Origin of the sequence: Pseudomonas moorei (assembly GCF_008801475.1) — a bacterium.
GTDB classification, from domain to species: domain Bacteria; phylum Pseudomonadota; class Gammaproteobacteria; order Pseudomonadales; family Pseudomonadaceae; genus Aquipseudomonas; species Aquipseudomonas moorei.
Genome location: NZ_VZPP01000005.1, coordinates 401,981 through 451,312 on the forward strand (window position 1 = coordinate 401,981; position 49,332 = coordinate 451,312).

Genomic DNA, 49,332 nt, shown 5'->3' on the forward strand with positions numbered 1-49,332 from the left:
CGCGGTGACGGTGATGCCCAGGCCGCCTCGATCTATTCCAAGGCCTACGGTCAGGATCAGGAGTTCTACGCGTTCTACCGTAGCCTGCGCGCCTACCGTGAAAGCTTCGCGAATAAATCCGACGTCATGGTCCTCGACCCAAGCAGTGACTTCTTCCACTACCTGGAAAAAGCCAAGCCTTGATACGGCGTTGACCCAAATCATTCCGCCGGGCGGCTAACGCCTCCGGCGGGGTGATCCTTTGGCAAAACGTGTGTATGATGCGGCAGCCGGGAAATTCCCGGCTTTTTTGCGTCTGCACGTTTGATTGCTGTTTTGGTGCAAGCGTACGAGTCGAAAGGCTCGACAGGTTTTTCGAGGAAAGTGGTTGGCGAAGCCGGTTGAAGGCTTTTCGCTCCGTTGCTCATGCGCGGAACAATCATTTTCTGCTTCACTCAAGGCTCGGCCGAGGGCTGGCTGGCCGCCCGGATATAGGGGAAGGCGTAATGGCAACGGTAGACCGCTGGCTGCTGCCAGATGGCATCGAAGAAGTACTGCCACCGGAAGCGGCGCGCATTGAAGTTGCGCGTCGCCAGGTGTTGGATCTGTTCCAGAGCTGGGGTTACGAGTTTGTCGTGACTCCCCATATCGAGTACCTGGAATCCCTGCTCACCGGTGCAGGCCAGGACCTGGATCTGCGTACCTTCAAGGTCATCGACCCTCAGTCGGGCCGGCAGATGGGGTTCCGCGCTGACATCACGCCACAGGTGGCGCGTATCGATGCGCATACCCTGCGTCGCGAAGGCCCGAGCCGTCTGTGCTATGCCGGCAGCGTGCTGCATGCTCAGCCACGCGCCTTGTCGTCCTCGCGCAGCCCGATCCAGCTGGGCGCCGAGTTGTATGGCGATGCCAGCCCGAGCAGCGATGTCGAAGTCATCAGCCTGATGCTGGCCATGCTGCAACTGGCCGATGTGCCGGACGTGCACATGGATCTCGGTCATGTCGGTATCTACCGCGGCCTGGCTCGCGCCGCCGGTTTGTCCGGTGAAGTTGAACAGCAGTTGTTCGACGCATTGCAGCGCAAGGCCATCGACGAGGTCATTACCTTGACCGAAGGTTTGCCTGCCGATCTGTCGGGCATGCTGCGGGCGTTGGTCGACCTGTGCGGCGGCCGTGAAGTATTGGCCGCTGCGCGCGAGCGTCTGGCCAAGGCCCCGGCGCCTGTTCTGGCCGCTCTGGACGATTTGCTGGCGATTGCCGAGCGGCTCTCCGTGCGTTTCCCGGAGTTGCCGCTGTACTTCGACCTGGGCGAACTGCGCGGTTATCACTACCACACGGGTGTGGTGTTTGCGGTATTCGTGCCGGGTGTTGGCCAGTCCATCGCCCAGGGCGGTCGTTACGACGACATCGGCGCCGATTTCGGTCGCGCCCGTCCGGCAACCGGCTTCTCCACCGATTTGAAAACCCTGGTGACCCTGGGGCGTGCTGAGATCGAGCTACCGTCTGGCGGTATCTGGATGCCTGACAGTACGGATGCGGCACTCTGGCAGCAGGTTTGCCAGTTGCGCAGTGAGGGTCAGCGTGTCGTTCAGGCCTTGCCTGGACAACCTTTGGCCGCCGCCCGTGAAGCGGACTGCGACCGGCAATTGATTCAGCAGAACGGGCTTTGGCAAGTATCGCCACTGGCTTCTTGAGTTTTCCTGCCGGCCACCGCCGGCACCAAGTTTGCGCGAATGAGGACAAGTGTTATGGGTAAGAATGTCGTAGTCCTGGGCACCCAATGGGGTGATGAGGGCAAAGGCAAGATCGTTGATCTGCTGACCGAACATGCTGCCGCCGTAGTGCGCTATCAGGGGGGGCACAACGCTGGCCACACCCTGGTGATCGACGGCGAAAAAACCGTCTTGCACCTGATCCCGTCGGGCGTGCTGCGCGAAGGCGTGCAGTGCCTGATCGGCAACGGCGTGGTGGTTGCACCTGACGCTCTGCTGCGGGAAATCAACAAGCTGGAAGAGAAAGGCGTGCCGGTGCGTGAGCGCCTGCGTATCAGCCCGTCCTGCCCGCTGATCCTGTCCTATCACGTAGCATTGGACCAGGCCCGTGAAAAGGCCCGTGGCGAGCTGAAGATCGGCACCACCGGTCGCGGCATCGGCCCGGCTTACGAAGACAAGGTTGCACGTCGTGGCCTGCGCATCGGTGACCTGTTCCACCGCGAGCGTTTCGCCGCCAAGCTGGGCGAGTTGCTGGACTACCACAACTTCGTACTGGTCAATTACTACAAAGAGCCTGCAATCGACTTCCAGAAGACTCTCGATGAGTGCATGGAATACGCCGAGCTGCTCAAGCCGATGATGCTGGACGTCACCGCCGAGCTGCACGCCCTGCGTCGCGCTGGCAAGGACATCATGTTCGAAGGCGCCCAGGGTTCGTTGCTGGACATCGACCACGGTACCTACCCGTACGTGACCAGCTCCAACACCACCGCTGGCGGCATCGCGACCGGTTCGGGTGTTGGTCCGATGTTCCTGGACTACATCCTCGGTATCACCAAGGCCTACACCACTCGCGTCGGTTCGGGTCCGTTCCCGACTGAGCTGTTCGACGACGTTGGTGCGTTCCTGGCCAAGCGTGGCCACGAGTTCGGTGCTACCACCGGCCGTGCCCGTCGTTGCGGCTGGTTCGATGCCGTCATCCTGCGTCGCGCTATCGACGTGAACAGCATCTCGGGCCTGTGCCTGACCAAGCTGGACGTGCTCGACGGCCTGGAAACCATCAATATCTGCGTTGGCTACAAAAACGCTGACGGTGCAGTGATCGACGCGCCAACCGACGCCGACAGCTACATCGGCCTGGAGCCGGTGTACGAAGAAATGCCAGGCTGGAGCGAATCGACCCTGGGTGCCAAGACCCTGGAAGAGCTGCCTCAGGCTGCACGCAACTACATCAAGCGTGTCGAAGAGTTGGTCGGCGCGCCGATCGACATTATTTCGACGGGCCCTGACCGCAACGAAACCATCGTTCTGCGTCATCCGTTCGCTTGATAAGTCATTGATGTGAAACACAAAGGGCCCATAATCTGGCCCTTTGTCGTTTTTGTCTGCTGAACGGCATGACCTTTGCTGCGAACATTGAAAAGAGCATCCTTTCAGGTGTGCTATCAATTTAATGGCGCCAAAGCAGAGGGATTCCTAGTGTCGGCCGTTCTCTCATTGTTACAAAGCCGTTTGTTGCGGCCAGTGTTCGTTACGCTTGGTATCGCCCTTTTGGTGCAAGTGCTGGTAGCTGTCGCTCTGACCCGGAGCACGGTGACTGCATTGGAAGCCGATCTCGGTATGCGCCTGGGTGCGGACAGTCAAAAACTTTCCGGTGAGCTTGAGCAGGCGGGGCGAGAAGTCACGTCGAGCCTCGATAACCTCTCCGCCAGTACCCGCCAGCGTCTTACCACCGGTTTGTCCTCGCGTCTGGAGGATGAGCAAGCGCAGTTGCGTGCGACGCTGGAAAAGGACCTGAAGGACTCCGCCAGCGACATGGCGCAGCTTCTAGCCTCAGTCGCCCCGCGCGCGATGTGGGATAACGACGTTCCGACCCTGTCCGAGTTTGCCCGAAGGGCCCAGCGCAATCCCAATGTACTGTTCGTGGTGTATGACGACGCCACGGGTCAGCATCTGACGCGCTACCTCAACCGGGAAAACCCGATCAACAAGGCGCTTCTGGAGAAAGGCCAGGGCGAGAGGGCGCTGGACAAAGTGCTGGATGCGGCGAAGAACGATCCTTCGGTCTTTTACATCGAAGCCTCGATCAACCCCAATGGTGTGGAAATCGGCAAGGTCCTGATGGGCGTCTCGACCGCGTCGGTGGAAGCCGACCTGGCGGCCCTCGACAAACGCTTCTCCGCATTGATCGCCAGCAGTGATCAATTGGTGGGTGACAGTCTCAAAGGTGCGGCAGCGGATAGCGCGGCAGCCATGCGTGCACGACTGCAATCGGCCCAGTCCACTGCGGCTGAAATGAAAGCCAATACCACCAACACCGTTCAGGAAGCGGCAGCAACCTTGCGCTGGCGCATCGGTGTCTGTCTGGCGGTGGTGGGCTTCGGTGTCCTGCTGTTGCTGGCAGTGGTGCTGGGGCGTCGAGTGGTCAACCGCTTGAAAATGCTGATTGTCGCCATGGATGACCTGGCGGCGGGCGAGGGTGATCTGACCAAGCGGGTACAGATCAGCAGCAAGGACGAGATCGGTGACATGGCCTCGGCGGTCAATCGCTTTGTTGATAAGTTGCAGCCGATCGTGCGCGAAGCGGGTGACGTGGCCCAGCGTACCGGCGTGGAAATCGGCGCCATGACCCTGCGTAATGCCGGGGCCGATGCGGCGGCAGGTATGCAGCGCGATGAGGTGGCCGAAAGTCTGCGTGCCTTGTCGCAAATGGCTGACGAGGCCCAGTCTGAAAGCAACGCCATGCAGGCAGCTTTGAAACAGGTCGTTGATATCCGTCAGGCCACCGACGAAAACACCCGCACCTCGGCGAAAGTCGGCAGCCTGATCGAAGCGTTGGCTGGTCAAGTCGAAACCGGGGCGCAGGTGATCGAGCGGCTTGCGCAGCAAAGTGAACAGATTGAGGTGGTGCTCACGGTGATTCACGGGATCGCCGAGCAAACCAACCTGCTGGCACTGAACGCGGCCATCGAAGCGGCGCGAGCCGGCGAGACCGGGCGCGGGTTCGCGGTGGTGGCGGACGAGGTGCGAGCGCTGGCGAGCAAGACGCAGAGCTCCACTGGCGATATCCAGGCGCACATTGTGGCGTTGCAGCAAGGCGCGCGTGAGGCGGTGGCGGCGATCGGTCAAGCTGGGCGTCAGGCGAACGAAGGTTTGCTGGTATTGCGTGACAGTGCGCGGCTGCAGCAGTCAGTGCAGGCTTCGGTGGAGCAGGTACATGCGGCGATCGGTCTGGCAACCCAGGCCGCCGCGCATCAAGCCCAGGGCGCGCAGGCTGTGCGTGGTCGGGTCGAAACCATTCACGCGCAGGCAGAGAAAGCGGCTCAGGCGGTGGTGGAGACCACAGCCAGCGGCAAGGTGCTGGACGGTTTGGCGGCGCAGTTGAAGGCGAGTCTGGGGCAGTTCAGGGCTTGATGTGTTGTCAGGGATGAGGCCGTCGCGGGCAAGTTCGCTCACGCAGTGACTCTGTTGTTCACAAAAATTGTGTTCGCAGAAAATTTCTGTGGGAGCGAGATTGCTCGCGATCGGCAAGAACGATAATGCGTTCTGTCTGTGAGAGAGCGCCGCCTTTAAATACACCGCGAGCAAGCTCGCTCCTACAGGGGGAGGGCGTGTTGATTTTCGAAAGCCAGAAACGCAAAAACCCGCTTTCGCGGGTTTTTGTGAAATCCAAGGCCGTAACCTTGAATTTGAATTGGTGCCCAGAAGAAGACTCGAACTTCCACGGCCGTAAAGCCACCAGCACCTGAAGCTGGCGTGTCTACCAATTTCACCATCTGGGCATTCATCTTCAGCGTTGCCGCTGTTGATGTGGCGCACTATACGGAGAGCAATTTGATCTGTAAACCCCTGATTTAAAATTAATAAATCAACGGCCTGAAATGCAAAAACCCGCTTTCGCGGGTTTTTGTGTGAGCCTTGAAATTGATCTAATCTCAAGCTCGAAATTGGTGCCCAGAAGAAGACTCGAACTTCCACGGCCGTAAGGCCACCAGCACCTGAAGCTGGCGTGTCTACCAATTTCACCATCTGGGCAGTATCGGCAACGTTGTCCGTCGTCGATGGCGCGCACTATACGGAGCGTCTTTTTAACTGTAAACCCCTGGAATCAAAAAAACCTGAAAAAATTCACCGGCGGTCTTCAAACCGGCTTTGTGACGTCGATAAAGGGCTTTAGAAGGGCCGTCATAGCTTGAAATTTCCCGTTTCATTACGCCTATGCCAAACTAACCCGTATATAGACAAGGTGAAAACTCTCTAATGGCCGATTGGCAGTCCCTCGATCCCGAGGCCGCTCGTGAAGCGGAAAAATATGAAAACCCTATTCCTAGCCGCGAACTGATCCTTCAGCATCTTGCTGATCGAGGTTCGCCTGCTAACCGCGAGCAATTGGTCGAAGAGTTTGGTCTGACCACAGAAGACCAGATCGAAGCTCTGCGCCGCCGCCTGCGCGCCATGGAGCGCGATGCTCAACTCATCTATACCCGTCGCGGCACTTATGCGCCGGTAGACAAGCTCGACCTGATCCTGGGCCGCATCAGCGGTCACCGTGACGGTTTTGGCTTCCTGGTTCCGGACGATGGCAGTGACGACCTGTTCATGAGTCCGGCGCAAATGCGCCTGGTGTTCGATGGTGACCGTGCCCTGGCCCGCGTTTCCGGCCTCGACCGTCGCGGTCGTCGCGAAGGCATGATCGTCGAAGTGGTGTCCCGTGCTCACGAGAGTATTGTCGGTCGCTATTTCGAAGAGGGCGGTATCGGTTTCGTGGTTGCCGACAATCCGAAGATCCAGCAAGAAGTGCTGGTGACGCCGGGTCGCAACGCCAACGCCCAGATCGGTCAGTTTGTCGAAGTGAAGATCACTCACTGGCCGACACCACGATTCCAGCCCCAGGGCGATGTGGTTGAAGTCGTGGGTAACTACATGGCGCCGGGCATGGAGATCGATGTCGCGCTGCGTACTTACGACATCCCTCACGTCTGGCCTGAGGCGGTGCTCAACGAAGCGGCCAAGCTCAAGCCCGAAGTCGAAGAAAAGGACAAAGAGAAACGCATCGACCTGCGCCATCTGCCGTTCGTCACCATCGACGGCGAAGATGCCCGTGACTTCGATGACGCGGTCTATTGCGAAGCCCGTAAGGGCAAGTTGCGGCTGTTCTCGGGTGGCTGGAAGTTGTACGTGGCGATTGCCGACGTATCCAGCTACGTGAAACTCGGTTCGGCGCTGGATGCCGAAGCCCAGGTGCGCGGCAACTCGGTGTACTTCCCCGAGCGCGTGATCCCGATGCTGCCTGAGCAGCTGTCCAACGGCCTGTGCTCGCTGAACCCGCAGGTCGATCGCCTGGCCATGGTTTGCGAGATGACCATCTCCAAAACCGGTGAAATGACCGACTACTGCTTCTACGAAGCGGTGATCCACTCCCATGCGCGCCTGACTTACAACAAAGTCAGCGCCATGCTCGAAACGCCGAAAGCCACCGAAGCGCGCAAGCTGCGTGGCGAGTACACCGACGTCGTGCCGCACCTCAAGCAGCTGTACTCGCTGTACAAGGTGCTGCTGGCGGCCCGTCATGTGCGCGGTGCGATCGATTTTGAAACCCAGGAAACCCGGATCATCTTCGGCTCCGAGCGCAAGATTGCGGAAATTCGCCCGACCGTGCGCAACGATGCCCACAAGCTGATCGAGGAATGCATGCTGGCAGCCAACGTGGCTACCGCCGAATTTCTGAAAAAGCATGAAATTCCTGCGCTGTACCGCGTCCACGACGGCCCGCCACCGGAGCGCCTGGAAAAACTGCGCGCTTTCCTCGGTGAGCTCGGCCTGTCCCTGCACAAAGGCAAGGACGGTCCGTCGCCGAAGGATTACCAGGCATTGCTGGCCGGGATCAAGGATCGTCCGGATTTCCACCTGATCCAGACTGTCATGCTGCGTTCGTTGAGCCAGGCGGTGTATAGCGCTGATAACCAGGGCCACTTCGGTCTGAATTACGAGGCTTACACCCACTTCACCTCGCCGATCCGCCGCTATCCGGACTTGCTGACTCACCGTGCAATCCGCAGCGTCATCCATTCGAAACAGGACACCCCGCACGTTCGTCGTGCTGGCGCGATGACCATTCCGAAAGCGCGTATCTATCCATACGACGAAGCGGCCCTGGAGCAGCTCGGCGAGCAGTGCTCGATGAGCGAGCGCCGCGCCGACGAGGCGACCCGCGATGTCGTGAACTGGCTCAAGTGCGAGTTCATGAAAGACCGCGTGGGCGAATCGTTCCCGGGTGTAATCACCGCCGTAACCGGTTTCGGTCTGTTCGTCGAACTGACCGACATCTACGTCGAAGGCCTGGTGCACGTCACCGCGCTGCCTGGCGATTACTACCACTTCGATCCTGTGCATCACCGCCTGGCCGGTGAGCGTACCGGTCGCAGCTTCCGTCTGGGTGACACTGTTGAAGTGCGGGTCATGCGCGTCGATCTCGACGAACGCAAGATCGATTTCGAGATGGCCGAAAAAACCATCAGCGCGCCGATCGGTCGTAAAAAGCGCGGTACGGAAACCGCAGCGCCCGCAGCGTCTTCTGCAAAAGCAGCCGCAGAGCCGGCACCGGCGAAAACCGGTCGTCGTCCTGCCAAGGAAAAGGTTGTAGAGGCCTATCGCCCAAGCGATGCCGCGGCGAAAAACGCCGAAGTGCGCAAGAGCCGTGAACTGAAGAAGGCCCTGCTGGCCGACGCGAAAGGCGGCGGTAAAGCGGCGTCTGCGGGAAAGACCGGACGGTCGGCGCCTGACAAGGCTCCCGGCGGAAAACCAGCCAAACCGAGTAAACATCGTAAAGGTCCGCCAAAAGCGGGCTCGGCCCCAGGCAAAAGTGGCGGGGCGCGTAAACCTAAGGCCAAGTCATGAGTCAGTTGGAGAAAATCTACGGCGTGCATGCTGTAGAAGCGTTGCTGCGTCACCATCCGAAACGCGTCAAGCAGATCTGGCTGGCCGAAGGCCGCAATGATCCTCGGGTGCAGACGCTGATCGAACTGGCCAACGAGAATCGTGTCCAGGTCGGGCAGGCTGAGCGTCGTGAAATGGACGCCTGGGTCGAAGGTGTACACCAGGGCGTGGTCGCGGACGTGAGTCCGAGCCAGGTCTGGGGTGAGGCGATGCTCGACGAACTGCTTGATCGCACCGAAGGCGCACCGCTGTTGCTGGTGCTCGACGGCGTGACCGATCCGCATAATCTTGGTGCCTGCCTGCGTTCTGCCGATGCGGCTGGTGCGCTGGCGGTGATCGTTCCGAAGGACAAGTCGGCGACCCTGACGCCGGTTGTACGAAAAATCGCCTGCGGCGCTGCGGAAGTGATTCCTCTGGTCGCCGTGACCAACCTGGCTCGCACCCTGGAGAAACTCCAGCAGCGTGGCTTGTGGGTCGTCGGCACGGCAGGGGAGGCTGAAGTCAGTCTGTATGACCAGGACCTGACCGGCCCCACCATCCTGATCATGGGTGCCGAAGGCAAGGGCATGCGCCGCCTGACTCGCGAGCATTGCGACTACCTGGTGAATTTGCCGATGGCGGGTAGCGTCAGCAGTCTCAACGTTTCCGTGGCGACCGGCGTATGCCTGTTCGAAGCCCAGCGTCAGCGTAGGGTCAAGGCTGCGGCTACCGCCAAGAAGTCCTGATCTGGTTGCAATTCCTGTGGGAGCGAGCTTGCTCGCGATAGCGATGTAACATTCGGTATCAATGTTGAATGTTGCGTCCTCATCGCGAGCAGGCTCGCTCCCACAATGGTTTGTGGCCGACCAAAGAATGGCGGGCGAACGAACTGTTCAAATAATCACCAATTACCTTGCGCCTCCTTCGCCCCTTCTCTACAATTGCGCCCCTTGCTGCGATGGCAGGCACGCATGTGTCTAGCGTCCACAAGTCCATAAGTGTCATTCACTCCTTGTCTGACCGCTTTTGAGCGGCAGGCTACAACCCGTAAGGAGCATTCATGCGTCATTACGAAATCATCTTTTTGGTCCACCCGGATCAAAGCGAGCAAGTCGGCGGCATGGTTGAGCGTTACACCAAGCTGATCGAAGAAGACGGCGGCAAAATCCACCGTCTGGAAGATTGGGGCCGTCGTCAACTGGCCTACGCAATCAACAATGTTCACAAGGCTCACTACGTGATGCTGAACGTTGAGTGCACTGGCAAGGCCCTGGCCGAGCTGGAAGACAACTTCCGCTACAACGATGCAGTGATCCGTAACCTGGTCATCCGTCGCGAAGAAGCCGTTACCGGCCAATCCGAGATGCTCAAGGCTGAAGAAAACCGCAGTGAGCGCCGTGAGCGTCGCGACCGTCCTGAGCACTCCGACGCTGAAGGCGTTGACAGTGATGACAGCGACAACAGCGATAACGCTGACGAGTAATCCACGGACCTTTTAAGGAGCCTATCAAATGGCACGTTTCTTCCGTCGTCGTAAATTCTGCCGCTTCACCGCTGAAGACGTGAAAGAGATCGATTACAAAGATCTCAACACTCTGAAAGCCTACGTATCCGAGACCGGCAAAATCGTTCCAAGCCGTATCACCGGTACCAAAGCTCGTTATCAGCGTCAGCTGGCCACCGCTATCAAGCGCGCCCGCTTCCTGGCCCTGCTGGCCTACACCGACAGCCACGGCCGCTGAGACCGGGCAGTCGACACGTAGCAAAGGATTGAATGTATGCGTGCCTTAGCTGAGTTCATCATGCGGGGCCGTATGCAGGCCACTCTGGTAGTGGCCGGATGCGCGGCATTGCCGTTGTTGTATTGGTTGGGTGCTGCCGCCGGATGCCTTGTGCTCCTGCGGCGCGGAATGAGGGACGCCCTGGGCGTTCTTGCTCTGGGATTGCTGCCGGCGTTGATCTGGTGGCTTAAATTCGATGATCCAAGGGCACTTCTGGTGCTGCTGGGGTCTTCGGGCCTTGCGTTGGTTTTGCGCGCAAGCGAGTCCTGGAACCGCGTGCTGCTGGTCAGCATAGCGATGGGGTTGGTGTTTTCAGTGGTGCTGGGGACGGTGTTCAGTTCCCAAATCGAAATGCTGGCGCAGGATCTGATAAAAATCCTGCCGCTGGCACTCGGTGACCTCTACCAGAAGATGTCGGTAGAAGAGCAAGCGCGATTCGCGTCCCTGATTGCACCGATCCTGACCGGCCTGATTGCGGCCTTGTTGCAAATCGTCAGTGTGCTGAGCCTGATTATCGGGCGCTACTGGCAGGCGTTGTTGTACAACCCGGGTGGTTTTGGTCGCGAGTTTCGCGTCATCCGAATCCCGCTTGGACCAGCGATGTTGTTGCTGGCGTTAATGCTTCTGGGGCCCAACTTCGGTCCGCAGATGGCCATGTTGACGCCGTTGTGCAGCGTACCGCTGGTTTTCGCCGGGCTGGCCCTGATTCACGGGCTGGTGGCGCAAAAGCGACTGGCCAGGTTCTGGCTGGTGGGGTTGTACGTCACGCTGTTGCTGTTCATGCAGCTGATCTATCCGTTGCTGGTGGTCCTGGCCATCGTCGACAGCCTGATTGATTTTCGCGGTCGTCTGGCGCCGAAAGACGCCGATAACGCGAACGGTGAAGGTTAAAAGTTAAGAGGATTTTCACATGCAACTGATCCTTCTGGAAAAAGTCACCAACCTGGGCAACCTGGGTGACAAAGTGAACGTTAAGGCTGGTTACGGTCGTAACTACCTGCTGCCTTACGGCAAAGCTACCGCTGCGACCCCAGCCAACCTGGCTGCGTTCGAAGAGCGTCGCGCTGAGCTGGAAAAAGCTGCAGCAGACCGTAAAGCATCGGCTGAAAGCCGCGCTGCCCAACTGGCTGAGCTGGAAGTGACTATCACTGCCACCGCTGGTGACGAAGGCAAGCTGTTCGGTTCGATCGGTACTCACGACATCGCTGATGCACTGACCGCCTCTGGCGTTGAAGTTGCAAAAAGCGAAGTTCGTCTGCCGAACGGCACCATCCGCAACGTAGGTGAATTCGACGTAGCCGTGCACCTGCACGCCGAAGTTGAAGCCACCGTACGCGTTGTCGTGGTAGCAGCTTAAGCAGTACTTGTCGGCTGGCACCCTCGGGTGCTTGCCGGTAACATCGGGCACGATCCTGTTTACAGGTCGTGCCCTTTGTCTTTCTGGCAGTTCCGTTTTTTAATCCCAGCTTCTCCAAAAAATACCAAGTGGCCATGAACGAAATCTCCGCTCCTGAGCAATACGATCTGCAAACCGCCGCGCTGAAGGTGCCGCCGCATTCCATCGAAGCCGAACAGGCTGTACTCGGTGGTCTGATGCTGGACAACAACGCCTGGGAGCGTGTGCTTGATCAAGTCTCCGACGGTGATTTCTATCGACATGACCACCGCCTGATCTTCCGTGCGATCGCCAAACTGGCCGATCAGAACTCGCCGATCGACGTCGTGACCCTGGCCGAGCAATTGGACAAGGAAGGTCAGACGTCGCAAGTCGGCGGCCTTGGGTACCTCGGCGAACTGGCGAAAAACACGCCGTCCGTCGCCAACATCAAGGCCTATGCGCAAATCGTTCGCCAGCGCGCGACGCTGCGCCAACTGATCGGCATCAGCACCGAAATCGCCGACAGCGCCTTCAACCCGGAAGGGCGTACGGCTGAAGAAATCCTCGATGAAGCTGAACGGCAGATCTTCCAGATCGCCGAGGCCCGCCCAAAAACCGGCGGCCCGGTGGGTGTGAACGAACTGCTGACCAAGGCCATTGACCGCATCGATACCCTGTTCAACACCGACAACGCCATCACCGGCCTGTCCACCGGCTACACCGACCTCGACGAGAAAACCAGCGGCCTGCAACCGGCTGACCTGATCATTGTCGCCGGCCGTCCATCCATGGGTAAAACCACCTTTGCGATGAACTTGGTGGAAAACGCCGTTCTGCGCAGCGAGAAAGCGGTTCTGGTTTACTCGCTGGAGATGCCAGGCGAATCGCTGATCATGCGTATGTTGTCGTCCCTGGGACGCATCGACCAGACCAAGGTCCGTTCGGGTCAGTTGGAAGACGACGATTGGCCGCGCCTGACCTCGGCGGTCAACCTGCTCAACGACCGCAAGTTGTTCATCGACGATACCGCCGGTATCAGCCCGTCGGAAATGCGCGCCCGGACCCGGCGTCTGGTGCGTGAGCACGGTGAAATCGGCCTGATCATGATCGACTACCTGCAATTGATGCAGATCCCTGGTTCGAGTGGCGACAACCGGACCAACGAGATTTCCGAAATCTCCCGGTCCCTGAAAGCCCTGGCCAAGGAATTCAACTGTCCGGTGGTGGCATTGTCCCAGCTCAACCGTTCCCTGGAACAGCGGCCGAACAAACGCCCGGTGAACTCCGACTTGCGGGAATCCGGAGCGATCGAGCAGGACGCCGACGTCATCATGTTCGTGTATCGCGACGAGGTGTACCACCCGGAAACCGAGCACAAAGGCATCGCCGAAATCATCATCGGCAAGCAGCGGAACGGGCCGATCGGTTTTATCCGCCTGGCGTTCATCGGCAAGTACACCCGGTTCGAGAACCTAGCACCGGGTAGCTATAACTTCGATGACGACGAGTAATTCAGCGTCTTGAAGGGCCCCATCGCTGGCAAGCCCACACAGGGCTGATGCGATCCCTGTGGGAGCTGGCTTGCCAGCGATAGACGCGCCGCAATTTCCGACCATAGCCGTCGGAATTGGTCAAAATTTGTGCTATATTCCGCGCCCGCGAAATTCAATGAAAGCCAACACCGGTTATCGACATGCAAGCAGCCAAGCCGTTATTTGACTATCCCAAGTACTGGGCCGAATGTTTCGGGCCAGCGCCATTCCTGCCGATGAGCAGGGAGGAGATGGATCAGCTTGGCTGGGATTCCTGCGACATCATCATCGTTACCGGTGATGCCTACGTCGATCACCCGTCGTTCGGCATGGCGATCATTGGCCGGCTGCTGGAGTCCCAGGGCTTCCGCGTCGGGATCATTGCCCAGCCAAACTGGCAGTCCAAAGACGACTTCATGAAGCTTGGCGAGCCGAACCTGTTCTTCGGTGTCGCGGCCGGCAACATGGACTCGATGATCAACCGCTACACCGCCGACAAGAAAATCCGTTCCGATGATGCCTACACGCCGGGTGGCCTGGCGGGCAAGCGGCCGGACCGCGCGAGCCTGGTTTACAGCCAGCGCTGCAAGGAAGCCTATAAGCATGTGCCCATCGTGCTCGGCGGCATCGAAGCGTCCCTGCGCCGCATCGCGCATTACGATTACTGGCAGGACCGCGTTCGCAACTCGATCCTGATTGACGCCAGCGCCGACATCCTGCTCTACGGCAACGCCGAGCGTGCCATTGTCGAAGTCGCCCAGCGCCTGTCCTACGGTCACAAGATCGAAGACATCACCGATGTGCGCGGCACCGCGTTTATCCGTCGCGATACGCCTAAAGACTGGTACGAAGTCGACTCCACGCGCATCGACCGTCCGGGCAAGATCGACAAGATCATCAACCCGTACGTGAACACCCAGGACACCCAGGCCTGCGCCATCGAGCAGGAAAAAGGTCCGGTTGAGGATCCGCAGGAAGCCAAGGTCGTGCAGATCCTGGCAAGCCCCAAGATGACCCGCGACAAGACCGTGATTCGTCTGCCGTCGGTGGAAAAGGTCCGCAACGACGCGGTGCTCTATGCCCACGCCAACCGCGTGCTGCACCTGGAAACCAACCCGGGCAACGCCCGTGCCCTGGTCCAGAAGCACGGCGAGGTGGACGTATGGTTCAACCCGCCACCGATTCCGATGACCACCGAAGAAATGGACTACGTGTTCGGCATGCCTTATCAGCGCATTCCGCACCCGGCCTATGGCAAGGAGAAAATCCCGGCCTACGAGATGATCCGCTTCTCGGTGAACATCATGCGTGGCTGCTTCGGGGGCTGCACGTTCTGCTCGATCACCGAGCATGAAGGCCGGATCATCCAGAACCGTTCCGAAGAGTCGATCATTCGCGAAATCGAAGAAATTCGCGACAAGGTTCCCGGTTTTACCGGCGTCATCTCCGACCTTGGCGGCCCGACCGCGAACATGTACCGCATCGCCTGCAAAACGCCGGAAATCGAATCCGCGTGCCGCAAGCCGTCGTGCGTGTTCCCTGGTATCTGCCCGAACCTGAACACCGACCACTCGTCGCTGATTCAGCTGTATCGCAGTGCCCGTGCCTTGCCGGGTGTGAAGAAAATCCTGATCGCTTCCGGCCTGCGTTACGACCTCGCGGTCGAGTCGCCGGAATACGTCAAAGAGCTGGTGACCCACCACGTCGGCGGTTACCTGAAGATCGCCCCGGAACACACCGAGGAAGGTCCGCTCAACCAGATGATGAAACCGGGCATCGGCAGCTATGACAAGTTCAAGCGCATGTTCGAGAAGTACTCCAAGGAAGCCGGCAAAGAGCAGTACCTGATTCCGTACTTCATCGCCGCTCACCCGGGCACCACCGACGAAGACATGATGAACCTGGCCCTGTGGCTCAAGGGCAACGGTTTCCGTGCCGACCAGGTGCAGGCGTTCTACCCGTCGCCGATGGCCACCGCCACCGCGATGTACCACTCGGGCAAGAACCCGCTGCGCAAGGTCACCTACAAGTCTGATGCAGTGACCATCGTCAAGAGCGAAGAGCAGCGCCGCCTGCACAAGGCCTTCCTGCGCTACCACGACCCGAAAGGCTGGCCGATGCTGCGTGAAGCGTTGATCCGCATGGGCCGCAGTGACCTGATCGGGCCGGGCAAGAACCAGTTGATCCCGTTGCACCAGCCGTCCACCGACAGCTACCAGAGTGCTCGTCGCAAGAACTCGACGCCGGCCGGCAGCCATAAAGTGGGCAAGGAAACGACCAAAATCCTGACCCAGCACACCGGCCTGCCACCCCGCGCCAGCGACGGTGGCAACCCGTGGGACAAGCGTGAACAGGCCAAGGCTGCGGCATTCGCCCGTAACCAGCAGGCGGCCAAGGAGCGCAAGGATGCGGCCAAAGGCAAAGGGCCGAAACCGGCTCGCAAGCCGGTCGTACCGCGCTAAATCGCGCTTGGGCTCAACAAAACGCCAACCTTCGGGTTGGCGTTTTGCATTTCTGAGCCGCGGAACATCAGCACATTGGGCCCAAAGAGGCCGCTGCTGGTGGTGAATCTGCCGCGCAACGCCACATTTAAGTGCAACGGCCCCAAACCAATTTCCCGCCTCGCCCGATTTTGGTGCTGTACTGCCTCCAGTAACCGGAGAAAGCGCCAGCACTGCTGGGTGGCATAAGTCTTGCGCGCTTTCACATACGCTTAGGGCTCGCAGGAGGCACGCCGTGTCGATTCATGTCGCATTGCATCACGTTACGCATTACCGCTACGACCGTGCCGTTGAGCTCGGTCCGCAGATCGTTCGCCTGCGCCCGGCCGCCCACAGTCGCACGCGGATTCTGTCCTATGCGCTGAAGGTTTCGCCCGAGCAACACTTCATCAACTGGCAGCAGGACCCGCAGGGCAATTACCTGGCGCGGTTGGTGTTCCCGAAAAAAACCGAAGAGCTGCGGATCGAAGTCGACCTGGTGGCGGAAATGGCGGTGTTCAATCCGTTCGATTTCTTCCTTGAGCCCTACGCGGAAAAAATTCCGTTCGCCTATGCCGCCGATGAGCGCAAGGAACTGGCGCCCTACCTGGAAACCCTGCCGCTGACGCCGAAGTTCAAGGCGTATCTGGATGGCATCGACCGCACACCTTTACCGGCTGTGGATTTCCTTGTCGCGCTCAATCAGCGCCTGAGCGAAGACATCGGCTACCTGATCCGCATGGAACCGGGCGTGCAAACGCCCGAGCACACCCTTGAACACGCCTCCGGGTCCTGCCGCGATTCCGCGTGGTTGCTGGTGCAACTGCTGCGAAATCTCGGACTGGCCGCGCGTTTTGTCTCCGGCTACCTGATCCAACTGACGGCCGACGTCAAAAGCCTCGACGGTCCCTCGGGCACGGATGTGGACTTCACAGACCTGCATGCCTGGTGCGAGGTGTATTTGCCCGGCGCCGGCTGGATCGGCCTGGATGCGACCTCCGGGCTGTTTGCCAGTGAAGGCCATATTCCCTTGGCTTGTAGTCCCGATCCGTCCTCTGCGGCACCGATCAGTGGCCTGGTGGAGCCGTGCGAGTGCCAATTCAGCCACGAAATGTCCGTGGAGCGGATTTGGGAGGCGCCTCGGGTCACAAAGCCCTACACCGAAGAGCAATGGCTGGCGATTCAGAGTTTGGGTCGGCAGATCGATGCTGACCTGCTGGATGGCGATGTACGCCTGACCATGGGCGGTGAGCCGACATTCGTGTCCATCGATGACCCGGACGGTGCCGAGTGGAACACCGCGGCGTTGGGGCCGGACAAGCGTCGCCTGTCTGCCGAGCTGTTCCAGCGCATGCGTCAGCATTACGCGCCCAAAGGCCTGGTGCACTTTGGCCAGGGCAAGTGGTATCCGGGTGAGCAACTGCCGCGCTGGTCGCTCAACTGCTACTGGCGCCGCGACGGGGTGCCGATCTGGCACAACGCGGCGCTGATCGCCGACGAGCAGCAAGACTTTGGCGCCGATGGCGAGTTGGCCGGACGATTTCTGGCGAGTGTCGCCGAGCGCCTGAAAATTCCGACACGTTTTGTGTTCCCTGCTTACGAAGACAATTTCTATTACCTCTGGCGCGAAGGCACCTTGCCGCAGAACGTCAGCGCCGAAGACTCACGTATCGAGGAGCCGCTGGAGCGTGCGCGACTGCGTAAAGTCTTCAGTCAGGGTCTGGATAAGGTGATTGGCCAGGTCCTGCCGCTGGCACGGACCGTCAAGGGGGATCAGTGGCAGAGCGGGCGCTGGTACTTGCGCGACGAGCACTGTCGTTTGGTGCCGGGAGATTCGCCGCTGGGCTATCGTCTGCCCCTCGGCTCACAGCCCTGGGTGAAAGCCGCGGAGTACCCGTTCATTCATCCGCAGGACCCGAACCAGGATTTCCCGGCATTACCCGACACCGCGCAGCTTCAGAGCCAAGACTCCGCTGCCATTGCTGAAGATCGCGCACCGAAAATCGATGAATCCGCCGACTGGCTGACCCGCACCGCATTCTGCGCCGAGGCGCGGGAAGGTCGGTTGTACCTGTTCATGCCGCCGCTGGAACGGGTTGAGGACTACCTCGAACTGGTCGCCGCGATTGAAGCCACCGCGCAAGAGCTGCGTTGCCCGGTATTGCTGGAAGGCTATGAACCACCGAGTGATCCGCGTTTGAGCAACTTCCGCATCACGCCGGACCCGGGGGTCATCGAGGTCAACGTGCAGCCGTCCGCCACTTGGGATGAATTGGTTGAACGCACCGAATTCCTTTACGAAGAGGCGCGACAAACCCGACTCACCACCGAGAAATTTCTGATCGATGGCCGGCACACGGGCACCGGTGGCGGTAACCATTTCGTACTGGGTGGCGCGACGCCGGCCGACTCACCGTTCCTGCGGCGTCCGGATCTGCTGCGCAGCCTGATCAGCTACTGGCATAACCACCCGTCCTTGTCGTACCTGTTTTCCGGGCTGTTCATCGGCCCGACTTCGCAGGCGCCACGGGTCGATGAAGCGCGCAACGATGCCCTGTATGAGCTGGAAATCGCCTTCGCCCAAATGCCGCAACCCGGCGAGGAATGCGCGCCGTGGCTGGTCGACCGGTTGCTGCGCAATCTGTTGATCGACGTGACGGGCAACACTCACCGCGCCGAGTTCTGCATCGACAAGCTTTACTCGCCGGACGGCGCCACGGGGCGCTTGGGCTTGCTCGAGTTGCGGGCCTTTGAAATGCCGCCCCACGCGCGCATGAGCCTGGCTCAACAGCTGTTGCTGCGGGCGTTGGTCGCACGTTTCTGGCGTGAACCCTATGCGCCGCCGAAACTGGCGCGCTGGGGCACTGAGCTGCACGACCGGTTCCTGTTGCCGCACTTTATCGAGCAGGATTTCGCCGACGTCATCGTCGACCTCAACGCCGCCGGTTATCCGGTGCGGGCCGAGTGGTTTGCCGCGCATCTGGAGTTCCGCTTTCCCAAGGTCGGCGATTACGCCGTCAGTGGCATTGCGCTGGAACTGCGCCAGGCGCTTGAGCCGTGGCATGTATTGGGCGAGGAGGGCGCGGTCGGTGGCACGGTGCGCTACGTGGATTCTTCCCTGGAGCGTCTGCAAGTCAAACTCAACGGCTTGCCGCCACAGCGTTATTTACTGACCTGCAACGGCATTCCGGTGCCGCTGCAGCCCACCGGGCGCGTCGGTGAGTTTGTCGCCGGGGTGCGTTTTCGCGCATGGCAACCGGCCAACTGTCTGCAACCGACCATTGCCGTGCATGCGCCGCTGGTGTTCGACCTGCTCGACACCTGGATGGGGCGTTCGCTGGGCGGCTGCCAATATCACGTGGCCCATCCGGGCGGGCGTAACTACGACAGCTTGCCGGTCAATGCCAACGAGGCCGAGAGCCGGCGGATGGCGCGTTTCTTCCGGATCGGGCACACGCCAGGGAAGATTCCTGTACCGATTGCGCAAATCAACGACGAGCTGCCACTGACGCTTGATTTACGACGTTTCTAAGCCGTATGCGACGCCCGGATCTTTCGTCTATCCGGGCGTCATGAGCCTACGTTAGTCTGACTGTTCACTGCTGTCTGCCGAGCTTTCCATGCCTGACCTGCTAGACCGCTACCCGCTGACAGCGGGTTCTTATCACGAACTGCTCGACGACAGTGGCGCCGTACGTGCGCACTGGCGCCGGCTGTTCGACCAATTGCAGCGCAGCACGCCAGCGCAGCTGATGCAGCGCCAGGCATTGCTGACCCGGCAGATTCAGGAAAACGGCGTCACCTATAACGTTTACGCCGACCCCAAGGGTGCCGATCGTCCCTGGGAGCTGGACCTGCTGCCCCATGTGATTGCTGCCGATGAGTGGGGGCAGCTGTCAGCCGGCATCGCCCAACGGGCCCGATTGCTCAATGCCGTGCTGGCCGACCTGTACGGCCCGCAACGCTTGATCGCCGAAGGCTTACTGCCAGCCGAGCTGGTGTTCGGTCACAACAACTTCCTGTGGCCCTGTCAGGGTATCAATCCGCCTGAAGGGGCCTTTCTGCATCTGTATGCGGTGGACCTGGCACGCACTCCCGATGGTCGCTGGTGGGTGACGGCGGACCGTACGCAAGCCCCGTCCGGAGCCGGTTACGCGCTGGAGAACCGCACCATCGTGTCCCGCGCCTTTCCCGAGTTGTACCGCGATTTGAAGGTGCAGCATCTGGCCGGATTCTTCCGCACGCTTCAGGAAACCCTGGCGCGCCAGGCGCCGAGCGATGAAGAGGTGCCGCTGGTGGTGTTGCTGACCCCGGGTCGCTTCAACGAAAGCTATTTCGAACATCTGTACCTGGCACGTCAGCTCGGTTACCCGCTGGTGGAGGGCGGCGACCTGACGGTGCGCGACGCGACGGTCTATCTGAAAACCCTCAGTGGCCTGCGCCGGGTCCACGCGATCATGCGCCGGCTCGATGACGACTTCTGCGACCCGTTGGAGCTGCGTACGGATTCTGCTCTGGGAGTGCCCGGCTTGCTCGAAGCCGTGCGCCAGGGGCGGGTCTTGGTGGCCAATGCCCTCGGCAGCGGCGTACTTGAATCGCCGGGACTGTTGGGGTTCCTGCCGAAGATCAACCAGTTTCTGTTTGGTGAAGAGCTGATTTTGCCGTCCATCGCCACCTGGTGGTGCGGCGAAGCGCCCGTGCTGGCGCAGGCCCTGGAAAAATTGCCGGAATTGCTGATAAAGCCGGCATTCCCGTCCCAGAGCTTTGCACCGGTATTTGGCCGTGATCTGAGCGAAAAAAAGCGGCAATCGCTCGCTGAGCGCATGCAGGCGCGTCCTTACGCCTATGTTGCGCAAGAACTTGCTCAGCTCTCCCAGGCGCCGATCTGGCAGGCCGAAGACGGTCAGCTGCAACCCCGGGCCATCGGCATGCGTGTGTACGCCGTGGCCAGTCGCGACGGTTACCGGGTCCTGCCCGGTGGTTTGACCCGTGTCGCCGCTGAAGCAGACGCTGAAGTGGTGTCGATGCAGCGCGGTGGGGCGAGCAAGGACACTTGGGTGCTGGGCGACCGCCCGCCGAGCGGCGAGCAATGGAAAGCCCGGCGCAGCATCGGCGTGCATGATCTGGTGCGACGCGACCCATATCTGCCGTCGCGAGTGGTGGAAAACCTGTTCTGGTTCGGCCGCTACTGCGAGCGTTGCGACGACAGTGCGCGGTTGCTGCGGATCATGTTGGCGCGTTATGTCGACGGCGATGACCCGCAGGCGCTGGACGCGGCGGTCGATCTCGGCGAGCGGCTGATGCTGCTGCCCGAGGAAGGCGAACTGCCGGAGCGCTTGCTGGCCGCGATACTGGGCGATGACTGGCCTTTCAGCCTGCGTTCCAACCTGCAGCGTTTGCAATGGGCGGCCTCACAGGTGCGTGGCAAGCTCTCGCGGGAAAACTGGCAGGCGCTGGTGGAATTGCAGCGCGAAGCGATGGAACTGGAAACCGAAGAGCCGGACTTCGGCGAGTTGCTGGATTTCCTCAACCGACTGGTGATGTCCCTGGCGGCACTGTCGGGATTTGCCCTGGATGACATGACCCGGGACGAAGGCTGGCGATTCCTGATGATCGGCCGGCGGATCGAGCGCCTGCAATTTCTCAGCGGCAGCCTGGCAGCGTTCCTGCGGGGCGCCGGGGCCTTCGATCAGGCCGGGCTGGAATGGCTGCTGGAACTGGGCAACAGCAGCATCACCTACCGTTCGCGTTACCTGGCGGTGGCGCAATTGATCCCGGTGCTCGACCTGTTGCTGCTCGATGAGCAGAACCCGCATGCCGTGTTGTTCCAGCTGAAATTGGTGACCCGCACGCTCAAACGCCTGAACGACGACTTTGGCGTGCCTCGTGAAGCGGGTCTGGCGCCGTTGGTGGAGCGCCTGGCGCGCTTCGATCTGGGCTGTCTGGAAAACCCGCTGTTTGGTGCCGCCAGCGTGCGCGCCGCCGTCGAGGGGCTGGCCGATCTGCTGCAAGAAATCGCCGATGCCAGCGGGCAAGTCTCGGATCGCCTGGCCTTGCGCCATTTCGCCCATGTCGATGATGTCAGCCAACGCACGGTGTCCGTCTGATGAGTGCCCACTACCAGATCTTCCACGACACCCATTATCACTACGACAGCCCCGTATCCCTGGCCCAGCAACTGGCGCACCTGTGGCCGCGCGCCTGTGCCTGGCAACGCTGTACCGCACAGCAATTGCAGATCAGCCCGCAACCGTCCTCGCGCCGTGATGAGCTGGATGTGTTCGGTAATCCGTTGACCCGGCTGGCGTTCGAACGCCCCCATGATGAATTGCTGGTCAATGCGAGCCTCACGATCGAAGTGCTGCCCCGGCCGGTGCTGGATTTCAATCAGTCTCCGCCCTGGGAAGACACCCGAAGTGCGCTGACCTACAGCAGCCAGCCACTGTCCCCACAAATCCTGGACGCCTGCCGCTACCGGTTCGAATCACCCTACGTGCATCTCAAGCGCAACTTCGTCGAGTTCTCGGAAAGTTGTTTTCCTGCGGGGCGGCCATTGCTGCTGGGTGTCCAGGCCCTGATGGAGAAAATCTTCAGCGAATTCACTTTCGATGCCGAAGCGACGCAGGTGGCGACGCCCTTGGTGGAAGTGCTGGAGCGTCGGCGTGGCGTCTGTCAGGACTTCGCGCACCTGATGCTCGCTTGCGTGCGTTCCCGTGGATTGGCTGCGCGGTACATCAGCGGCTACCTGCTGACCCAGCCGCCACCGGGCCAGCCACGACTGATCGGGGCCGATGCGTCCCATGCCTGGGTGTCGGTGTTTTGCCCGGTGCTGGGGTGGGTGGATTTCGACCCGACCAACAATGTGCAACCGGCGCTGGAGCACATCACGCTGGCCTGGGGCCGGGACTTTTCCGATGTTTCGCCGTTGCGGGGGGTGATTCTGGGCGGCGGTAACCACGACCCGGAAGTCCGCGTCACCGTAATGCCATTGGAATAATGAAGATCAACTGTAGGAGCGAGCCTGCTCGCGATGGACCAACGGGCGCCGCGTCAATCCAGATAAAACGCGTCATCGTTGACGACCATCGCGAGCAAGCTCGCTCACAGGGCGTGCGGGTCTGTTCTGGATAGGGTGTTTCAGATCGTTCTGTGAGGGCCGGCAGCAACGCTGCCAGCCCTGGACACAGATCCGGTGGGCCTGATCGGATCATCCGGCCCGGAGGGACTCAGGCGTCCGGCGCCTGATCTTTCGGTGCATCAACATCATCTTCTGCCGCGACTTCACCGTCGGGGTTCAGTGCTGCGTCTTCAGCCATTGCTTTCTTGCGCTGAAGCTTTTCCTCTTTCTTCTGTTCCTTGGCCAGGTCACGCTGACGTTTGGCGAAGGAGTAGTTGGGTTTAGCCATGGGCGATCCTCTGGGGTCGAAGGTGAGGTTGAGCGGCGCGTATTCTGCCCTGTATCGGTGCCAAGTCGTTAGTCGGGTTTTTGCTCGACCCACTTGGGCAGTATGGTGGGTTGCCATTGATCGAGGGCGTCGAGCAGAGATGTTGGCGATTCGCTCACCTGCAGCATGTCACGGTGCGCTGCGCGAACGAAGCCTTCGCCGACGATATGATCGAGAAAACCGGTGAGTTTGCTGTAGAAACCGTTCACTTCGAGCAAGCCCAGTGGTTTGCCGTGGTAGCCAAGCTGGCCCCAGGTCCAGACCTCGAACAGCTCTTCCAGCGTGCCCAGGCCACCCGGCAGGGCGATGAATGCATCGCTGAGTTCAGCCATCCGCGCCTTGCGCGCATGCATGCCGTCCACCACTTCCAGGCGAGTCAGCCCTTTGTGGCCGATTTCCTTGTCCATGAGGCTTTGCGGGATGATGCCCACGACTTCGCCTCCGGCCGCCAGCGCGGCATCGGCCACGATCCCCATCAGTCCAACGGCGCCACCGCCATAAACCAGCGTCAGCTTACGCTCGGCCAACGCCCGGCCGAGGGCTTCGGCCGCTTCCCGATAAGCCGGATGGGTGCCGGTGCTGGCACCACAAAATACACAAACAGATCTTAAAGACATGCCTTACTCCATGGTCGATCAGGGCCACAGAGTAAAGGCAGGCACGCGGCGCTCCAAGGGCTAGACTTCGCGATTGGGTGTTTCGTAAGTGCCGCTGGCGCCACAGGCGTAGGCGGCAAGCAAGCTGCACAACAGGCTGTTGAGGGACATGACAGACGCTCCAGTTTGGGTGATGGCCCGATCATAGGCCCGTCCCAGACGTCTGGCTGGTAGATTGTTTCGATGGGGGCCATAGCCCAAAAGTTGTATACAATTTTTGATTCAGGTCATAGGAACTTGCGAAGTTTTCAGGCAGTCTTCTGTCCACTCGCATTTCTGTTAACCCTGCCTTGGAGATTCACCATGTTTGCCAAACTCGTTGCGGTATCCCTGTTGACACTGGCCAGCAGCCAACTGATGGCTGCAGAGTGCAAAACCACTATCGACTCCACTGATCAGATGTCCTTCAACACCAAGGCCATTGAAATCGACAAGAGCTGCAAGACCTTCACCGTGGAACTGACCCACTCCGGCAGCCTGCCGAAAACCGTCATGGGCCATAACTGGGTGCTGAGTAAAGAAGCCGACATGCAGCCGATCGCCACCGACGGCCTGAGTGCCGGTATCGAGAAGAACTACCTGAAAGAAGGTGATGCCCGCATCATCGCGCACACCAAGGTTATCGGCGCTGGTGAGAAAGATTCGGTGACCTTCGACGTGTCTAAACTCGACGCCGCTGAAAAATATGGCTTCTTCTGCTCGTTCCCGGGCCACATCTCGATGATGAAAGGCACTGTGACGCTGAAGTAAGCTGAAGCACCGCGTTACCGTTCATCGCGTGCAAGCCACGCTCCCACAGGTACGGTGGTGGTTCATGTAGAAGCGAGCCTGCCCGCGAAGAGGCCGACAGCATCGCCACACCCTGCGGCCAAAGAAAAGCCCGCTGAAGATCAACACTTCAGCGGGCTTTTTCATTCATTCACGATTCAAGGCGCAAACGGCATCACCCGCTTGTGGTGCGTCTTGTTGTAAGTACCAACGATGATCTTGAACGCTTCCTCGCGTACCGGCTCGCCATGCAGAAAGGCGTCGATCTCGGCGTAGGTCACGCCGTGGGACGCTTCGTCAGGTTTGCCAGGGGACAGGTCCTCAAGGTCGGCGGTCGGTACTTTCTCCACCAGTGATTCCGGCGCACCGAAGCTGCGTGCGATGGCCCGGACCTGGTTTTTCACCAGGCCGCTGAGGGGCGCCAGATCGCAGGCGCCATCGCCGAACTTGGTGAAGAAGCCCATCACTGCTTCTGCCGCGTGATCGGTACCGATCACCAGGCCGTGGGCGGCACCGGCGATGGTGTACTGGGCGACCATGCGCATCCGCGCCTTGGTGTTGCCGAGTACGAAATCCACCGAGACCGCATGCTTGCCTTCAAAGGCCGCGACTTCGTTGGCCAGGGACTTGACCGCCGGACCGATGTTCACGGTGTGGCGCTCGTCCGGGTTGATGAAGTCCACGGAGGCCTGGGCATCGTGTTCATCGAACTGGATATCGTACGGCAGGCGCACGGCGATGAACTTGTATTGGTCGTCTCCCGTGCGCTGGCGCAGTTCACGCATGGCACGCTGGGCCAGCAGCCCCGCGGTCAGGGAGTCGACGCCGCCACTGATGCCCAGTACCAGGGTCTTGAGCCCGGAATTGACCAGGCAGTCTTGGATAAAGGTAATCCGCCGGGCGACTTCAGCCTTGAGGGCGGCCTCGTCGGCAAACGGCGGTTGGACCTTGAGCTGTTCAGCAATCTCACGCTGTACGGCTTGCATGAATTCACTCCTTGCTAGATAGGCTGGGAAGGGCAGGAACTTGGAAAACGTGTCGCAAATAGGCGACGAAATTCGGGTCTTTGCAGTGAGTCTTGCCGGGCTCGTCGGAGATCTTTGCCACCGGCTGGCCGTTGCAGGCGGTCATTTTAAGCACGATGCTCATCGGTTCGACACCCGGAATATCGCACGTCAGGTTGGTGCCTATGCCGAAGCTGACGTTGATCCGCCCGCGCAGCGCGCGGAATATTTCCAGGGCCTTGGGCAGTGTCAGGCTGTCGGAGAACGTCAACGTCTTGCTCATCGGGTCAATGCCCAGCTTGTGATAGTGGGCGATGGCTTTTTCCGCCCAAACCACCGGATCGCCCGAGTCATGGCGCAAACCGTCGAATAGCTTGGCGAAAAACAGGTCGAAATCACCGAGGAAGGCATCCATGGTGATGCAGTCGGTGAGGGCGATGCCCAGCAGGCCACGGTATTCACGGACCCAGCAATCGAGGGCGGCAATCTGGCTGTCGACCAGTCGCGGTCCGAGCTGCTGGTGGGCCATGATCCACTCGTGGGCCATGGTGCCCAGCGGCTTCATGTCCAGTTCCCGGGACAGATGGACGTTGCTGGTGCCGACAAAACGTCCCGGGAAGTCATGCTTGAGCACGTTCACCACTTCTTCCTGCACACGGTACGAGAAGCGACGGCGGGTGCCGAAGTCGGCGACCTGCAATTCGGACAATTCGTCGCTGCTGGCATTGGCGGTCAGCCAGTCGAACTTGCGATAGAGCTGCTCGCGCGCCTGTTCCAGTACGATTTCGCGATAGCGGTAGCGGTTGCGCACTTCGCTGACGATCGCCAGCATCGGCACTTCGAACAGAATCACGTGCAGCCAGGGGCCGCGCAGGCGGATGAACAGTTCGCCGTTTTCGATGCCGGTGTGGATGTAGCGCAGGTTGAAGCGAAACAGCCCGAGAAAGCGCAAGAAGTCCGGTTTCATGAAGCTGATGCGCTCCAGGAAACTCAACTGGTCGGCGCTCAGGCTCAACTCGGCCAGGCGCTCGAACTGGTAACGGATTTCCGCCAGATAAGGGCGCAGATCCTCACTGTTACGGCAACGAAACTCCCATTCGACTTCCACGTTCGGGTAGTTGTGCAGCACCGCCTGCATCATCGTCAGTTTGTAGAAGTCGGTGTCGAGCAGGTTCTGCACGATGCGATCGGCAAACACACTCTCGCTCATAACGGGAATCTCCAGCGTTGCAGCGGCATTGATCAATGGCGCTAGTGGCGCATATCAGAGGGCTGGATTGCCAGCGATTTCTTGGATCACAACAGATCCCCTGTGGGATGGCTGAGGCCTAAAGCTGTGGAGGCTCCGGGCTATCAACCTGCTCCAGCATCCACTTCACAAAATCCCGCACCTTGGGCACTTCCGCCGAATGCTCCGGGTATGCCAGGTAATACGCATCCGTGCTGGGCATTGCATGCTTCCAGGGAATGACCAGTTTGCCGTCCGCCAACTCTTCTTCCACCAGAAACCGCGGCAACAGCGCCACGCCGCAGCCGACCTGCGCCGCGCGAATGCACATGTAGAAGGTTTCGAACCGCGGGCCGTGGTAGCTGTGTTCGGTGTGATAGCCCTGACTGTCGAACCAGTCATGCCAGGCTTGGGGGCGTGAGGCGTTTTGCAGCAGGACCAGATCGGTGAGTTGCGTAGGATCGGTGAACGGCTCGGCCGGCAGGCTGCCGGGGGCACAGACGGGCACCAGCTCCTCGCCGAACAGCTTCAGGCATTCGGTGCCCGGCCGTGAGCCCTGGCCAAAGTAGAACGCCAGGTCGCTGCGCCCTTGCAGCAGATCATCGGCTTCCTGTTCGCTGCACAGGTCCAAGTGAATCGATGGATGACGCAGGCGCCAGCCTTTGAGGCGCGGCACCAGCCAGCGCGCGCCGAAAGTCGGTGGCGTCGAGACGCGCAGGACTTCGGTTTCGCCGCCGTAGGAGCGCAGGTAATGGGTCGACATCTCGACTTGCGTGAGGATTTTTCTGACCTCGACCAGGTACAAATCGCCCGCTGGCGTCATTTGCAGGCGTCGGCGTACCCGGCGAAACAGCAGGTGCTGCAACAGTTCTTCGAGTTGCGCGACCTGTTTACTGACCGCGCTCTGGGTCAGATTCAACTCTTCGGCGGCCCGGGTGAAGCTCAGATGCCGGGTCACGGCTTCGAAACACTGCAGTGCAGCGATCGATGGCAAATAGCGTTTGTTCAGCATGGGCGGTCCTTTGTGCTTGTCTCTTTATTGCCAGCAATGCACAGCATGAATAAACGGAATGATATCTCTCTTAAAGGTCGTTTGTTGAGTAACCTCCGGGGCGCTAAAACTACAGGCCTGATCAGCCGTGATTTTCCGGCTGCGCCCGTTCCGTTTTTTGCTTGAGGAGTCACCCATGGTTGCCGCATTGCTTGATCGTCTTGGTGTAAACCCGGCCCTGTACCAGAACGGCAAAGTGCCGGTGCATTCGCCTATCGATGGCAGCCGCATCGCCGCCGTGAACTGGGAAGGTGCCGCCGAAGTTGAGCAGCACATCAGTCGTGCAGATCATGCGTTCGAGCTGTGGCGCAAGGTTCCGGCGCCACGCCGTGGCGAACTGGTGCGTCAACTGGGCGACATCCTGCGTGAATACAAGGCCGATCTCGGTGAACTGGTGTCCTGGGAAGCCGGCAAGATCACTCAGGAAGGCCTGGGTGAAGTTCAGGAAATGATCGACATCTGCGACTTCGCCGTCGGCCTGTCCCGTCAGTTGTACGGTCTGACCATCGCTTCCGAGCGTCCTGGCCACCACATGCGCGAAACCTGGCACCCGCTGGGCGTCGTCGGGGTGATCAGTGCATTCAACTTCCCGGTGGCGGTATGGGCCTGGAACGCGACGCTGGCGCTGGTCTGTGGCAACCCGGTGATCTGGAAGCCGTCGGAAAAGACGCCGCTGACCGCACTGGCCTGTCAGGCACTGTTTGACCGCGTGCTGAAGAACTTCAGCGATGCTCCACCGCACTTGAGCCAAGTCATCATCGGTGGCCGCGATGCCGGCGAAGCCCTGGTCGACGACCCGCGTGTTGCGCTGGTCAGCGCCACCGGCAGCACCCGCATGGGCCGTGAAGTGGCGCCGAAAATCGCCGCCCGCTTCGCCCGCAGCATTCTGGAACTGGGCGGCAACAACGCCATGATCCTCGGCCCAAGCGCTGATCTGGACATGGCCGTTCGCGCCATCCTGTTCAGCGCTGTCGGCACCGCCGGTCAGCGTTGCACCACGTTGCGTCGTCTGATCGCCCACGAATCGGTCAAGGAAGAAATCGTCACCCGCCTCAAAGCCGCTTACTCCAAAGTGCGTATCGGCCACCCACTGGAAGGCAACCTGGTCGGCCCGCTGATCGACAAGCAAAGCTTCGAGAACATGCAGGATGCGCTGGAGCAGGCCCTGAGCGAAGGCGGCAAGGTATTCGGCGGCCAGCGTCAGCTCGAAGACAAATTCCCGAACGCTTACTACGTTTCGCCAGCCATCGTCGAAATGCCGGAGCAGAGCGACGTGGTTTGCCACGAAACCTTCGCGCCGATCCTGTACGTGGTCGGTTACAGCGATTTCAACGAAGCCCTGCGTTTGAACAATGCTGTACCGCAAGGCCTGTCTTCGTGCATCTTCACCACCGACGTGCGTGAAGCCGAACAGTTCATGTCGGCGGTGGGCAGCGATTGCGGTATCGCCAACGTCAACATCGGCCCAAGCGGCGCGGAAATCGGCGGCGCGTTTGGTGGTGAGAAAGAAACCGGCGGTGGTCGTGAGTCCGGTTCCGATGCATGGCGCGGCTACATGCGTCGTCAGACCAACACCGTGAACTACTCGCTGGAGTTGCCATTGGCCCAAGGCATCACGTTCGACTGAAACGTGGGTCAACTGTAATCCCCTGTGGGAGCGAGCCTGCTCGCGATAGCGGTACGTCAGTCAAGTAGTGGTCGACTGGCAGATAGCAATCGCGAGCAAGCTCGCTCCCACATTGAAATTGTGTTGGTTAGGTTTCTGTTGGAGTCTGGCAATGCCGTTACGCGAAGAGTGTCTTTGGGAAAAACTGACGCCGCAAAGGCCTGACAACGCGGCGCTCAAGGGAGAGGTCAAGGTCGATGTCTGCGTCATCGGCGCCGGTTTTACCGGTCTGTCGGCGGCCGTGCATTTGCTGGAGCAGGGTAAAACGGTCTGCGTGCTGGAAGCCCATCGCGCCGGGCATGGCGGTTCCGGGCGCAACGTCGGGCTGGTCAATGCCGGCATGTGGATTCCACCGGACGAAATTGAAGCCGGGTTTGGCGAGGCGGTCGGCAGTCAGCTCAACCGCATGCTCGGTGCGGCACCGGCCCTGGTGTTCAGCCTGGTCGACAAATACAACATCGATTGCCAATTGCGCCGCGAAGGCACGCTGCACATGGCGCACAACGCCCGCGGTGAAGCGGATCTGCGCAGTCGTGAACAACAGTGGAAACGCCGTGGCGCGCCGGTCGAACTGCTGACCGGCCGGGCTTGCGAACAAGCCACCGGTACCAAAAAAATCGCCGCCGCCTTGCTCGATCGGCGTGCCGGCACGATCAACCCCATGGCTTACACCACAGGCCTGGCCAAAGCGGCCATGGGTCTCGGTGGTCAATTGTTCGATCATTCGCCTGTGACCCGACTCGAACGTCAGGGCCAACGCTGGTCGGTTCAGACCGCTCAGGGTTCGGTGCTGGCCGAGCAGGTGGTGATTGCCTCCAACGCCTACACCGAGGGCGACTGGACGGAATTACGGCGCAATTTCTTCCCCGGCTATTACTACCAGGTGGCGTCGGTGCCGCTGACGGAAGAGGCTGCGCAGCAAATTCTTCCGGGTGGCCAGGGCTCCTGGGATACCCGGCAGGTGCTCAGCAGCATTCGTCGCGATAAAGACGGACGTCTGTTGCTCGGCAGTCTGGGCAATGGCAATCAGAAACCGACCTGGTTTCTCAAGGCGTGGGCCGATCGTGTCCAGCAGCATTACTTCCCTTACCTCAAACCGGTGGAATGGGAGTGCACCTGGACCGGTTGCATCGCGTTCACCCCCGATCACTTGATGCGTCTGTTCGAGCCGGCGCCCGGTTTAGTGGCAGTCACCGGTTACAACGGACGGGGCGTGACCACGGGAACAGTGGTCGGAAAAGCCTTTGCCGATTATTTGTGTAACGGAAATCCTCAAGCGCTACCGATTCCTTTTGCACCCATGCAGCCATTGGCCGGGGTCGGGTTGCGCAGCTGTCTTTATGAGGCGGGCTTTTCGCTGTATCACGCGGGCCAGTGCCTGCGGATCGTCATTTGATGATTGAAAAACGTGCAGAAACGCGGCGCTTTTTCGCGCAGCGACTAGCCTGTAATGGTGCGGGTTGTAGCAGTACCGCACCAGCAGTGTGCAGTTCGGTGACGTACGTTGTTACAGGCTGGTTGCACACCGTTTGGCGGCTTGGTTGCAATGATGGCACGGGAGGGTTGCGCCTCAAAAAATAAAAGGTTTCACCTTCCCCGGTTTAGACGGTTGCACGCCCAATGAAAATGGGATCGAAACGGTCAAAATAATAATAAAGCAGCGACTTTTTTCAGAATAAAAAACCGATGGCACGGCACTTGCTCTGAGCATTCAGTGAAGTCGCAGTGCCAATTAAAAAAAACCTTGGAGCACCACCTCATGTCCCAGACGTTTTACAAGAAAGGCTTTCTTGCCCTCGCAGTGGCAACTGCGTTGGGTGTTTCTGCGTTTGCTCAGGCCGACATCAAGATCGGCGTAGCGGGTCCAATGACGGGCGCCAACGCGGCATTTGGCGAACAGTACATGAAGGGTGCACAGGCAGCAGCCGATGCGGTCAACGCAGCGGGCGGCGTAAACGGGGAAAAAATCGTACTGGTCAAGGGCGATGACGCCTGCGAACCGAAACAGGCTGTGACGGTCGCCAAGGACCTGACCAACCAGAAAGTCGCCGGCGTCGTCGGTCACTTCTGCTCCTCGTCGACCATCCCGGCCTCCGAGATCTACGACGAAGCGGGCATCATCGCCATCACGCCAGGCTCCACCAACCCACAGGTTACCGAACGCGGCCTGAGCGCCATGTTCCGTATGTGCGGTCGTGACGACCAGCAGGGCATCGTGGCCGGCGACTACATCGTCGACGTGCTCAAGGGCAAGAAAGTTGCCGTGCTGCACGACAAGGACACCTACGGTCAGGGCCTGGCAGACGCCACCAAGGCACAGCTGATCAAGCGCGGCGTAACGCCCGTGCTGTACGAAGGCCTGACCCGTGGCGAGAAAGACTTCAGCGCCGTGGTCACCAAGATCCGCGCGGCGGGTGCCGACGTGGTCTACTTCGGTGGCCTGCACCCGGAAGCCGGTCCACTGGTTAAACAACTTCGCACCGAAGGCCTCAAAGACGTGAAGTTCATGTCCGACGACGGCATCGTGACCGACGAACTGGTGACCACCGCTGGCGGTCCGCAATACGTCGACGGCGTGCTGATGACCTTCGGCGCCGACCCACGCCTGCTGCCAGACAGCAAGACCGTGGTAGACGAGTTCCGCAAACATGGCACTGAGCCAGAGGGTTACACCCTGTATGCCTATGCTTCGGTCCAGACCCTGGCGGCAGCCTTCAACGGCGCCAAGTCCAACAAGGGTGAAGACGCTGCCAAATGGCTCAAGGCGCACCCGGTCAAGACCGTCATGGGCGAGAAGTCCTGGGACAGCAAGGGCGACCTGAAAGTGTCCGACTACGTGGTTTACCAGTGGGACAAGGACGGCAAATACCACCAGCTGGAAAAACAGAAGTGATATGAGCGGCTGATTTGCCCGGTGCCTTGTGCGCCGGGCAATCCTGAAACATGTCCGTGCAGTACCTGTCTTTTCTCGTAGAGCTGCACACAACCGTGTTGCGCCGGCGGCTGAACCCCGGTCCGTCGCAACCGGCTTCTGTGCAGTCTCTCAAATGCGTGAGATTGCGTTATGGATGGTATTTTCCTGCAGCAACTGGTCAACGGCCTGACCCTCGGGTCGGTCTATGGCCTGATCGCCATCGGCTACACAATGGTCTATGGCATCATCGGCATGATCAACTTCGCCCATGGCGAGGTTTACATGATTTCCGCTTACCTCGCGGCAATCAGTCTGGCTCTGCTGGCTTACTTCGGTATTGAATCCTTCCCTCTGCTGATGCTCGGCACACTGGTCTTTACCATCGTCGTGACGGCGGTATATGGCTGGGTCATCGAGCGCGTCGCCTACAAACCGCTGCGCAACTCCACACGACTGGCACCGCTGATCAGTGCCATCGGTATCTCGCTGATCCTGCAAAACTATGCACAGATCGCCCAGGGCGCTCGCCAGCAGGGTGTTCCGACACTGCTGACCGGTGCTTGGCGCATCGACGTAGGCACTGGCTTCGTCCAGCTCACCTACACCAAGATCTTCATTCTGGTCGCCGCATTTGCCGGGATGGCCGTGCTGACCTACGTCATCAAGTACACCAAGCTCGGCCGCATGTGCCGCGCTACCCAGCAAGACCGCAAGATGGCCTCGATCCTCGGTATCAACACCGACCGTGTGATCTCCTACGTCTTCATCATCGGTGCTGCGATGGCGGCCCTGGCCGGCGTACTGATCACCATGAACTACGGCACGTTCGACTTCTACGCAGGCTTCGTCATCGGCATCAAGGCGTTCACCGCTGCGGTACTCGGCGGGATCGGCTCGCTGCCTGGCGCCATGCTCGGCGGGATCATTCTCGGGATTTCCGAGTCGCTGTTCTCTGGTCTGGTCAACTCGGACTACAAAGACGTTTTCAGCTTCTCGCTGCTGGTTCTCGTTCTGGTCTTTCGGCCTCAAGGCCTGCTCGGCCGTCCTCTTGTGTCGAAGGTGTAAGCGATGTCTTCAACCACTAAAAAATCCATTGATATCAAAAAAAGTCTGGTTGACGCGATTCTTGCCGGCCTGATTGCCCTGATTGTGTTCGGGCCGATTGTCGGCGTCGTTCTCGATGGCTACGGCTTCAATCTGGAAACAACCCGGGTGGCCTGGATTGTCGCCATCGTCATGGCCGGTCGCTTTGCCCTGAGCCTGTTCCTGCAAACCCCGAAGGGCCTGAGAATCCTCGAAGGTTTTGAAACCACCGGCTCCGGGGTACATGTACTGCCACCGGATTACAAATCCCGCTTGCGCTGGATCGTCCCGCTGGTAATCGCCATCGCCGTGGTGTTCCCGTTTTTCTCCAACTCCTACTTGCTCGGCGTGGTCATCCTCGGCCTGATCTATGTGCTGCTGGGGCTGGGGCTGAACATCGTGGTCGGCCTGGCCGGCCTGCTCGACCTGGGTTATGTGGCGTTCTACGCCATCGGGGCCTACGGCCTGGCGCTCGGTTATCAGTACCTGGGCCTGGGTTTCTGGACGGTACTGCCCCTGGCGGCGATCACGGCCGGTCTGGCCGGCTGCATCCTCGGGTTCCCGGTGCTGCGCCTGCACGGTGACTACCTGGCGATCGTGACCCTGGGTTTCGGTGAAATCATTCGCTTGATCCTCAACAACTGGCTGTCCCTGACCGGCGGCCCGAACGGCATGCCGGCACCGTTGCCGACGTTCTTCGGCCTTGAGTTCGGCAAGCGGGCGAAGGACGGCGGCGTGCCGTTCCACGAGTTCTTCGGTATCGCCTATAACCCGGACGTGAAGTATTACTTCATCTACACGGTGTTGTTCCTGGTCGTGCTGGCTGTGCTCTACATCAAGCATCGCCTGGTGAAGATGCCGGTGGGTCGTGCCTGGGAAGCCCTGCGGGAAGATGAGATCGCCTGCCGCTCAATGGGTCTGAACCACGTACTGGTCAAGCTCTCGGCGTTTACCATCGGCGCTTCGACGGCGGGTCTTGCCGGCGTGTTCTTTGCCACCTACCAGGGCTTTGTGAACCCGACCTCGTTCACCTTCTTCGAATCGGCGCTGATCCTCGCCATCGTGGTGCTCGGCGGCATGGGTTCGACCATCGGTGTGGTGATGGCGGCCTTCGTGCTGACCGTCGCTCCGGAACTGCTGCGTGGCTTCGCGGAATACCGCGTGCTGCTGTTCGGCATCCTGATGGTGTTGATGATGATCTGGCGACCGCGCGGCCTGATTCGGATCAGCCGTACCGGTGTGGCCCCGCGTAAAGGAGTAGCGCCATGAGCGAAGTCGTACTCTCCGTAGAGAAGCTGATGATGCACTTCGGCGGCATCAAGGCGTTGAATGATGTCAGCCTGCAGGTCAAGCGCAACTCGATTTTCGCCCTGATCGGCCCCAACGGTGCCGGCAAGACCACTGTGTTCAACTGCCTGACCGGGTTCTACAAGGCCTCGGGCGGCAAGATCGAACTGAATGTGCGCGGCGAGAAAACCAACGTCATCAAGTTGCTCGGTGAATCGTTCAAAGCGACCGATTTCGTCTCGCCCAAATCTTTCGCCAGTCGCCTGTTCTACAAGGCGTTCGGCGGCACCCACCTGGTGAACCGTGCCGGGCTGGCGCGGACCTTCCAGAACATTCGCCTGTTCAAGGAAATGTCGGTGCTGGAAAACCTGCTGGTGGCCCAGCACATGTGGGTCAACCGCAACATGCTGGCGGGCATCCTCAACACCAAGGGCTATCGCAAGGCCGAAAGCGATGCGCTGGACCATGCGTTCTACTGGCTGGAAGTGGTGGACCTGGTGGACTGCGCCAACCGTCTGGCCGGTGAACTGTCCTACGGCCAGCAACGTCGCCTGGAAATCGCCCGGGCCATGTGCACCCGTCCGCAGATCATCTGCCTCGACGAGCCGGCCGCCGGCCTCAACCCTCAGGAAACCGAAGCGCTGAGCGCGATGATCCGGCTGCTGCGCGACGAGCACGATCTGACCGTGGTGCTGATCGAACACGACATGGGCATGGTTATGAGTATTTCCGATCACATCGTGGTGCTGGACCACGGCATCGTTATCGCCGAGGGCGGCCCTGACGATATCCGTAACGACCCGAAAGTGATTGCCGCTTACCTGGGCGCCGACGAAGAGGAGCTCGTATGACTAACGGTGCCATCCTCGAACTCAAGGAGCTGGACGTGTTTTACGGGCCGATCCAGGCCCTGAAGAAAGTCTCGCTGCACATCAATGAAGGTGAAACCGTCAGCCTCATCGGCTCCAACGGCGCCGGCAAGTCGACCCTGCTGATGTCGATCTTCGGCCAGCCTCGGGCGGCGGGCGGGCAGATCGTTTATCAGGGCGTGGACATCACCCACAAGTCGTCCCACTACATCGCGTCCAACGGCATCGCGCAATCGCCGGAAGGGCGGCGGGTCTTCCCCGACATGACCGTCGAAGAAAACCTGCTGATGGGCACCATTCCGATCGGTGACAAGTACGCCAAGGAAGACATGCAACGCATGTTCGAGCTGTTCCCGCGGCTCGAAGAGCGGCGCAACCAGCGTGCCATGACCATGTCCGGGGGAGAGCAGCAAATGCTCGCCATCGCCCGTGCGCTAATGAGCCGGCCGAAACTGCTGTTGCTGGACGAGCCGAGCCTCGGGTTGGCGCCGATCGTGGTGAAACAGATCTTCGCCACCCTGCGGGAACTGGCCAAGACCGGCATGACTATCTTCCTGGTCGAGCAGAACGCCAACCACGCCCTCAAGCTGTCTGACCGCGCCTATGTCATGGTCAACGGCGAGATTCGCATGACCGGCACCGGCAAGGAGCTGTTGGTCAACGAAGATGTGCGTAACGCCTACCTCGGCGGGCACTGAGTTATACCTGTTGTACACAAGCCCCGGCGCGCAATCGCCGGGGCTTTTTTACATCTCCAATTCACCCCAATCCCTTGTAGGAGCGAGCTTGCTCGCGAAGGTCTTCAGGACGACGCGTTTATTCAGAATTTTCGCGTTTTCGTTGACGTCCATCGCGAGCAAGCTCGCTCCTGCAGTGAATTGTGGAAAACAATATTCCCAAGCTGCCAAAGCGCGACATAAAGCCGCTGCAAATAGTTGTTTTGCCACGGTTTTGACTTGTCCCCGTTTGCTGTGGAGCTGGCTGTGAATAACGTGGGAGTAGCTGGCTGAAGGCCTTGGAATACAAGGCCTGCAGGCGTGTGGTTGTTTTTTGAACAGGCATTTTTGCGCAGCCGTGAGGCCGCTTTGTCAACCTTTTTATTGGCGCCGAAAACCGCTCGAAAAGGCGTGGACAAGCCTGTGGATAAGTCTGTGATTAAACTCTGGAAAGACCCGGATAAAGGCCGTGGTTACTGGCTTGGCGCCATCGTCGGCTTGACCGTCCGGTCGAGTTGCTTGTCCTTTGCTGCACAGCAGAGCAATGAGGGTCAAGTAAAAAAATTTCAAAATCCGTCGCAAAGCCTTGTGGATAGGGGCTTTCAGCTTTTTACACTTGCCCCCAAAGACTGTGGACCCACCTGTGGATAACATGCGTGCACCTGTCTGTAGGCCACGCTGGACAAGGCTTTGCGAGGTTTGATCGTTTTTTGTACAGGTTGGACGGTGGTTGCCGCTGCGAACAAGGCCGGGCATGCTGGCTGCTGATTTTATATTCCAATGGCTGGCGATCAGCCACAGCTAGGAGAACACGATGTCCAACACCCTGTTTATTACCGGCGCGACCTCCGGTTTTGGTGAAGCCTGTGCCCGTCGTTTTGCCGAGGCCGGCTGGAAACTGGTGCTGACCGGTCGTCGTGAAGAACGCCTCAACGCACTGTGCGCCGAACTTTCGAAGCAGACTGAAGTTCACGGCCTGGTACTCGATGTGCGTGACCGCAAGGCCATGGAAGAGGCCATTGCCAACCTGCCGCCATCTTTCGCCAAGCTGCGCGGGCTGATCAACAACGCCGGCCTGGCCCTGGGCGTTGACCCGGCACCCAAGTGCGATCTGGATGATTGGGACACCATGGTCGACACCAACATCAAAGGCCTGATGTACAGCACCCGTTTGCTGCTGCCGCGCCTGATCGCCCACGGTCGTGGTGCCGGCATCGTCAACCTGGGTTCCATCGCCGGCAACTACCCGTACCCGGGCAGCCACGTGTATGGCGCGAGCAAGGCGTTCGTCAAACAGTTCTCCCTGAACCTGCGCTGCGATCTGCAAGGCACGGGCGTGCGGGTCAGCAACATCGAACCTGGCCTGTGCGAGAGCGAGTTCTCGCTGGTGCGTTTTGCCGGTGATCAGGAGCGTTACAACGCCACTTACGCCGGTGCCGATCCGATCCAGCCGCAAGACATCGCCGACACCATTTTCTGGGTCCTCAATGCGCCGGCCCACATCAACATCAACAGCCTGGAGCTGATGCCGGTGAGCCAGACCTGGGCCGGGTTTGCCATTGATCGCAGTGGTGGCAAGGCTTAAGACCGCCTCGCGGCCAATCGCGAGCAGGCTCGCTCCCGCAATGGAACTGCATGCACAGGACCCGGTGTGGGGGGCGAGCCTGATCGCGAAAGCGCTCGAACCGTCAGCGCAGATATTCAGCCAACCCGCGATAACAGGTCGCCAAGTGATAAGGCGTGGTCGACGGCATGTCCCGGCGGCTCACGTGCCCCTGTTCGTCGCGGCATTCATACCAGCCACGCGAGTGCAGTGAGTGTTGTTGCAGCGCCTGCAATTGGCGCAACACCGCTGGCTCGCTGTGCGGACGCAGGGTCAGCGCGCGCAGGTACTCGGCCTGGGCCCAGATGCGCTGGGTGGCGTCCCGGGAGCCGCCGTCCGGCCCGAGGTCGAGCATGGCCCGCACCGCACCGGTCTGTTGATCGACACCCAGTTGCTCGGTGAAGGTGAAGGCGCGTTCCAGGGACGCATGCAGCTTCGAGCCGCGCAGCAGCTCCGATGATTCCAGCAGGAAATACCATTCGAACTGGTGCCCCGGTTCAAACCAGTTATCCACAGACCCCAGCGGTTTTTCCATCAACACCCCATGTTGAGCGTCGATAAAGTGCTTCTGCATGGCTGTGCATAACTCGACGAGTGCACGTTGCACAGCGCGGTCTTCCCGTACTGACAGGGTGGCGAGAAAGGCTTCTGCCAGGTGCATCAACGGGTTCTGCAGCGGCCCGCTGCCCAGGGTTGACCAGTCGTGGTCGAGGCTGGCTTCGTAGAGGCCATCACCCGTGGCGAATCGCCGGGCGATCACTTCCAGCGCGGCGTTGAGCACCGACTCCACCAGCGGCTCGCGGACTTTGTCCCAGTAATGGGCGCAGGCGAACAGGATGAAGGCGTGGGTGTAGAGGTCTTTGCGCTGATCCAGCGGCGCGCCATGCGAGTCGATGCTGTAGAACCAGCCGCCATGCTCGGCGTCGTGAAAATGCCGCTGCAAGGAGCGGAACAACGCTGATGCGCGTTCTTCGGCAGCCGGCACCTGGCCGATCAGGCTGGCAAACAGGTACAGCTGTCTCGCGCAGGCCATGGCCCGGTAGCGCTGAGGGGGCAGTGGCAGGTGCTCGGCGTCCAGCGCCTCATAGGGCAGCGCCATGTCGGCGTTCCAGCCGGGGCCTTGCCAGAGGGGCACGATCACGTCCTGGAAGTGCTGTTGCACCGAGGAAAACAGGGCGGTCAGTTCAGGCTGGGAGGCAGAGCGGGAAACATGCGGCATTGGCTGGCGTCGTCACGGCAGGGGCGATTGCGCGACATGTTAACAGGCCTGAGAGCTGTGTTGTCTGTCAGGCCGCTTTCGCGAGCGGGCTCGCTCACACAAGATTTGTGCCGACCCCCAAAGGATGCGACAACACAAAACCTGTGGGAGCGTGGCTTGCCCGCGAGAGGCCATCACAGGCTACGGAGAATCAGCCCGCCAACAGCCACACGCCCGTCGCCGCCGAAGCCGCGCCCGCCAGTCGAATCAACGGCGCCGCCGCCCGGGGCAGCACGCGCACCACGGCATAACCGGCCGCATGCAACGCAGCCGTCGCCACCACAAAACCGGCGGCATAGGTCCAGGGGCTCGACATCTCCGGCAGTTCCAGGCCATGGGCCACGCCATGGAACAGCGCGAACAAGGCTGTTGCCGCCACCGCCATGCTCAACGGCGGACGCACCGCCAGCGCCACGGCCAGACCCAGCGCCAGCACGGACGCGGCAATCCCGCTTTCCAGCGCCGGCAGGTTCAGGCCTTCAAAACCCAGCAGCCCGCCTATCAACAAGGTGCCGACGAAAGTGCACGGCAGCGCCCAGCGCGCGGCGCCTTGTTGTTGCGCCGCCCAGAGGCCGACAGCCAGCATCGCCAGCAAGTGATCGAGGCCGCCGAGTGGGTGGCTGATGCCGGCGATCAAGCCGTTGTCGCCGTGCCCGGGGTGGGCGAAGGCGATGGCCGGGGTCAGCAGCAGTGCCAGGGTGCCGAGGATGCGGTTGAGTGTCATGGGTAAGCTTCCTTGTTGATAAGTCGTGATCAGGCTGCCGTCAGCAGTCCCTGACGCTCGATGAAGGCGATGATCTCTTCCAGGCCCTGACCGGTTTTCTGATTGCTGAACACGAACGGCTTGCCGTTGCGCATGCGCGTGGTGTCGCTGTCCATCAAGGTCAGTGAGGCTCCCACCAGCGGTGCGAGGTCGATTTTGTTGATCACCAGCAGGTCGGATTTGCAGATCCCCGGCCCGCCCTTGCGCGGAAGCTTGTCGCCGGCCGACACGTCGATCACATAGATGGTCAGATCCGACAGTTCCGGGCTGAAGGTGGCCGACAGGTTGTCGCCGCCGGACTCCACCAGAATCAGGTCCAGGCCCGGAAAGCGCCGGTTCAGTTGATCCACGGCTTCGAGGTTGATCGAGGCGTCTTCGCGAATGGCGGTGTGCGGGCAACCGCCGGTTTCCACGCCAATGATGCGTTCCGGCGCGAGCGCTTGATTGCGCACCAGAAAGTCGGCGTCTTCGCGGGTGTAGATGTCGTTGGTGACCACCGCCAGGTTATAGCGGTCACGCAAGGCCAGGCACAGGGCCAGCGTCAGGGCGGTTTTGCCGGAGCCGACCGGACCGCCGATGCCGACGCGCAGAGGTTGTGTATTCATGTGGTTCTCCAAAATAAAGGGCCCTAGGAGCGGAACAGACGGCTGTACTGGCGCTCATGGGCCATGCACGCCAGGGACAGGCCGAAAGCGGTGCTGCCATAGTGTTCGGGGTTGATTCGGGTGGCGTTCTGCTGGGCTTGCTGCAACAGCGGCAGCAATTCGCTGGTCAGGCGTTGTGCGGCTTGCTGGCCCAGCGGCAGGGTTTTCATCAGCACCGCCAATTGGTTTTCCAGCCAGCTCCAAAGCCAGGCGGCCAGCGCGTCCTGTGGGCTGATCTGCCACGCCCGAGCGGCCAGCGCCCAACCCAGGGCCAGATGCGGTTCGGCGCGCTGTTCGAGGAAGCTGCGGGCCGGTGCATCGAGTTCGGGCAAGCCGTTGAGCAGTTGTTGCAGGGAGTAGCCCATTTGCCGGCTCTCCTGATGCAGTTCGCGGGTTTCCCGGCTGGCGCGGTGTTCTTCGCAGCGTTGCAACAGGTCGCTCCAGTTGTCCTCGGCCGCTGCTATGCAGTGGGCGAGCAGCAGCGGGGCCTCGAAGCGGGCCAGGTTCAGCAGCAATTGGTCGCTGATCCAGCGCCGAGCGCTGTCCGGATCGTGAACACGACCGTTCTCCACGGCCATTTCCAGGCCTTGGGAATAGCTGTAGCCGCCAATCGGCAATTGCGGACTGGCCAGACGCAGCAGCGCCCAGGCCGGGTTCATGGGCGCACGCCGAACTGGTGCAGTTTGGGCGGGTAGTTGAAGTCTTCATCGCCATGACGTGAATGGTGATGGCCTCCGCCGTAAGCCCCGTGTTCCGGCTGGAACGGTGCTTCGATGGGCTCGGTGGTGGCGCCGAGTTGTTCGAGCATGGCCTTGAGCACGTAATCATCGAGCAGGCGTAACCAGCCGTCGCCGACCTGCAAGGCGACGTGACGGTTGCCCAGGTGATAGGCGGCGCGAGTCAGTTCGAAGGCATTGGCGCAGGTGACGTGCAGCAGTTGTTCGGGGCGGGCGCAAACACGGACGATGCGCCCGTCTTCGGCCTGCAGGCATTCGCCGTCATGCAGAGGTGACTGGCCGCGCTCCAAAAACAATCCGACGTCTTCGCCCTCGGCACTGAAACAGCGCAAACGGCTCTTGCTCCGGGCCTCGAAGGTCAGGTGCAACTCGGCGGCCCAGTCGGGTTGAGGGTCGATTCTGCGATGAATCACCAGCATCGGAAAGCTTCCAGCAATGGACAATGTTCAGGCTAGAGCAAGGGGCTTGCCAATCGACGCAAGTGTAGGAAATGCCCGTCGGAAGCGTAGGACAAGGTCCGTTTCAGTGCGGGTTTTGAATGATGTTGGTGCGTGGTTTTTTATCGCGCACCAAAATGATGCGTAGTGATTGGCGGTGGGAGCGAGCCTGCTCTCGATTGTGGCAAGACAGTCTGTATAAATGTTGGATATGCCGACGCCATCGCGAACATTACTCGGTGCTGCCGAGACCTTGCCAATGTTTCAAGCCGATAAAGATAAAGCGCAGTTGCTGGGTAATTTTTGCCTGAGGCGTCAGGTGTTCGGGCAATGCCTCGGCCGGCGGGTCGATGATGTCGGGCAGGGTCGCGAATACGCTTTTGACGATCAGATCCGCCATGACACTCAGGCCGGCGATGTCCAGGTGTTGCAGCTTGGGCATCAGGGCCAGGTCGGCCGCCAGGTCTGAGCTGATATTTTCGCGCAGGCGGCCGATGGCCAGGCGCACCGGTAGCGAACCGCCATACTGCTCCCGGGCGAGAAACAGGAATTGCGAGCGATTGGCCGACACCACATCGAGAAAAATTCGCACCGAGGCATCAATGATGCCGCCCATCACGAACTCGTTATGCCGCACCAGGCGGATGGTTTCACGGAAGGTCTGACCGACTTCGCTGACCAGCACCAGACCCAGTTCGTCCATGTCGGCGAAGTGCCGGTAAAAACCCGTGGGGACGATCCCGGCGGTTTTCGCGACTTCGCGCAGGCTCAAGCTGCCAAATCCTCGGCCGCCTTCCATCAAATGGCGAGCAGCGTCCATCAGGGCGTTACGGGTTTGTTGTTTCTGTTCGGCGCGGGGCAGCATCGCAGGGGTGTTTTCTGGAGAAGGAGAGCGCCGCACTCTAGCAAATAGACTTTGCCGGCGTCGAACGACGAGAGGAGATCAAGTGCACAGATGCGACTTCTATCAAGTCAATGGCCAGAAAAATCAAAAGCCCAATCCGGTGATTGGGCTTTTTTTCAAGGCCGCCATGGGCTTAGCTCATAGCGCTGTTGCGTTCGATCACACGATCACCACCACCTTCGGCCAGAGTCTGGCCACCAGGGGTACGATCCGAACCGTCAGCGGCGAGGGTCTGACCACCAGGGGTGCGATCCGAACCGTCAGCAGCGAGGGTCTGGCCACCAGGGGTGCGATCCGAACCGTCAGCAGCAAGGGTCTGGCCACCAGGGGTGCGATCCGAACCGTCAGCGGCGAGGGTCTGGCCACCAGGGGTGCGATCCGAACCGTCAGCGGCGAGGGTTTGGCCACCAGGGGTGCGATCGGAACCGTCAGCGGCGAGGGTCTGGCCACCAGGGGTGCGATCCGAACCGTCAGCAGCGAGGGTCTGGCTGAACACCGAGTGGCTGGCTTTCGCTTGTGGAGTGGCTTGGTCAGCGGCCGGCAGTGCAAATGCAGTGCTGGCCAACATAGAGAGTGTCAGGCTAAGCAGAAGTTGGCGTTTCATGATCGGGTGCTCCGCAAGTGGGCAATAAAATGGGTACGAGAGCAATGCTACTCTCGATAAGTCGATATAAAAGTTCATAAACGCAATGGTAATAATCAACGAAATTGATTGTTCCCTGCAGCCCTTGTAAACCGGGCCTTTGCGGCAAGTGTTTTTGCACTGCGGTGGGTATTTTCGACTCACTTGCGCCACGGGAAAGGGCGGAGCCGGTAACGCGTATTGTCAGGAGAAAGAGCCGTCGACCCGCGCAAATGCGGCAAAATGGGTTTTTCGATTAAACCTGCGGACGGTTTTTCAGTCGTAGATTCCATAGCGGGTCGGTTCTGGCCCAGCGTTTTCATGTGCGCCGCCGTCGGGGCGCTCAGCCGTATCAGGAGCCCTGTGCAATGACGCGCACTCGTAAAATTCTCGCCTGGACCGTGACCAGCCTTTTCGTACTGCTGGCCATACTGGTTCTGATCATCGTGTTCTTCGATTGGAACCGGATCAAACCGCCCCTCAATGCCAAAGTGTCTGAAGAGCTGCACCGTCCGTTCGCCATCAACGGCAACCTGGCGGTGGTCTGGCGGCGTGAACTCGACGAGGGCGGCTGGCGGGCGTGGGTGCCGTGGCCGCATGTGGTGGCCGAGGACCTGAGCCTGGGCAACCCGGACTGGTCGAAGGCGCCGCAGATGGCCAGCCTCAAGCGCGTCGAACTGCGTATCTCGCCCCTGGCCTTGCTGGCGCAGCGCGTGGTGATCCCGCGCATCGACCTCACCGAACCCCATGCCGATTTACAGCGACTGGCCGACGGTCGCGCCAACTGGACCTTCAAGTTCGACCCGAAAGACCCGAAGGCTCCACCTTCCCCGTGGGGGGTGGATATCGGCGCAATCGGCTTCGACAAGGGGCACGTCACCCTCGACGATCAAAGCCTGAAAACACAGCTCGACCTGCTGATCGACCCGCTGGGCAAACCGATTCCGTTCAGCGAGATTGTGGGCGACAAGGCGGCGAAAACCGCGCAGGAAAAAGGTAGCTCGCCCCAGGACTACGCGTTCGCCTTGAAGGTCAAAGGCCAGTACCACGGCCAGAAACTCGCGGGTCAGGGCAAAATCGGCGGTTTGTTGGCCTTGCAGGATGCGAGCCGACCCTTTCCTTTGCAGGCTCAAGTGTCGATCGCCGACACCAGCGTTGAACTCGCCGGCACCCTGACTGACCCGCTGAATCTCGGAGCCCTCGATTTGCGTCTGAAACTAGCCGGCACCAGCCTGGGCAATCTCTACCCTCTGACCGGCGTGACCCTGCCGGATACCCCGCCTTATGCCACCGATGGCCATTTGATCGCCAAACTGCATGAACCGGGCGGAGCGGAGTTCCGCTATGAGGACTTCAACGGCAAGATCGGCGCCAGTGACATTCATGGCAACCTGGCCTACGTCGCCAGCCAGCCCCGGCCGAAGCTCAGTGGCTCACTGCTTTCCAACCAACTGCTGTTTGCCGACCTCGCCCCACTGATCGGTGCCGACTCCAACGCCAAGCAAAAGGCCCGGGGCGGCGAGAGCAAGCAGCCGGCGGACAAAGTCCTGCCGGTTGAAGAGTTCAAGACTGAACGCTGGCGCGATATGGATGCGGACGTCGAGTTCACCGGCAAGCGCATCGTCCACAGTGAAAAACTGCCGTTCACCGATCTCTACACACACCTGGTGCTCACCGATGGCGTTCTCAGTCTCGAGCCGCTTCGATTCGGTGTGGCGGGGGGCAAACTGGACGCGCAGATTCGCCTGAACGGTCAGACCGAACCACTGGAAGGCAAGGCCAAACTCACGGCCCGGGGGTTCAAGCTCAAGCAGTTGTTCCCGACCTTCGAACCGATGAAAACCAGTTTCGGCGAACTCAATGGTGATGCCGACATCACCGGTCGCGGCAACTCGGTGGCCAGGTTGCTAGGCAGCGCTAATGGCAATCTGAAAATGCTGATCAACGATGGCGCCATCAGTCGCGAGTTGATGGAGCTGGCCGGGTTGAACGTCGGCAACTACGTGGTCGGGCGGATCTTTGGCGACAAGGAAGTGAAGATCAATTGCGCCGCCGCCGACTTCGACATCAAGACCGGTCTGGCCACCACGCGACTGTTCGTCTTCGATACCGAGAACGCGATCGTCTACATCGACGGCACGGCGAACATGGCCACCGAGCAACTGGACCTGACCATCACCCCGGAATCCAAGGGCTGGCGTTTGATCTCATTGCGTTCGCCACTGTACGTGCGTGGCAAGTTCATCAAGCCTGATGCGGGGGTCAAAGCCGTGCCGCTGATGTTGCGCGGCGCCGGGATGGTCGCATTGGGAGTGATCGCCGCGCCGGCCGCAGGCTTGCTGGCGCTGGTGGCTCCGAGTGGGGGAGAACCGAATCAATGTGCGCCGCTGCTGGAGCAAATGAAGGCGGGCAAGGCGCCCAAGACGGTAAAAGGGACGAACTAGTGTTCGCTTCGCGAACTTGTTTTGGGTATTAACGGTATTGTGGATGTTGCGCTGTTGAAGTGTGTTCGTTCGGTTTTTAGAGTTGGTTTGTGCTTTTGGAGGCTAACTTTGATGGCTCGGTAATAAGTTGTCACGCACCAATTGTAGAGGTTGTGGAGGATGGTTGCTAAGTTGACATTGTCAGTCGGGTGACTGATTTTGAACTTAATAACTATTGTTAAAACATGGAAGTTGATATGAGTATTTTAATGCCAAGTTTTGAAGAGAGTCAGTTGTTTTTTAGGGCTGCGCATATAGCACCACTTGTCGAGGTGCCGACAATCCGCGCTTTGTCCGATGAAAAAGAAGGTGTCAATCAGCAGGATCTGCTGGTGGGTAACGAAACGCCTTCCGTGATCGGTTTTTCCGATAACCTTGATGAAGATAAAAAGCAGGCGGCGGCGGACAGTATTCATTTTGCCGAACGTTATGCAAATACCTACTCGGACATCAAGGAGAGGCCCGTCGAATGGCATGCGAAATACAGTGAAGCCATGCGACATTGTGGTTGGACGCTGACCAATAGCAAGTATGAGGATCACGTCAGCAAACAAGTCAATGTCACAATGGATTCCATTGTCCTGGATATGATTAAAGCGGTTGCCGGCAGGAATGCACCTGCCATGGCAACATTGTTGCAAGGCGCTTTCGATAAGATCAAGTCGGATGAATCGTTGGTAACGTTATTTGATGGCAATAGTAAAAAAGGAAAAAATGCAGAGTTTCGGATTGTACCGTGCCTACAATCGAACAAGGGCACCGCGATAACCGCGTACCTGGCTGTTGACTGTGAACTTCAGACGCAACAAGGTGGTGCATGGTTCTGGAAGTGGAAGTTGTCTAACTTGAAAATGAAAAAAGTGGCGACCATGGTGGAATTGAATTTGGCTATGCACGAACGCGGGCGAGAATTTATCTATGAGGCACTTGATATGAGCTCTGAGGAGTTCTTTAGTGGTGTCAAACTTAAGTAAGAGTGTAGGGCGGGTTGCTCATGGAGTAACCCGCTTTGACTTTTCGGAGTTTTTGAAATGATCAAGGATGATGTTTGTCTGGTCGCAGGTAATTTGCTTTTGGTTGCCGGTGGGTTTTCGCAACAGTTGCGCGAGGATCTGCTTGACTCCTTACTTTTCTCTCAGTTGTATGCAGATACGAAAGTTGTGAGGTGGTCGGATGCCGAGAGCTGGAATACGGAATGCGCCACTGCGTTGGAAAAGGTTAAATGGCAGCGTACAGTCTATAAAAACAACCGTTTTGATCCAAAAAATGACGCCCAGTTTTCAATACGGGATTCCGTTGTAGGCCAGGTGCGTTCTCTTTTTGGCAAAAACCAGGTTGAGAAGTTTGAGCAGTTGATCAACGGCGTTGAGCACTCGTTCGTCGAGGAAGCGGCGGGCGGGGCATTGCGAGAACATGCCGTGGCCACTGTAAAGACAACCGATGATGCCGATTTTTCGACTATTGCCCTGCAGATGGGGATTTTGGGGGCGGGCGCTGTTCTTTATTCAGTATTTGTCTGCTTTAACACCATCGAAGAGGTTGAGGCCGACTTTTTGAATCAGTGTTTTTCCGGCAAGCATATCGTGGGCGAAGTCAGTTTCGATTTTGCCAAGCAACAGCTGGATCGGGCGGGTTTTGAAAGAAGTCGAATGCGGGAAAAAATAATCGCTCAACTCCCTGACTCAAGAGACGGTCTGATTCTTGAACTCTGTCCAGGATGCATTGGTTGATCTAATTGGATCTGTACAGCGATTCAAAGGGGCGTGGACTTTATCCGGTTTTGTAGCCATTACCCAAGTCACGGACTCAGCGCAAGGCATGGCCCGAAATCCGCGCCTCTTCCTCCAGCCACGCAAAAAATGCCCGCACCGGTGGATGCCGCTCGCGTCCCGGCACGCACAAGGCGCTGTAACCAGCGCCATCCACTAGAACTTCCCCCCGATAAGCCACCAGCAACCCGCTGGCCACGCTCTCGGACACCAGGATATTGCTCGCCAGTACCAGGCCTTGCCCGGCAATTGCCGCTTGCAGGGCGTAATGCTCTTCGTCGTATTCGCGCATGGTCGGCTGGCCGGCCAGCCAGGTTTCGCCAGACTGCGCACACCATGCTTCCCAGCCATGGGCATAGAGTCGGGAGTTGTGCCAGCGCACGCTGATCAGCGTCGGCGTGCGGTGGGCGGCCAGTGCCACTTGTTCGGGAGAGCCATAGACGCCGAAGGACTCGTCGAACAGGCACACCCCATACAGGTTCGGATAATCAGCCAGGCTGTAACGCAGCACCAGATCGACGCTGGCGTCCTGATGCAAGTCGATGACTTCGCAATGGGTGTCCAGGCGCAGGCTGATGTTCGGGTGTCGCGCATAAAAGCGTCCCAGGCGCGGCACCAGCCACAGGGCGGCAAAGGCGGCGGTGGTGGAAATCGTCAGGCTGCTGCCGCTGCGTTGCGGGCGTAGCGTATCGATGCTTTGCGCCACGTCCAGCAGTGCGCCGTGCAAGCTGCGGAACAGCCGTTCGCCGCATTCGGTCAGGCGCACCTGCCGCGGCAGGCGTTCGAACAACGGCACGCCGAGCCAGGTTTCCAGCGTGCGGATCTGATGCGATACCGCGGTCGGCGTCACCGAGAGTTCTTCAGCGGCGGCCTTGAAGCTCAGCAGGCGTGAGGCGGACTCAAAGGCCCGCAGGGCGGTCAGCGGTAACGTAGCGAACATTGTGTACTCCATGGATGAAATGGATTCAACCAAACTGATTTTTGCTCATTTGAAGAGGGACAGCTACAAGCTTCAAGCTCAGAGCTGTAAGCAGTTTGAGTTTAGTCCTGGAGGATATTCAGATGAGTAAAATTCTTGCGGTTCATGCCAGTCCCCGTGGCGAGCGTTCTCACTCCCGGCGCCTGGCCGAGGTATTTCTATCGGCCTTGCAGGCGCGAAATCCACAGTGGCACCTGACTCGCCGCGAAGTCGGGCGGGCGTTTATTCCTCCCGTCAGTGAAGCCTTCGTGGCCGCCGCGTTTTACCCCGAGCCTGAAGCGCGCCCGTTGTCGATGCAGGCGGACCTGGCACTCAGCGATGAACTGGTCGGCGAATTGCTGGGCCACGATGTGCTGGTGATCTCCACGCCGATGCACAACTTCAGCGTGCCCAGCGGCTTGAAAGCCTGGATCGACCAGATCGTGCGCCTTGGCCTGACGTTCAATCACTCGTTGGATAACGGCGTAGCCCAATACGAACCCCTGGTGCAGGGCAAAAAGGCGCTGATCATCACCAGTCGCGGCGGGTTCGGTTTTGGCCCGGACGGCGAGCTGGCCTCCATGAACCATGCCGATACCTTGCTGCGCACGGTGCTGGGATTTATCGGTATTACCGACGTCACGGTGGTCGCCGCCGAAGGGGAAGAGTCTGAAGCACGCTCTTTCGCAG

At 59.7% G+C, this 49,332-nt stretch carries 42 protein-coding genes and 2 tRNA genes (1 of these 44 running past the window's edge); 29 read left to right on the forward strand and 15 right to left on the reverse strand.

Annotated features, from left to right (window positions below; genetic code table 11):
* The 4 genes from hflC to F7R06_RS12050 all read left to right on the forward strand — a co-directional run.
* Positions 1–183: the end of a protease modulator HflC gene (hflC, locus tag F7R06_RS12035; protein WP_090328522.1), read on the forward strand. The gene continues 687 nt to the left of window position 1, outside the view; the window shows 183 of its 870 coding nt (coding positions 688–870); its start codon lies beyond the left edge, outside the window; the stop codon is at positions 181–183.
* Positions 184–485: 302 nt separating this feature from the next.
* On the forward strand, positions 486–1,673 hold the full coding sequence (locus tag F7R06_RS12040) for an ATP phosphoribosyltransferase regulatory subunit (RefSeq protein ID WP_090328525.1): 1,188 nt from the start codon (positions 486–488) through the stop codon (positions 1,671–1,673).
* A gap of 54 nt (positions 1,674–1,727) precedes the next feature.
* Positions 1,728–3,020 carry an adenylosuccinate synthase gene (locus tag F7R06_RS12045; protein ID WP_090328527.1) on the forward strand — a complete coding sequence of 431 codons (1,293 nt, stop codon included), beginning with the start codon at positions 1,728–1,730 and terminating at the stop codon, positions 3,018–3,020.
* A 150-nt stretch (positions 3,021–3,170) separates the two neighbouring features.
* Positions 3,171–5,105 carry a methyl-accepting chemotaxis protein gene (locus tag F7R06_RS12050; protein WP_090328530.1) on the forward strand — a complete coding sequence of 645 codons (1,935 nt, stop codon included), beginning with the start codon at positions 3,171–3,173 and terminating at the stop codon, positions 5,103–5,105.
* A 281-nt stretch (positions 5,106–5,386) separates the two neighbouring features.
* Here F7R06_RS12050 and F7R06_RS12055 read toward each other — a convergent pair.
* Both F7R06_RS12055 and F7R06_RS12060 read right to left on the reverse strand, forming a co-directional pair.
* Positions 5,387–5,473, reverse strand: a tRNA-Leu gene (locus tag F7R06_RS12055).
* A 166-nt stretch (positions 5,474–5,639) separates the two neighbouring features.
* A tRNA-Leu gene (locus F7R06_RS12060) sits at positions 5,640–5,726 on the reverse strand.
* A gap of 225 nt (positions 5,727–5,951) precedes the next feature.
* On the opposite strand from F7R06_RS12060, the gene rnr reads away from it, so the two are divergent.
* The 11 genes from rnr to F7R06_RS12115 all read left to right on the forward strand — a co-directional run bounded on the left by rnr (position 5,952) and on the right by F7R06_RS12115 (position 22,774).
* Positions 5,952–8,588, forward strand: coding sequence for a ribonuclease R (gene rnr, locus F7R06_RS12065; RefSeq protein WP_090328532.1), 2,637 nt, complete (start codon positions 5,952–5,954; stop codon positions 8,586–8,588).
* A complete protein-coding gene (gene rlmB / locus F7R06_RS12070; RefSeq protein ID WP_090328534.1) occupies positions 8,585–9,352 on the forward strand; it encodes a 23S rRNA (guanosine(2251)-2'-O)-methyltransferase RlmB in 768 nt (255 codons plus the stop codon). Before rnr ends, rlmB begins: the two co-directional genes overlap by 4 nt.
* A gap of 314 nt (positions 9,353–9,666) precedes the next feature.
* Positions 9,667–10,089, forward strand: a complete 423-nt coding sequence (gene rpsF, locus F7R06_RS12075) for a 30S ribosomal protein S6 (protein ID WP_007939579.1) — start codon at positions 9,667–9,669, stop codon at positions 10,087–10,089.
* Positions 10,090–10,117: 28 nt separating this feature from the next.
* A complete protein-coding gene (gene rpsR, locus F7R06_RS12080; RefSeq protein ID WP_002551829.1) occupies positions 10,118–10,348 on the forward strand; it encodes a 30S ribosomal protein S18 in 231 nt (76 codons plus the stop codon).
* Positions 10,349–10,384: 36 nt separating this feature from the next.
* The gene (locus F7R06_RS12085) at positions 10,385–11,278 is read left to right on the forward strand and encodes a YybS family protein (RefSeq protein ID WP_090328536.1); all 894 of its coding nucleotides are present in this window, start codon (positions 10,385–10,387) and stop codon (positions 11,276–11,278) included.
* A 19-nt stretch (positions 11,279–11,297) separates the two neighbouring features.
* Complete coding sequence (gene rplI, locus F7R06_RS12090) at positions 11,298–11,744, forward strand: 50S ribosomal protein L9 (protein WP_007939577.1); 447 nt, start codon at positions 11,298–11,300, stop codon at positions 11,742–11,744.
* 134 nt (positions 11,745–11,878) lie between these two features.
* Entirely contained in the window at positions 11,879–13,276 is a 1,398-nt protein-coding gene (gene dnaB, locus F7R06_RS12095) for a replicative DNA helicase (protein WP_090328831.1), read from the forward strand.
* Between the two features lie 182 nt (positions 13,277–13,458).
* On the forward strand, positions 13,459–15,759 hold the full coding sequence (locus F7R06_RS12100; protein WP_090328538.1) for a YgiQ family radical SAM protein: 2,301 nt from the start codon (positions 13,459–13,461) through the stop codon (positions 15,757–15,759).
* 274 nt (positions 15,760–16,033) lie between these two features.
* A complete protein-coding gene (locus F7R06_RS12105; RefSeq protein ID WP_090328540.1) occupies positions 16,034–19,309 on the forward strand; it encodes a transglutaminase family protein in 3,276 nt (1,091 codons plus the stop codon).
* 88 nt (positions 19,310–19,397) lie between these two features.
* A complete protein-coding gene (locus F7R06_RS12110) occupies positions 19,398–21,884 on the forward strand; it encodes a circularly permuted type 2 ATP-grasp protein (protein ID WP_090328542.1) in 2,487 nt (828 codons plus the stop codon).
* Positions 21,884–22,774, forward strand: a complete 891-nt coding sequence (locus F7R06_RS12115) for a transglutaminase family protein (protein WP_090328544.1) — start codon at positions 21,884–21,886, stop codon at positions 22,772–22,774. Before F7R06_RS12110 ends, F7R06_RS12115 begins: the two co-directional genes overlap by 1 nt.
* 229 nt (positions 22,775–23,003) lie before the next feature.
* Here F7R06_RS12115 and F7R06_RS12120 read toward each other — a convergent pair whose 3' ends face one another.
* Both F7R06_RS12120 and F7R06_RS12125 read right to left on the reverse strand, forming a co-directional pair.
* Entirely contained in the window at positions 23,004–23,183 is a 180-nt protein-coding gene (locus F7R06_RS12120; protein ID WP_090328546.1) for a hypothetical protein, read from the reverse strand.
* 68 nt (positions 23,184–23,251) lie between these two features.
* A complete protein-coding gene (locus F7R06_RS12125; RefSeq protein WP_090328548.1) occupies positions 23,252–23,839 on the reverse strand; it encodes a cytokinin riboside 5'-monophosphate phosphoribohydrolase in 588 nt (195 codons plus the stop codon).
* Positions 23,840–24,181: 342 nt separating this feature from the next.
* Between F7R06_RS12125 and azu the strand changes: the two genes are divergently transcribed.
* Positions 24,182–24,628 carry an azurin gene (azu, locus tag F7R06_RS12130; protein WP_090328550.1) on the forward strand — a complete coding sequence of 149 codons (447 nt, stop codon included), beginning with the start codon at positions 24,182–24,184 and terminating at the stop codon, positions 24,626–24,628.
* A 176-nt stretch (positions 24,629–24,804) separates the two neighbouring features.
* Here azu and nadE read toward each other — a convergent pair whose 3' ends face one another.
* The 3 genes from nadE to F7R06_RS12145 form a co-directional block, all read right to left on the reverse strand.
* The gene (nadE, locus tag F7R06_RS12135; protein ID WP_090328552.1) at positions 24,805–25,632 is read right to left on the reverse strand and encodes an ammonia-dependent NAD(+) synthetase; all 828 of its coding nucleotides are present in this window, start codon (positions 25,630–25,632) and stop codon (positions 24,805–24,807) included.
* A 4-nt stretch (positions 25,633–25,636) separates the two neighbouring features.
* Positions 25,637–26,860 carry a nicotinate phosphoribosyltransferase gene (gene pncB / locus F7R06_RS12140; RefSeq protein WP_090328554.1) on the reverse strand — a complete coding sequence of 408 codons (1,224 nt, stop codon included), beginning with the start codon at positions 26,858–26,860 and terminating at the stop codon, positions 25,637–25,639.
* 118 nt (positions 26,861–26,978) lie between these two features.
* Positions 26,979–27,890 carry a LysR family transcriptional regulator gene (locus tag F7R06_RS12145; RefSeq protein WP_090328556.1) on the reverse strand — a complete coding sequence of 304 codons (912 nt, stop codon included), beginning with the start codon at positions 27,888–27,890 and terminating at the stop codon, positions 26,979–26,981.
* Positions 27,891–28,065: 175 nt separating this feature from the next.
* Between F7R06_RS12145 and amaB the strand changes: the two genes are divergently transcribed.
* The 9 genes from amaB to F7R06_RS12195 all read left to right on the forward strand — a co-directional run bounded on the left by amaB (position 28,066) and on the right by F7R06_RS12195 (position 38,049).
* A complete protein-coding gene (gene amaB / locus F7R06_RS12150; protein ID WP_090328558.1) occupies positions 28,066–29,556 on the forward strand; it encodes an L-piperidine-6-carboxylate dehydrogenase in 1,491 nt (496 codons plus the stop codon).
* A gap of 151 nt (positions 29,557–29,707) precedes the next feature.
* Positions 29,708–30,991 (forward strand): L-pipecolate oxidase, encoded by a 1,284-nt coding sequence (amaA, locus tag F7R06_RS12155; RefSeq protein ID WP_090328561.1) that lies wholly within the window; start codon positions 29,708–29,710, stop codon positions 30,989–30,991.
* Positions 30,992–31,354: 363 nt separating this feature from the next.
* Entirely contained in the window at positions 31,355–32,488 is a 1,134-nt protein-coding gene (locus F7R06_RS12160; RefSeq protein ID WP_090328563.1) for an ABC transporter substrate-binding protein, read from the forward strand.
* Positions 32,489–32,659: 171 nt separating this feature from the next.
* The gene (locus F7R06_RS12165) at positions 32,660–33,574 is read left to right on the forward strand and encodes an ABC transporter permease subunit (RefSeq protein WP_090328564.1); all 915 of its coding nucleotides are present in this window, start codon (positions 32,660–32,662) and stop codon (positions 33,572–33,574) included.
* Between the two features lie 3 nt (positions 33,575–33,577).
* A complete protein-coding gene (livM, locus tag F7R06_RS12170) occupies positions 33,578–34,861 on the forward strand; it encodes a high-affinity branched-chain amino acid ABC transporter permease LivM (protein ID WP_090328566.1) in 1,284 nt (427 codons plus the stop codon).
* The gene (locus F7R06_RS12175) at positions 34,858–35,730 is read left to right on the forward strand and encodes an ABC transporter ATP-binding protein (RefSeq protein WP_090328568.1); all 873 of its coding nucleotides are present in this window, start codon (positions 34,858–34,860) and stop codon (positions 35,728–35,730) included. Before livM ends, F7R06_RS12175 begins: the two co-directional genes overlap by 4 nt.
* Positions 35,727–36,446 carry an ABC transporter ATP-binding protein gene (locus tag F7R06_RS12180; protein WP_090328570.1) on the forward strand — a complete coding sequence of 240 codons (720 nt, stop codon included), beginning with the start codon at positions 35,727–35,729 and terminating at the stop codon, positions 36,444–36,446. The genes F7R06_RS12175 and F7R06_RS12180 overlap by 4 nt, the downstream gene beginning before the upstream one ends.
* Positions 36,447–36,785: 339 nt before the next feature.
* Complete coding sequence (locus F7R06_RS31065) at positions 36,786–37,115, forward strand: hypothetical protein (protein ID WP_245706760.1); 330 nt, start codon at positions 36,786–36,788, stop codon at positions 37,113–37,115.
* Positions 37,116–37,278: 163 nt separating this feature from the next.
* A complete protein-coding gene (locus tag F7R06_RS12195) occupies positions 37,279–38,049 on the forward strand; it encodes an SDR family oxidoreductase (RefSeq protein WP_090328573.1) in 771 nt (256 codons plus the stop codon).
* Between the two features lie 103 nt (positions 38,050–38,152).
* Here F7R06_RS12195 and F7R06_RS12200 read toward each other — a convergent pair whose 3' ends face one another.
* The 7 genes from F7R06_RS12200 to F7R06_RS12230 all read right to left on the reverse strand — a co-directional run bounded on the left by F7R06_RS12200 (position 38,153) and on the right by F7R06_RS12230 (position 43,414).
* Complete coding sequence (locus tag F7R06_RS12200; protein WP_090328575.1) at positions 38,153–39,286, reverse strand: AGE family epimerase/isomerase; 1,134 nt, start codon at positions 39,284–39,286, stop codon at positions 38,153–38,155.
* 190 nt (positions 39,287–39,476) lie between these two features.
* Positions 39,477–40,049 (reverse strand): HupE/UreJ family protein, encoded by a 573-nt coding sequence (locus tag F7R06_RS12205; RefSeq protein ID WP_090328577.1) that lies wholly within the window; start codon positions 40,047–40,049, stop codon positions 39,477–39,479.
* Positions 40,050–40,078: 29 nt separating this feature from the next.
* Positions 40,079–40,693, reverse strand: a complete 615-nt coding sequence (gene ureG / locus F7R06_RS12210) for an urease accessory protein UreG (RefSeq protein WP_077045358.1) — start codon at positions 40,691–40,693, stop codon at positions 40,079–40,081.
* 23 nt (positions 40,694–40,716) lie between these two features.
* The gene (locus tag F7R06_RS12215) at positions 40,717–41,391 is read right to left on the reverse strand and encodes an urease accessory protein UreF (protein ID WP_090328579.1); all 675 of its coding nucleotides are present in this window, start codon (positions 41,389–41,391) and stop codon (positions 40,717–40,719) included.
* Positions 41,388–41,888, reverse strand: a complete 501-nt coding sequence (gene ureE, locus F7R06_RS12220; protein ID WP_090328581.1) for an urease accessory protein UreE — start codon at positions 41,886–41,888, stop codon at positions 41,388–41,390. The genes F7R06_RS12215 and ureE overlap by 4 nt, the downstream gene beginning before the upstream one ends.
* Positions 41,889–42,138: 250 nt before the next feature.
* Positions 42,139–42,771: a TetR family transcriptional regulator gene (locus F7R06_RS12225; RefSeq protein WP_090328584.1), complete on the reverse strand. Its 633-nt coding sequence runs from the start codon at positions 42,769–42,771 to the stop codon at positions 42,139–42,141.
* 172 nt (positions 42,772–42,943) lie between these two features.
* A complete protein-coding gene (locus F7R06_RS12230) occupies positions 42,944–43,414 on the reverse strand; it encodes a hypothetical protein (protein ID WP_090328585.1) in 471 nt (156 codons plus the stop codon).
* A 386-nt stretch (positions 43,415–43,800) separates the two neighbouring features.
* Between F7R06_RS12230 and F7R06_RS12235 the strand changes: the two genes are divergently transcribed.
* The 3 genes from F7R06_RS12235 to F7R06_RS12245 all read left to right on the forward strand — a co-directional run bounded on the left by F7R06_RS12235 (position 43,801) and on the right by F7R06_RS12245 (position 47,645).
* Positions 43,801–45,876 carry an AsmA family protein gene (locus F7R06_RS12235; RefSeq protein WP_090328588.1) on the forward strand — a complete coding sequence of 692 codons (2,076 nt, stop codon included), beginning with the start codon at positions 43,801–43,803 and terminating at the stop codon, positions 45,874–45,876.
* A 236-nt stretch (positions 45,877–46,112) separates the two neighbouring features.
* Entirely contained in the window at positions 46,113–46,889 is a 777-nt protein-coding gene (locus tag F7R06_RS12240; RefSeq protein WP_090328590.1) for a hypothetical protein, read from the forward strand.
* Positions 46,890–46,946: 57 nt separating this feature from the next.
* A complete protein-coding gene (locus F7R06_RS12245) occupies positions 46,947–47,645 on the forward strand; it encodes a hypothetical protein (RefSeq protein ID WP_090328592.1) in 699 nt (232 codons plus the stop codon).
* Positions 47,646–47,721: 76 nt separating this feature from the next.
* Here F7R06_RS12245 and F7R06_RS12250 read toward each other — a convergent pair whose 3' ends face one another.
* Positions 47,722–48,636, reverse strand: a complete 915-nt coding sequence (locus tag F7R06_RS12250) for a LysR substrate-binding domain-containing protein (RefSeq protein ID WP_162493949.1) — start codon at positions 48,634–48,636, stop codon at positions 47,722–47,724.
* Between the two features lie 110 nt (positions 48,637–48,746).
* Between F7R06_RS12250 and F7R06_RS12255 the strand changes: the two genes are divergently transcribed.
* A partial coding sequence (locus tag F7R06_RS12255) for an FMN-dependent NADH-azoreductase (RefSeq protein WP_151149670.1) occupies positions 48,747–49,332 on the forward strand: 586 nt, incomplete at its 3' end.

What these genes read in the sequence shown, in the direction of transcription:
- livM (WP_090328566.1), top strand. Translation starts at nt 33,578, where the DNA reads ATGTCTTCAACCACTAAAAAATCCATTGATATCAAAAAAAGTCTGGTT.
- F7R06_RS12195 (WP_090328573.1), top strand. Translation starts at nt 37,279, where the DNA reads ATGTCCAACACCCTGTTTATTACCGGCGCGACCTCCGGTTTTGGTGAA.
- rpsR (WP_002551829.1), top strand. Translation starts at nt 10,118, where the DNA reads ATGGCACGTTTCTTCCGTCGTCGTAAATTCTGCCGCTTCACCGCTGAA.
- ureG (WP_077045358.1), bottom strand. Translation starts at nt 40,693, where the DNA reads ATGAATACACAACCTCTGCGCGTCGGCATCGGCGGTCCGGTCGGCTCC.
- F7R06_RS12100 (WP_090328538.1), top strand. Translation starts at nt 13,459, where the DNA reads ATGCAAGCAGCCAAGCCGTTATTTGACTATCCCAAGTACTGGGCCGAA.
- rnr (WP_090328532.1), top strand. Translation starts at nt 5,952, where the DNA reads ATGGCCGATTGGCAGTCCCTCGATCCCGAGGCCGCTCGTGAAGCGGAA.
- azu (WP_090328550.1), top strand. Translation starts at nt 24,182, where the DNA reads ATGTTTGCCAAACTCGTTGCGGTATCCCTGTTGACACTGGCCAGCAGC.
- nadE (WP_090328552.1), bottom strand. Translation starts at nt 25,632, where the DNA reads ATGCAAGCCGTACAGCGTGAGATTGCTGAACAGCTCAAGGTCCAACCG.
- F7R06_RS12165 (WP_090328564.1), top strand. Translation starts at nt 32,660, where the DNA reads ATGGATGGTATTTTCCTGCAGCAACTGGTCAACGGCCTGACCCTCGGG.
- F7R06_RS12240 (WP_090328590.1), top strand. Translation starts at nt 46,113, where the DNA reads ATGAGTATTTTAATGCCAAGTTTTGAAGAGAGTCAGTTGTTTTTTAGG.
- F7R06_RS12180 (WP_090328570.1), top strand. Translation starts at nt 35,727, where the DNA reads ATGACTAACGGTGCCATCCTCGAACTCAAGGAGCTGGACGTGTTTTAC.
- F7R06_RS12045 (WP_090328527.1), top strand. Translation starts at nt 1,728, where the DNA reads ATGGGTAAGAATGTCGTAGTCCTGGGCACCCAATGGGGTGATGAGGGC.
- F7R06_RS12125 (WP_090328548.1), bottom strand. Translation starts at nt 23,839, where the DNA reads ATGTCTTTAAGATCTGTTTGTGTATTTTGTGGTGCCAGCACCGGCACC.
- F7R06_RS12110 (WP_090328542.1), top strand. Translation starts at nt 19,398, where the DNA reads ATGCCTGACCTGCTAGACCGCTACCCGCTGACAGCGGGTTCTTATCAC.
- amaB (WP_090328558.1), top strand. Translation starts at nt 28,066, where the DNA reads ATGGTTGCCGCATTGCTTGATCGTCTTGGTGTAAACCCGGCCCTGTAC.
- F7R06_RS12040 (WP_090328525.1), top strand. Translation starts at nt 486, where the DNA reads ATGGCAACGGTAGACCGCTGGCTGCTGCCAGATGGCATCGAAGAAGTA.
- rplI (WP_007939577.1), top strand. Translation starts at nt 11,298, where the DNA reads ATGCAACTGATCCTTCTGGAAAAAGTCACCAACCTGGGCAACCTGGGT.
- rlmB (WP_090328534.1), top strand. Translation starts at nt 8,585, where the DNA reads ATGAGTCAGTTGGAGAAAATCTACGGCGTGCATGCTGTAGAAGCGTTG.
- ureE (WP_090328581.1), bottom strand. Translation starts at nt 41,888, where the DNA reads ATGCTGGTGATTCATCGCAGAATCGACCCTCAACCCGACTGGGCCGCC.
- pncB (WP_090328554.1), bottom strand. Translation starts at nt 26,860, where the DNA reads ATGAGCGAGAGTGTGTTTGCCGATCGCATCGTGCAGAACCTGCTCGAC.
- F7R06_RS12200 (WP_090328575.1), bottom strand. Translation starts at nt 39,286, where the DNA reads ATGCCGCATGTTTCCCGCTCTGCCTCCCAGCCTGAACTGACCGCCCTG.
- F7R06_RS12115 (WP_090328544.1), top strand. Translation starts at nt 21,884, where the DNA reads ATGAGTGCCCACTACCAGATCTTCCACGACACCCATTATCACTACGAC.
- F7R06_RS12085 (WP_090328536.1), top strand. Translation starts at nt 10,385, where the DNA reads ATGCGTGCCTTAGCTGAGTTCATCATGCGGGGCCGTATGCAGGCCACT.
- F7R06_RS12215 (WP_090328579.1), bottom strand. Translation starts at nt 41,391, where the DNA reads ATGAACCCGGCCTGGGCGCTGCTGCGTCTGGCCAGTCCGCAATTGCCG.
- rpsF (WP_007939579.1), top strand. Translation starts at nt 9,667, where the DNA reads ATGCGTCATTACGAAATCATCTTTTTGGTCCACCCGGATCAAAGCGAG.
- F7R06_RS12245 (WP_090328592.1), top strand. Translation starts at nt 46,947, where the DNA reads ATGATCAAGGATGATGTTTGTCTGGTCGCAGGTAATTTGCTTTTGGTT.
- F7R06_RS12250 (WP_162493949.1), bottom strand. Translation starts at nt 48,636, where the DNA reads ATGGAGTACACAATGTTCGCTACGTTACCGCTGACCGCCCTGCGGGCC.
- amaA (WP_090328561.1), top strand. Translation starts at nt 29,708, where the DNA reads ATGCCGTTACGCGAAGAGTGTCTTTGGGAAAAACTGACGCCGCAAAGG.
- dnaB (WP_090328831.1), top strand. Translation starts at nt 11,879, where the DNA reads ATGAACGAAATCTCCGCTCCTGAGCAATACGATCTGCAAACCGCCGCG.
- F7R06_RS12145 (WP_090328556.1), bottom strand. Translation starts at nt 27,890, where the DNA reads ATGCTGAACAAACGCTATTTGCCATCGATCGCTGCACTGCAGTGTTTC.
- F7R06_RS12205 (WP_090328577.1), bottom strand. Translation starts at nt 40,049, where the DNA reads ATGACACTCAACCGCATCCTCGGCACCCTGGCACTGCTGCTGACCCCG.
- F7R06_RS12235 (WP_090328588.1), top strand. Translation starts at nt 43,801, where the DNA reads ATGACGCGCACTCGTAAAATTCTCGCCTGGACCGTGACCAGCCTTTTC.
- F7R06_RS12225 (WP_090328584.1), bottom strand. Translation starts at nt 42,771, where the DNA reads ATGCTGCCCCGCGCCGAACAGAAACAACAAACCCGTAACGCCCTGATG.
- F7R06_RS12120 (WP_090328546.1), bottom strand. Translation starts at nt 23,183, where the DNA reads ATGGCTAAACCCAACTACTCCTTCGCCAAACGTCAGCGTGACCTGGCC.
- F7R06_RS12175 (WP_090328568.1), top strand. Translation starts at nt 34,858, where the DNA reads ATGAGCGAAGTCGTACTCTCCGTAGAGAAGCTGATGATGCACTTCGGC.
- F7R06_RS12160 (WP_090328563.1), top strand. Translation starts at nt 31,355, where the DNA reads ATGTCCCAGACGTTTTACAAGAAAGGCTTTCTTGCCCTCGCAGTGGCA.
- F7R06_RS12230 (WP_090328585.1), bottom strand. Translation starts at nt 43,414, where the DNA reads ATGAAACGCCAACTTCTGCTTAGCCTGACACTCTCTATGTTGGCCAGC.